The organism is Marinobacter lipolyticus SM19, from assembly GCF_000397065.2.
Lineage (GTDB): Bacteria > Pseudomonadota > Gammaproteobacteria > Pseudomonadales > Oleiphilaceae > Marinobacter > Marinobacter lipolyticus.
In genome coordinates this window covers 1,296,358-1,341,011 of record NZ_KE007306.1, presented here as the reverse complement: position 1 = coordinate 1,341,011, position 44,654 = coordinate 1,296,358, and the positions used below count along the sequence as shown (strand labels likewise).

The window sequence follows — 44,654 nt, the reverse complement described above, 5'->3', positions numbered from 1 at the left end:
GCACCCCGCACCCCGCACCCCGCACCCCGCACCCCGCACCCCGCGCAGCGACTAACGTCGTCTAGCTTGAACACCTTCATCCCGTTCAGCTTCGTGAGCATAGTATATTGATCAATTCGTTTCTGATTCTCGTCAGCAATAAGGACTACACCTCAATTCTAGATATGTAGCTTCCGATTGAGAAAGTCGAGCTGGTCAGCAAGCACAAAAGAGAATAGCGGTTCCTGATATGGCTCGAAGTGACCGCTGTCATAGGTTTTCAGCTCCACTGTCGGAAATTTTTGCGCCGCTTTAATGCCTGTCTGAGCAGGTGTGATGACGTCATTTAGGCCAACTTGCATCAGTATCGGTTCCTCAATGGTCTTCAACGCTCTCACAGGCGAATACAGACCGACTAACAGGGCAAATCGGGCTGCAACACGCCGGTCAAGATCCAACTCCTCTGATACCAGGCCTAGATACCCCTGCGACTGCCCCGGCGCGTTTATAAGGGCCACTATTGTCCTCTGAGTCCGTCGTAAAGCCCGTGGAGCGTCAACTTCAGGATTTTGCCGATTGAATTCATTCGCAACGACGCCGGCCCGATCAAATGAGGGACTTGAGAAATTGCCGCCGCAATGTCTGGAACGGTCGCTGCCAGTTTCAATGCATCCCCCCACTGAGTGACGTACCCCAAAGCACAGTCTTCGCTGATCCGACCGTGGGCAGGTGGCGACTAAATTCGATGGCCGCTTTCCAGTCCTGGAGTTGCTGGCGGATAGAAAGTAATTGCCGAGGCTCGCCCTCGCTGCCCCCGAAATTACGGTAATCAAATACCAACACCACACACCCGTTGTCGCAAAATGCTTGTGCGAATGGCTCTAAACGCATTTCTTTGACCGCTCCGAGACCGTGCGCCATCACTACCAGCGGATGGGGTCCTTCACTCTCCGGTCTATAAAGCCACGCCGCGCACTCCTGACCATGTAACGGAACGGTGATGTCCCCTTTCATGTTATTGGCGCCCTGAGTCTGTCACTGTTCAGTTGCCCCTTTGGCTTAGGCAAGCCCGGGACCTCAATTGCGTACTTTGTTTCGGACATTTGGGCCTCATAGAGCCTCAGATGGGCCAAACCGGGCGTTTCACGGAGATTCGCTACTATCTCTTCGAGACGGCCTAACGACTCTTTATCCATCTTTGCCCCGGTGATGACATATTGCAGCGTATTGTCTCGATCGTAAGGCAAGATTTCGCCCGGTCGACTCCACTCGATAACGCGCTCCTCTTCTTCGTAGGACCAGTCATCAGATTTCGTCAGAACCATTTTTCGTATCATTTCGCTGGTAGCTTCGCTCCAGTTGATCTTGGGTCTTTCCTTGGAGTAATCGACAGGTAGGGGCAGCATTTTGTATCCAACATCACTCTCTGCGCACTTATCGGTCAATCGCTGCATACGGAAACCAACGACGAATCCTGTGTGGAGCCTCGCATAGTGCGACCACATCAATATGTTAAATGGGTTTCGGGACAAACAGCATACACCCATATCTCCGAAAACCTGCTCCTGCCAATCGGCTGTTCCCGGCAAGTTAGCAAAGTGGTGCGCCAATTTTTGCCGCATCGCAAGACGTTGTGAGATGGGAATTCGCTTGCTGCCTACAGCTCTCGCAATCATTTCATCGAGAAAGTCTGTGTCTTGGTTGCGAATTTCTTTCGGGTCGCGAGGATAGACTGGCAAAACTTCAAAGGGGTCGTTGAACCTCATAGGCCTGGTGTATTTCATGGTGCCCTGGGTTAGCACCGCAAGACTCCCGTCATCGAACGGTAGGTATTTGAAGCAGTCGATGTAATCCGTGTCGTCACTCATTCAGGAATTTTAGACTATTTGATCCGGTCTGACGGCTCCAGAATGATCGTAGGCAGTTGCACTCGCTTGGCCGATACCTCGTCGGTTCGCATGTTGATGACCGGATGACCCCGGTCGCGTCGACGCTGTCGCAGCTCTACCTTGTCTGGCAACGAATGGACAATCCCCATGGCCCGATCCACGTACATTTGCCAGGGCTGGTCGTCCGATGACGGACGAACCCGTCCGTTAGGCCGCTCCAGCATCTCCAACACCTGCGCCTTGGATTTCTTATAAATGGCTTCTAGGTGCGCCCAGGAGAAGGAATGCCCCGAAGGCAACGCAGTTTCCGTGTGACCTGCAGGGTAATCAGGCCCGGAAACGTCCGATGGACCCACCCGAACCGGTCGTCCCAGTCGCCCAGCTTTTCGACCAGTTCGCCGAACTGCTCTTTGAGTGTGTTGATGTGCTTAACCTGATCCGCAATGGCGTCAGCCCGACCACCGGTCACGTAAACTAAGCCCGGCATCCGGTAAACCAATCGCGTGGAAGCGTTCGGTTCGGCGTAAAATCGCGACAAGGCACCAAGCGAACGCTCAAAAAGCCTCGCAGCCTTTGTACTCGGCCACTGCAATAGGCCCCTCCGGTTCGTCCTCGTTTTCCAGCGCCACCGAAGGCAACTCATACACCTTAGCCCCGAGTTTTCCGGACGCGCGCCGATTAAGCACAATTCAAGAAATTAGTATCTGTTTCACAATTAGGCAGTGACTAATGTGTTTTTGGTGGAGCAGGACCGATGTCTGTTCCTGATCGACAGCTTCGGCTGTGATAACGTTAATCAGAGTTTTTGAGGCAGGTGCGTTCAGGACGCCGGCTACACCGTTATTGGAGCCTTCATGACAGAGCAAACACCATCTGACCCGCATTTCTCACCACGGCAATTCATGAAAGAGCGGCGCCCTGAGCGCTTTTCAGATTCGGTAACTCGAGAGTTGGGGAAACTTGATCGTGGCCTCCTCGAGTATCAGCTCGACACTCTCAATCGCAAAAATAAAGAGTTGGCGTTTGAGGATTTCGCGAAAAAGCTTTGTGAACGGGTGATATGCCCAAATCTCCTAGAGCAAACCGGTCCCGTTGCTGGCGGGGATGGCAAAGTTGATTCGCAAACCTTCCCTGTCAGTGAACAGACCAAACTTTGTTGGTTTGTCGGCATTAATGAGAATTCGCACAACGAGCGATGGGCATTTGCCGTCAGTACTCAGGAAGGGTGGAAGCCAAAGTGTCGGCGGGATATTCGGAAGATTAAGAATACGGACAGGGATTACACTAAGGCCTTTTTCGTCACAAACCAATTCATAAAGAGTAACCAGCGAAGTGATGTTGAAGACGAACTGGCGGGAGAGACTGGAATCGATGTCCGGATCCTGGATCGTTCCTGGATCCTTGATCAGGTCTTTTCGCTTGGCCTTGAAGAAATGGCGATCGATACCCTTGGCATTGAAGTGGACTGGCGGAGGGAGGTTCAAACCGGTACCGCAGACTATGCGCGGGAATTACGACTGAAAGAGATTGAGAAGCACATCAAATCGGAGGTCAACCCTTCTGAAATTTCCACTGAAGAGGTCAGCGAGTTTCTTGAGGCCGCTATCCTCTCCAAAGAGCTGGAAAATCCTGAGATTGAAACCCGTGGTCGTTTCGATCGGGCGGTTAAGGCTGCGAAGAAATTTGGCACTGTATTTCAACAGTTCAAAGCCCACTACCAATACGCATGGGCAGCCTACTGGTGGTTCGAGGATTTCGATCTTTTTCGAGAAGAGTTTCTGTCGAGTTTGGCAGTGGCACAAAAATTAGATCATGCCTCCCAGTGGGGCGACATCGTCACTCTTTTCGGCCTTTACTCAAGTGCTTTCAGGATCCGGATGCAAGGTGATAAGGCAGAGCTAGAGTCCCTACGCGATCAGGTTCGTACAGCTTTGGATTCGATTGCCGACATGGAGGAACGCCCGAGCAATTCGCTCATGGGTGAGGCCTATATTCAGTTAATGAATCTACACTCACTAGAAGCTCCAGAGGAAGCTGATCCGATCTTTGCCTCATTGCTTGAAATCTTCCGAAAGGGTGAAGGTTTAATCGGCTTCGCCCACTCGGAGCTTTACAACTTGGTCCTTGAACTTGACGGATTACTTGGCGATAGCGAGAGCTACGAGGAGCTTCTCGATTATGTCACCCAGAGCTATTCGGACCGCGAGGGACGCTCAAATGCCGCACAAATGTGGGTTAAACGTGGCGTGAAGAGGCTGGAATCCGGCAAACCCTACGAAGCGATTAAGCTCCTTGGAAAATCCTTGCATGGGCTTTACCAAAAGGGACATGAGCAGGACCTGTATGCTGCATTGAACATTTTGGCTCATGCGTATACCGAGGTTGATTTGTTGTGGGCGGCCAGATCCAACTATCTCTTGGCGTCGACCCTGGCAACCAATGAATATTGGACGAGTGGTGAGTTGCTGAGCGGCCAAGTCTTTTCATATCTGCGATTGGCGAAGCTGGAGCTGAGGTTGGGCCGGATTTACGCGGCTCTTGCTTGGTGGCATCTAGCTCTACTCACCTCGAATGGATTTGATGATGACCTAATTTCAGACGATGAGCGTCAACGCTTTGATGCCTTTTTGTCACAGACGATTGCCAACAGCGACCACAATCATCTTTCTGCCTTATCGAAACTGCCCGACTGGCTGTCCACGCACGGATTGGTAGTCAGCGAGTCCGCTCTCCTCTACGTTTTGGGCTATGAGGAATTGGCAAAGGAATATACCAATGAAACGTCCGAAGGCTTAATCAATTTTCTGAAGATGGTCCGTGATATTGATATGGGAGCGGCACCCGCGGAGATAAATCTCCTTTCAGGAAAATATACTAGTCTCAGGACTACGGTTATGGGATGTGAGATAGAGGTGGCCTTCCCCAACCGTACACCGTTCTTGGAGTTGTCAGAGACAATTTTGGCTGGGCTGGAATCGATGCTCGCTACGAGTATCGTGGATGGGTTGATCATCTTGGAGAAGCGGTTGGTTGTTGAAATTTCAGCCGATGACGCTGATGAGATCGAGATCTCGCATGAAATCAATGATTCCGATCTGGCTCTTGTGTTTGAGGTGCTGTGTTCCTCTTTCGCACATTGCAAACTGACTGCCGAGGGTCAAGGGACTATCCAGCGATGGTTGCAGGAGTTCTTAATTGACGCTGTTGTCCGGATTGCCCAAGCAAAGGACCCTGAGCAAACGTTTGAAGTTATGTTTGGGGAAGACAGAGTACTCCAGAGGGCTGTACCTTTTAGCTCATGCTTTACAGCGCTTCATAATGTGTTCGGAGAGGAGGCGGCGGCCACTGTTGTTTCAACGTTTGATGTCCCTGACCAACGTGATTTCCCGTTGATACGGAAGGAAAAGTGGGATGCAGGATTCCCGAAAGACCTACCGAAGACGACCCGGGCGAATAATCTGGTACCCGGAAAAGGGGCATCGTCCGATGACAGTTTCGATTCCGAAAAGACCAAGCATGGCGACTATAAATTACAGGGGCTGATCAATACTCGGTTGTGGAATCAGGCGGAATGGCAGGGCACTGCTTTCATGGAATCAGGGGGGGCTTCCCCCGTGCCAGCACTTGTTTTGCTATTTCGTAACGCAACTCCAGCTGAAAAAATCTTTAAGGAACTTGTCGATACCATTGGACAGGATGATCCAAATAATCGGCTACGAGTGACAATAATTCGAGGAGTCAGCAGACGGCATCCCGGACATTATCGTGTCCAGTTGTCAGAAAATTTCGATGCGAATGAAGGTGACAGAGTGGTGCTGGCTAGTCGGATTAATACTATGGAGCCGTCGTCGCCAGCCAACCTCGATCGCCTATTGGCGACTTATGAGGCAGCTGGGAAATATGTCTTAACATTCGCTGCAATGGCTGAACAAACGAGTCATCCTCAACCTCCTACCTGGAAGCCGGGAAGCTTCCTAAGTCTGAGGGAACTCAATGTCATCAACGCTTGGGAGGTTGGATTGAATAGCCTGGAGTCCGGCGCTATTAAGCAGGATGACGACCCGATAATTCCTGCAGGCGTTGGCCTCCCCCCTGTGCGCGAACTTCTGGACCTCTTGAAGAAGAGCAAAAAGTAGGGCGAGATGGTCAGGGCCGCGATTCGTTATCGTCGCGGTACAGATCCTTGGTTTACCAGCATTTGAAAAGATCATGTTTTCGATAATCGCCGACCCACTGCTTTGCGGCTCCAAGGTTGCCGCAGAGCTCCTCATTATCGCCGAAGCCAAATGTCCGCTTTGCGACCTTAGCGTGTTCTGTTTCCTAAACGCGGACAATTTATGGTCTCAATATTACTGGGGAGGCTTCTGATTAGGTCATAGGACCGTCACCCCAGCGTAACCCACAGCGCCCATCATAGCCGAGCAGTACCATTCATCGCACAGGGAGCTTGTTATGAAGTTACGTACGTTACTGATTACGGCATTGTTGATGTCTTTGTTCTCCGTTGTTCATGCAGGTCCTGGGGGGCACGGTCAAGGCGAGAACTGGATACCGCCCGGCCTGGAAAAAGGGCAGGGTAGGAAGGGTGTGTTCGATAAAGGCGAGCGGGAGGTTCATCTTGGCCCCCGTCCACTCTGGCTGGTGGCGGATATGGACGAAGGGCCGTTGAAAGAAACCCTGCAGTCCTGCACCGTGAAAAAGCCCAGGCCCACGGATTTCTCAATCGGCCACCGGGGTGCACCGCTGCAGTTCCCGGAACATACCCTGGAATCCTATGTCGCCGCCGCGCAGATGGGTGCCGGTATTATCGAGTGCGATGTTGCCTTCACCAAGGACCGGGAGTTGGTTTGCCGCCATGCCCAGAATGACCTTCATACCACCACCAACATCGTGACCATCCCTGAACTCAACGCCAAGTGCACCCAGCCGTTTGTGCCGGCAGATCCGGTCAGTGGTACCGAGGCCCAGGCGGAGTGCCGTACCAGTGATATCACGCTGGAGGAGTTCAAGTCTCTCGAGGGTAAGATGGATGCCTTCAATCCCATGGCGACGACGCCTGAGGACTATGTACAGGGCACAGCCCCGTGGCGTACCGATTTATACAGCAGCCGTGGCACCCTGCTCAGCCACAAAGAAAGTATTGAGCTGTTCAAGGCCCTGGGCGTGAAATTCACGCCGGAGTTAAAGACGCCGGTGGTGGAGATGCCCTATGAAGGGGACTACACCCAGCAGGACTATGCCCGTCAGATGATCCAGGATTACATCGATGCAGGCGTAAGCCCCGACGCTGTGTGGCCGCAGTCATTCCTGCTGGACGATGTGCTGTTCTGGGTGAATGAACTGCCGCGGTTTGGACAGCAGGCGGTGTTTCTGGATCAGGAGCCACTGACGGAGGAAAACTCATCCCTGGCCTGGATGGGAAACCTGTCTGCCCAGGGGGTGAATGTATTGGCGCCGGCACTGTGGAAGATGCTGACCCTGGATGGCCATCAACAGATAGTGCCGTCGGAGTATGCCGAGAATGCCCGGGCTGCGGGCCTGGATCTGATCGCCTGGACGGTTGAACGCAGTGGTCCGCTGGCGAGCGGCGGTGGCTGGTACCACCAGACCATTACCGACGCCATCAACAATGACGGCGACGTGTTCAATGTGATCGATGTACTGGCGCGGGAGGTCGGTGTGATCGGGATCTTTTCCGACTGGCCGGCTACCACCACCTTCTATGCCAATTGCATGGGGGTGGCCGGTCAAAGTCATTGAGTAGCAGTTGCCGCTATGCCTTTGCCTGCTGAAGGTTCAGCCAATCGCTATGCCGGGCATCGGAGTAAACTGGCAAACTTACTTCCAAACAATAGCAAACAAGTATGAAGTCAGATACCAGCCCGGTGTGGCAACGGCACGCTTCGGCTATCCTCAGTGGGTTCCTTGGGGATTGGCTTGAGGCGCGTAACAACCCCCTGGCGGTGCCCATGGAGCTCTTTCATGGGCACTCATCACTGAATCACTGTGCTCCACAACTTGAGGCCCCCGGTTCCACTCTTTGCCTGTCTATCCATGGGCTAATGGAATTGGAGTCTGTATGGACGTTCCCAGGGCAAGGAGGCTTGAGTTACGGCTCCCTGCTGACAAGTGCTTCCCGGGAGATCACATCGCTGACTCTGCGCTATAACACGGGAAGGCCGATCTATCGGAATGGCGAGGCGCTGGCGGCATTGCTGGAAGAGTTGGTGTCTGCCTGGCCGGTTCCGTTGGAGCGTATCGTTCTCATGGGCCATAGTATGGGAGGGCTGTTGATCCGCAGTGCCTGCCATTATGGGCAAGCTCAGAACCATCGCTGGATGGAGCGCCTGACCGACTGTGTCTATCTTGGCTCGCCTCACGATGGTTCCTGGCTGGCGAAAGGGGCGAAAGCCACTGCGGACCTGCTCAATCGTGCTCCTCGTGACTATTTACGGGTCGCCGGTGAAGTGATTGATCTGCGCAGCGAAGGTATCCGCAACCTGTCCCGGGGCGATGTGGTGCCAGAGGGGCAGGGCGAGCCGCCCCTGGTTCCGGGTGTGCGGCATTTTGTGGTGTGTGGATTGCTGGCCCGTTCCCGGACGCATCCGGTGAATGCCCTGTTCGGGGACGCGTTGGTGCATGAAGCCAGCGCCCGTGGCGAAGAACGTACCGGGTGGAAACTTGCCGGCATGGCGAGCTTCCCCGGAGTGGATCATATTCGCCTGGCGCATCATCCTGATGTAGCCCGGCAATTGGTGGAGTGGTTGCTATGAAAACCGGAAATGAGCACGGTCGTGAGTGGTGGCTGGGCGTCGCGGATGTATTGACCCATGGTATTGCGCAGGGGGCCGGAAAACTGGAACGGGTGCACCTGTCGATTGCGGATGAGACCTTTAATGTGCTCCATCGCATTCCCGTTACCCGACCCTGGAGTCAGGCCGTTCGGTTCACTCATCACAACATATCGAAACTCTCCTATCGCAGCGTTGCGGCAGTGGCTACCGGCGCCGGGCAGTTGCTCGCGCCTCCGGACGGGCATCGCTAAGTTGTTTTCAGACAACACTATTTCCAAGATCACATGAACAAAATATGACTGAATGTTAGTTGAGGTTTAACCCCCCGACAGGCTTGTGGGTAGTACGCTGGATTCATGCAATTGGGTGGAACACGTCTCAGTTGCACTCCGAAATGAACGGATCTCCGAATTCGGGAGGATGGAAGCGTATGAACTACAAAGCCAGTTTTGCATGTGCCACAGTTCTGACGACAACGGTATTGGCTGCTCCGGCGGTCTGGGCCCAGGACAACACGGCCCGGGACAATTCCGGTTTCTTCATCAGCGGCAGTTACGGTGGTTATAAATCCCACGGTGGTGAATTTGATGACGACAACGACCTGCTGGGCGCCTCTCTCGGTTATCAGTTCAATGAATTTTTTGCTCTGGAGGCGGACTACATTGATTTTGGCAATTTCGGTGATGACGATGTCCGGGCCAAGCTCAAGGGTGTCGGCCTGGGTGTGATCGGTCGACTTCCGGTCACGGACACCTTCGGTGTTTACGCCAAGGCAGGTGCCTTCGCTTCTGCACTTGATGTTGATGCCTTTGATGAAAGTGAAACCTACGACGAAGTGAGTCCATTCGTGGGCGCCGGTGTGGACTTCCGTGTGACCGAACAGCTAACGGCGTTTGCGGAGTACGACCGTTACAATGTGGATATTGATGAAGACGACTTCAATGGTCAGGTAACCAATGACGGCCCTGAATTTGATACGGCTCGCGTTGGTATGCGGTTCCAGTTCTAGGACTGGATAGTCTTGGTACTGCCAGCGGGACAGCAGCCCGCTGGCAGTTCTTGCACCCTTACTGAACGTTCTCCTGCTCGCCAAACCGATCCGCAAACAACGCAGACGACAGATAGCGCTCGGCGGAATCCGGAAGCACCACCACAATATTCTTGCCTTTGTTCTCGGGTTGTTTACTGACTCGTATTGCTGCGACCACGGCCGCGCCACAGGAAATTCCGCACAGAATCCCCTCTTCCTGTATCAGTCGGTGTGCCATGGCAATGGCTTCGTCGTTACTCACTTTTTCCACTTGGTCGACCAGGCTCAGATCGAGGTTTTTGGGCACAAAGCCGGCGCCGATGCCCTGAATTTTGTGAGGGGACGGTTTCGGATCCTCACCCGCCATCACTTGGGTAATGATTGGGGAGTCGGTGGGCTCAACGGCGACGGAGGTGATGGCCTTGCCCTTGGTGTTCTTGATGTACCGTGACACCCCGGTGAGTGTGCCGCCAGTGCCGACACCGGCAACGAAAATATCAACGGCGCCATCGGTGTCGTCCCAGATTTCCGGGCCAGTGGTGTCCTCGTGAATGCGGGGGTTGGCCGGGTTATCAAATTGCTGGGGCATGAAATGGTGCTGGGGATCGGAGGCCACGATTTCCTCGGCCCGGGCGATGGCGCCCGGCATACCCTTGGCCGGTTCGGTCAGCACCAGCTCGGCACCAAGGGCCTTGAGCACCTTGCGACGTTCCAGACTCATCGACGATGGCATGGTCAGGATCAGCTTATAACCCCGGGCGGCTGCGACAAAGGCCAGGGCGATACCGGTATTGCCGCTGGTGGGCTCGACGATAGTGATACCTGGTTTCAGCACGCCCCGCTTTTCGGCATCCCAGATCATCGCGGCGCCAATGCGGCATTTCACGGAATACGCCGGGTTGCGCCCTTCAATTTTGGCCCAGATGGTGGCGCCGTCGCTGACCCGGTTGAGTTTGACCAGTGGGGTGTTGCCGATCGATAGAGAATTGTCTTGATAGATGTTCGCCATGGGTTTCTCCTTGTGATTGTTTCCTGAAAGATTTGACGACTACTGTGAGACCGTTTTGACCTCCAGGCGGTTCCGACCATTTTGTTTGGCAAGATACAGAGCCTGATCCGCCTGGCGGAGGAATTCGTCCGGCTCGATCGTGGTGCCGGGAATGCCAATGGCAAGCCCGATACTAATGGTGAGCTGGATATCCGGGTTGTCACTGACGTTAAGGCTGTGGCCGATCGCTGCGCGGAAGTCGTCGAGCCGTTTGATCATGTCGCCCTGGTCCTGATAGGTGGTGAAGATGACAAACTCTTCGCCGCCAAAGCGGGCAATCCGGTCGGTATCACGCCGGAAATGGGCGCGCATGCTGTCAGCCAGTGCTTTCAGGCACAGATCGCCAGCTTCATGACCATAGGTGTCATTGATCCTCTTGAAGTGATCGGCATCCACCATGGCCACAGCAAAGCCTGCTCGGTGGCGCTGGCACCACTGGAAACTCAGGTTGAACTCACGATCAAAGTAACTGCGATTGCCCAGCTGCGTCAGATCGTCCGTGACGCTCAGATGCTGCAGGGTGGCATTGGCGATTGCAAGTTTCCGGTTCAGGCGTCCGAGCTTTCGATTCCAGTAGAACAGCAGGCTCAGGATGATGGTTGCGATCAGTACCAGTTGCCACAGCAGAGTATAGTCCACCGTTTGTTCCAGCTGGACCTTTCGCCACTGGCTGTCCAGCTGTCGTTTTTCCTCGGTATTCAGGCTGGCCACCAGCTTTTGCATAATACCCAGCAGAATGGGTTCATCGTTGCGGGTTGCAACCGATAGGAACCAGTCGGAGGGTATGCGTCCGATGACCTTCAGATCCGCGAGCCCCATGGCCTGCATATGATGGCTGGCTGTGGCCAGTGTCGCAATGCTGCCATCCAGTTCTCCCTGTTGCAGCATGCGTAGTCCTGTTCTCTCATTGGGAATGTCCACCAGCTGGATGCCTGGTTGCCGTTGCTTCAGCAACTCGGTAAAAGCATAGTCCGCCACCACGCCCAGTCGCATACCGTCAAGGTCTTTCAGTCTTTCCATAAATGGCGCCTCAATCCTGCCAATCACCACGTTGGGGATTTTCAGGTAAGGCACTGTAAAATCGAGGAATTCGGCCTTTTGTGGGGTTTTCATGGCCATGGGTAACAGGTCACAGCGACGTTCCTTGACCGCCTGAATGGCTTTCTGCCAGCTGGCATTCGGTAAAACTTCGAAGCGGATATTGGAACGTTCCGCGAACAGGCTGAATGCCTCAGCTGACACCCCGGTATGTTGGCCCCGGTGATTAACCCCCTCCAGAGGCATCCAGTCCGGGTCAACGCACAGGGTCAGACGTTGATCACGCTGTTCCAGCCAGGCTCGCTCCTGGTCAGAGAAAGTAACAGGTGGTTTGGTATCCGGCGTGTTGAAGGAAGCGCCGAGCCAGCGATCTTCAATGATTCGCATCTCGGTAGGACTGATAGCTGCAAGAGCGGTGTCCATTATAGATGCCAGGGGAGCCAGCGCTGGGCGGACACCGAAGCGAAGGTCCTCGCCCGGCGTATTGCTGGGAGACAGTTCACCGGCAATGCGGACACCGGTAATACCCAGTTCCCGTACCCAGTAGTTACCGTTGGGTAGGGCCGCGAAAACCACATCTACACTACCGTCGGCCAGTGACTTGAACATGGCCTGTTGAGAGGCGAAGGTGTGGACCTGATCACCAAGCCGGTCTTTAATCGCCGATTCATAGTAAATGCCGGAACCCACAGCAACGGTGAGGCCGTCCAGCTCCTCGAGGCTTTCAAAGAAAAGGTTGTTGTTGAGAGTAAAGGCCACATTAGGAATGACGTGATAAGGCTCGGTAAAGCGCGTAAATGTCTTCCGTCTGGCATTGAATGACATATTGGCCATGACGTCGATTTCGTCGTTGCGGAACATCTCAAAAAGATCTGACCACTGCCCGCCGACGGGAATGATCTGCAAGCCGGTCAGGTCGGCAATGCGGTTAAGCACATCCACGCTCAGTCCCTGCAATTGCCCCCCATCCTCGAAGCTGAATGGGGCGTATTCGTGCATGATGCCAACGCGCACCGGGCCCGTCTGCTGGATATACTGCTGTTCAGCGGTGCTCAGGCTGAATCCACGGGTTTCTGTGATGCGGGCGCCGCCATACTCCTGCCAGCGTTCCAGCAGCATCTCGATATGCTCTTGTGGGACGGCGTCCAGACCCGTCCGGATTTTTTCGAACAGCGTCCGGTTGGATTTCAGGACACCGATGCGAAAGTCTTCCTGGGACATGGCGCCGAGGGGGGCAGGGCCCGCGAAATCCAGAAAGCGGAAGCCAGCCTGATTGGCGTAGTACTTCAGCGTCAGCTCTGGCCCGATAATGACGTCTACCCAGCCGAAAGCCAGAGCCCGTATCTGGCTGGACAGTGAATCATAGGTTTTTACGGTGACCCCATTGTCCAGCAGAAGGTCCCGGTAGTAGACATCCCTGACCACGCCGACTTGCAAGGACTTCAGCTCTTCCAGGGAACTGACCGGGTCAATAGGCCTTTCCGTGTCATGCATCAGGTAGGTCTGGCGGACGTGGTAAGGCTGGGTGAACAGGATGTCTTTTGCCCGCTCTTTACTGAACGAGATACTGTCGATGGCATCCAGTTCGCCGTTCAGGAAAGCTGAATAGATTTCCGGCCAGCTTCCGGCACGGAACTCGAAGGTAAGGTTGGAATGACGCTCCACTTCCCTGAGAACATCAATGGAAAAGCCGGATGCGTCACGACCGGAAATGGTGGAGTACGGTTGGTTATCTGAGACAATGCCGATGGTTATCGGGGATGATTGCTTTCCCCAGGCAGGGACAACCACGGCGAGCGCCAGCAATACACCACACAACAGCGGATATCCGGCCCTGAGTAGTTGGCGGAGCGGAGAGGAAAAGACGCTCATCAGGTCGCTTAAAATCCTTTATATACCGAATAGGTAGTGTAGACGCGTTGGCGTCAAGGTGCCCGCTTTTGCAGCATCCAGTGTTAGCATGGTGACTTTGCATACCTATTGGAAGCTGCGCATGGGTCTATTGTTTGAAGAAATCGACAGCCAACCGTCACTGCTGGGGGAGATAACCCTTCGGCGACGGCGGATTCCCGCGCTGGGCGAGCGGGATATCTATGAAGTGAAACTGGGCGATGAATTCCTGATGTCCAGCATGTTCGTGGACGCAGAGGTGGCCCTGGCGGACCTGGGGCTGGAGATGACCGATGGACAGGCGCTGAAGGTGGTGGTTGGCGGACTGGGCCTGGGTTACACCGCAGAAGCCGCGCTCCGGCACGATCGGGTAGAGGAACTGCTGGTAGTCGATGCACTGGATACTGTCATCCGCTGGCACGAACAGGGAAAAGTGCCCCTGGGCAAGGTGCTTAACGCCGATGATCGCTGTCGTTATGTTCACGGCAGCTTCTTTGATCTGGCGGTATCCGAGTCGGGGTTTGACCCCGAGCAGCCGGGCAAGCTGTTCGATGCCATCTTGCTGGACATCGATCATTCACCACGAGCGCTTCTGCACGACTCCAACGCCAGTTTCTACACTGAAGACAGTCTTGGAAAAATGGCGGTCCACCTGCGCCCGGGCGGGGTGTTCGCCATGTGGTCCAATGACCCGCCGGATGAGGAGTTCATGGCCACCTTGCGAACTCTGTTTACCGATGTGGACGCCCGGGTGGTGTCGTTCTTCAATCCGTTCCAGAACCGGGAATCGACCAACACGGTGTTCCTGGCCCGGAAACTGGTCAGCTGACCTTGCGACCGGTGTAGTCCGAGAAATCCGGCTTGCGTGGACGGTGCTGGTCGTCGGTCATATAGGCCGACGTCAGGATGAACTCCGCGGTGGCGCGGTTGCAGGCCACCGGAATGTTCCACAGAGCAGCGATGCGCAACAGCGCCTTGATGTCCGGATCGTGGGGCTGGGGTTCCAGGGGGTCCCAGAAAAAGACCAGCAGGTCGATCTCACCCTCGGCGATCTTTGCTCCGATCTGTTGGTCTCCGCCGAGGGGGCCGCTGAGAAGGCAGTGGATGTCGTCGCGCTCCAGGTTTTCTCCCAGTAACCGGCCGGTGGTGCCGGTGGCATACAGGGACAGTTGCGCGAAGCGGGTCTGGTTCTCTGATACCCAGTCCACCAGTTCCTTCTTCTTGTTGTCGTGTGCCACCAGGGCAACGGATTTCACGGCCATTTGCGGTAAAGTCTCCTTGATGTGGGATCAATCTGTTTGCCAGTGTTTCATAACCTGGCGACCGGCGGAATAGGACAGAGGTGTGATGAAGACAGCAACGATTGATTGGGCGACGACCCCGGCAGCGGTCTGGCGTCGCCACAGATCCGGCCTCAGGATTATCCGGAGGCTGGATCCGATACAGTGGCAGGCGCTGACCGGTATCGATCACCAGCAACAGGCGCTGGCGCGAAACACCGAGCGTTTCCTCGCCGGAGAGCCGTCCAACAATGCGTTGCTCTGGGGCTCCAGGGGTACCGGCAAGTCGTCGCTGATCAAGGCGCTGCTGAACCGTTATCAGGACCGGGGGTTGCGGATGATCGAGGTCGACAAGGACGACCTGGTGAACCTGCCGGAGATTGTGGATGATATATGTGCCCTGCCATACCGCTTTGTGATTTTCTGCGATGACCTGTCGTTTGATGTGGGTGAATCCGGCTACAAGGCTCTCAAGAGCGTGCTTGAGGGCTCACTGGAGCTGCCGCCGGAAAACGTGCGGGTTTATGCCACTTCCAACCGCCGACACCTGATGCCCGAGTTCATGTCTGACAACCTGAAAAGTGAGATGCACGATGGCGAGCTGCATCCGGCGGAAGCCATCGAAGAACAGGTCTCGCTGGCGGACCGGTTCGGGTTGCAGCTGTCGTTCTATCCGTTTTCCCAGGATGTTTATTTGCAGGCGGTGGACGCCCTGTTCCCGCAAGTGACTGACCGGGATGCCCTGCACCGGGAGGCGATCCGCTTCGCCACCGCCAAGGGGGTACGCAATGGACGGACCGCGCAGCAGTTCTATCGGCAATTTGCCGCAGGCGACAAGTCAGACCACTAACTACACAGGGTGTCGGTTACTGCCCTTTTGCCATGCGAATAAAACGATGGTGTACCGTCCGAACACCCAGGTACACCAGTGCCATCACTGTGGGAATGGCAATCCCCAGTATCAGTGACTTGTTGAGATCGAATCCGGAGTCGTACATGGATTCCAGCCCCAGCTTGAGCAGACCAATCAGGTAGTAGGTGATCGCGACCACCGAGAAGCCTTCCACGGTGTGCTGCATCATCAGCTGGATCTTGGAGCGCCGGTCCATGGAACTCAGTAGCTGCTGGTTCTGGCTCTGGATCGCCAGCTCCACCCGAGTGCGCATCATATCCGAGGCACGGTCGACCCGTCGGGACAGGTCTTCCAGTCTCTCGCTCACCGCTTCGCAGGTTTTCACCGCCGGGGTCAGTCGCCGGGTCATGAACTCGGTAATGGTCAGATGTCCGGACAGTTCATCTTCGCGGAGCGCTTCCAGCCTTGCCAGTACCAGCCGGTGGTAAGCCCGGGTTGCCGAGAAGCGGAAAGTGGAGTGCGCCCTGAAGGCCTCGATTCGTGCTGCTATGGCCGTCAGTTCGGCCAGCAGTGCGGGCTCGTCCACGTCATCATTGTCCGCCAGGGACTGGGTGATCACCGCCAGTTTCTGGTCCATCTCGTTGAGGGTCGGGGAGGTCTCCCTGGCCAGCGGCAACGCCAGTAGTGACATCAGCCGATAGGTTTCGATTTCCATCAGGCGCTGGGTCAGGCGACCGAGCTGACTGTCAGACATGTGGTGGTTCATCACCATGAAACGGCCAAAACCGTCACTGTGGAGCTGAAATGTGCCCCATACCCGGGCCGCGCCTTCCTGGGGGCTACTGCCCACTAACCGAAGCCCTTCAAAGTGTTGGCGGACATAATCCAGGTCTTCCATCCCCTGCCCGGCCTGGGTCTGCAGATGAATATGAAACGCGGCAATGACGGTACCTGTCAGCTTATCCAGCCAACCGTCGGGAAGCAGGCTGATGCCGGTTTCTGCGAAGGGCGCGCCAGTCTCCGCCGGATCAAGGTTGATGAAGGTGTAGGACGCAAATTCCATATGCATCTCGCGCCGCACGCGGAGGTTGCCAAAGGTTTTCTCGAAGCAACTGACTTCCTGGTCGGGCTCCGGGTGGCCCAGCAGGCGATGCAGCTCCTGTAGATGCTGGAACTGAGAGTCGCGTTCCTCGGGTGTGGTGAGGACGGCTATGTGGGTTACCCGGGCAGGCGTTGGCAGTACCTGGAAGGGGCGGGAATGCAGCTCGTCATACAGATCATCCCGTAACGGGTGAATGGCAAGGGCTGAAAGACTTGATCCCACGCTGGTTGGTCTCCACGGTGTCAGATGGCTTGAATCCTGGACAGGTCACAAGGTTAGGGGAAAGTGGATCGCAGGGAAATACGACCAGAGGCTTGCCTGCATCGTCTGAAAGTCGCTCACTGACCGGACACCGGGGCCTGCCTGGGCAGGCTGACGGTGAACAGCACACCGTTGGCCTCATTGCTCGCGGTTACCGACCCGCCATGGTGTTCGGCAATCAGCTTCACGATCAGCAAACCCTGTCCCAGGTGTCCTTCCTGGGTGCCTTTTCGTATGGATACAAACGGGTTGAAAATATCGGAGCTCAGGTGCTCCGGCAGCGGTGGTCCCTGATTGAACACGCCCAGTTCAGCACTCTTGCTCTTTGCTGAAAGGCGGAGTTCGATCCGATCGCCAGTGGCGGTGAAGTCCCGGGCGTTATCCACCAGCTTGTCCAGCAACTGGACGATCAGCTCCGGTGAACCGTGCAGGAGGCAGCCCTCGGCAGGCCCCCTGTAGACAATCCGGTGATCCGCATCCAGTTGCTGATAGGCGCGGGTTGTCTGATCCATCACCGCTGCCAGATCGAAGCGTTCCTTCTCGGCGTGGTCGAAACTCTGTTCCAGCCTGGCGGCTTCGCTCATGCCGTTCAGAATCTGGCTGAGCCTGTCAGTGGCCGCAGCGGCCCGCTCGATGTAACTGGTGCGTTCACTGTCGGATTCTGCGTGGCGCAGATTCTCCAGGGACGAGCGCACTACCGCCACCGGCGTTTTCAGCTCGTGGGAAAGGCGGCGGGAAAAGCTTTCCAGGTATTCGTTATAACCGTGCAGTCGGTCGACCATCTGGCCAAAGTGCTGGTGCAGCTGCCCCAGCTCGTCGCGAGCGCGTGTATCCGGCAACGTACCGATGATACGTCCATCGTCGTCGACACTGGCACTGACTGCCCGCTGCAGTCGGGTGATCCGCCAGGACAGCCAACTGATATAACCCAGCAGAACCAGCATCAGCCCCACCACCAACAAGGTACTGCGTGCGATCACCGAGCCCAGGGTATTGCCGGCCAGCGACAGCAACTGATCCAGCGATTGCTCAAGAACCAGGATGCGGCCGCTGAACACCGGATGTGTCACCATCAGGAAGCTTTTGCCATCCTGATGACGCACCAGACCACTTTCGGGAAGGGTAGTGGGATCAGGGCGGATGGAGGTTTCGTCAACGGGCTTTGGGTTCGGTTGATAGAATCGCACCAGTGCTCTGAGGCCGTTGAGTGCAATCTGCTCCACCACCTCCAGTGGGCTAAGGGAGTCAAACTCCGGCCGATCGTGTTTATTTGCCAGCGCCTGGCGGGCAATGACCCAGCCTTCAGGTTCCAGAACCCGAAGATGTTGGCCGCTGGCCATCTGGCTGGAGAGTTGTTGTTCCAGCTGCGGTAAACGGGTTACCAGTGCCGGTGGCGGAAGGGTGGCTGTGCCGGCGGAATCAATACCGTTCCCGCCTGACCACTCGGCTACCAGCCCGAGGCGGCTGCCTCGCGCTGGTAGCGGCAGTTTAAGCTCCAGCTGGTAGCCGTTCTCCACACTTTCCCAGTAGCCGGTAATGCGGAAATCATTGTCAGGCTCGGGCCCGGTTGTGATGGCATTGACGCGTCCGGGAGCCGGTGTCCGGATGACGCGTTCGGTTTGGTTGGCGCCTTCGAGCATAATCAGGCGCAGGCGGTCGTGTGGCTGGTCGGGCGAGCCGGGGTTGAAGTAACGAATGCCAGGATGCTCGACCCGAACCAGCAGGTACAGGTACCGTTGATCGGTTGCGGCTTGCCAGCGCAGGACAGACGCGGTGGTTGTGTCCGACCGGTCCTGCCACTGCTGTTGCGAAAGCTCTTCGTTATACCCGGGCCAGTCGTAGCCATAACCGTCCATGCGGGGCGGCTGGTTGACCGGGTGAGCGTATATGACCGGGGTGCCCGATGGCACCGCTGTGTTGCCAATCAGCAGGTCACCAGCGGTATCCGCCATCCGTTTGGCCTGTTCCTGCAACTGCTCTGCCGCCTGCTCCCTCAGGGCTCCATCCAGCTCCAGCACAAATTGCAGACCCGCCCATGGAATCATCAGCATCAGCAGGCTGGCGACGAACAGCTGGCGCTTGAGGCTCAAGGCTCAGACCTCATGGGCATTCCAGCGATACCCCATGCCGTAGGCGGTCTGTATACCGTCAAAGTTGCTGTCGATCTGCACGAACTTGCGACGTATGCGTTTGATGTGGGACGTCACGGTGTTGTCGTCCAGCACGGTGCTGGCGGCTTCCATCAGCTGGTCGCGGCTGCGTACGTGGCCCGGATGCTGGACCAGGGAGTGGAGCATCCAGAATTCGGTGACCGTCAGGTCGACCGGCTGGTTTTCCCAGTCAGCCGTCATGCGGTCCACGTTCAGAGTCAGCTTGCCCCGCTGGAGCACTTCGTCGGGTTTTTTCAACGCCTCCGCCCAGGCATCGGCCCGGCGGAGCAGGGCGGTAACACGCGCCAGTAGGTGATCCAGGCTCATGTCCTTGGTGACATAGTCGTCCGCCCCCAGGCGCAGCCCATGGACCGAATCAATGTCGCTGTCCCGCGCCGTGAGAAAAATGATCGGCAGGGTCTTGGACAAGTTCCTCAGGTCCTGGCACAGGGTGAAGCCGCCCTCTGGCTCATCTCCCAATCCCACATCGATGATGGCCAGATCCGGCAGGCTGTGACGCAGCACCTGGAAGGCACTGGCTCGGTCACCATAGGCGGACACGCGGTAGCCACGGCGCTCAAAGGCATCCCGGTAGTTTTCGCGAATGGCGGGTTCGTCCTCAATCAAGACTATGTGCCGCTTCATGTGTCCTTTCTGTCCTTTCCGGCGAGTACAGGTAATGTGCAGCGTCTATTTAATCACGCTGACGCACGATCACAAGGAAACGGGGCGCCTTTGCCATAATTCATCATAATTGGCCGCCGCACCGCCAGATTCTGACACAGGATGATCGCTTCCATGGGTTGAAATCAGCATCACGATTCACAAAAAAGAAAGGAATCCAACGATGCTGACCAGTGCTGTAGCAACCCCATCCCGCAGTGCGGCCCCTCGCCCGATCGCACGTCGTGCCATCCGCTGTATGGAAGGGATCAGCCTCTGGCTGGCCTTCCTGCTGATGCTCGCCAGTCATTCGATGATGGCGGAAGCCCTGGAGGCTCCCGGCCAGTCTGAGGGCGCCGGTGCTTTCCACTTTGTCGACAGTGAAGGCCAATGGCAGGAGCCGGCTACCCTGCTGACCACCGAATACCGGGTCACGGTCAGCGGTCTGATCGCTGATACCCGCCTGCGTCAGAGCTTCGAGAACACCAGTCAGCAATGGAGGGAGGGTGTCTTCGTGTTCCCGCTGCCGGAGAACGCCAGTGTCTATGCCCTGACCATGACCGCCGGAGAGCGGGTGATTGTGGGTGAGATCAAGGAGCGCGCCGAAGCCAAACGGCAGTACGACCGGGCCAAGAAGGAGGGGCGCAGGGCTGCCCGCGTGGACCAGCAGCGGCCCAACCTGTTCACCACTCGTCTGGCCAACATCCCACCGGGAGAGACGGTCAGTGTTGAACTGCACTACCAACAGGCGGTGCGCTACCAGTCCGGTGAGTTCGAACTGCGACTGCCGACCACCCTGACGCCCCGTTACATGCCGGGCGCGCCCATCGCCGACGGGCCGAAGCAATGGCAGGGTGGCTGGGCTACGCCTACCACTCAAGTGCCTGATGCTGACAAGATCAGCCCTTTTACCGTGTTGCCGGAAGATATGGGCCCGAACAGTCACCGGGCGAAGGTGGAACTGGTGATCAACGCCGGGCTGCCGGTGGCCACGGTGACCAGCCCGACCCACGGTCTTACCAGCACCTGGAACGGCGACGCGGTAACGGTTACCCCGGACGAGGGTGACATCCTGATGGACCGGGACCTGGTGGTGCGCTGGGCACCAGTACGAGGGCAGGAGCCCTCTGCTGCCGTATTCCATGAGCAGTGGCAGGGAGAGGACTACCTGTTGGCCCTACTGGTACCGGGCCTGGCACAGGATCGCCAGTTGCCCCGTGAGCTGATCTTCGTGATCGACACCTCCGGTTCCATGGCCGGCCAATCCATCCGTCAGGCCCGCGCCTCGCTGTTGCGGGGACTGGACACCCTCGGGCCGGCGGACCGCTTCAATGTCATCCAGTTCAACAGTCAGACCAGCAGTCTGCACCGGCAAGCGGTGCCCGCCGACAGTTACAACCTGAATCAGGCCAGGCGTTACGTCCGCGAATTGACCGCTGATGGCGGTACGGAAATGGCCTCGGCACTGGATGTTGCCTTGGGGAAGGGGGGCGAAGAGCAGGTTGAAGAGAGCGTCAACGAGCATGTGCGACAGGTGGTGTTCATCACCGACGGTGCGGTCGGGAACGAGGCGGCGCTATTTGCAAAGATCCGTCAACAACTGGGCAGCAGCCGACTGTTCACTGTTGGCATAGGCTCGGCGCCGAATATGCATTTCATGCGCGAGGCGGCCCGTTATGGCCGTGGTACCTATACCGCCATCAGCGATCTGGGAGATGTGTCCGGGCCGCTGGATGAGCTGTTCGGTAAGATGCAGTCACCGGTACTGACCGATATCCGGGCCTCGTGGCCGGATCAGCAAGCTGCGTCAGAGAGTTTTCCCAGACGAACCGGTGACCTGTTCAAGGGTGAACCCATGGTGCAGGTGACCCGGGGCGGGGCCGCCCGTGGTGAGCTGGCAGTATCTGGCCGGCTGCCCGATGGCAGCCGCTGGCAGCAATCCCTGGACTTGGGGCAGGCCGCTCCTGGCAAGGGCCTGCATCGCTACTGGGCGCGGGAGAAAATCGACAGCCTGCTGGACACCGGTCTGTCTGGCCAAGTGGATGAGGACACCCGGCGGGCAGTCACCACGCTTGCCCTGAATCATCAGTTGATGACCCGTTACACAAGTTTCGTGGCGCTGGACAAGACCCCGATCCGGGATACCGGTACGGCTCTGGAGACCGACCACTTGTCCACCCTGCTGCCCACCGGAAGCCAGCCCGGCATGTTGCGCTATCCCCAGACCGCCACCCTCTCGCCGTTGCTGGTCGCTCTGGGGTTGCTGGGTCTTATGTTCTCGTCGGCGGCGCTGATGGTCCATCGGAGGGTGTTCTCATGACCCGCCTGTTCCTGTTAATGGTGATGATGTCCGCCACGATTCTGACCGCCGGATTGTGGATTCCCTTCAAGGCCGTGGTGGCCCAGGAGTTGCTGGAACTGGCCTGGGCCGAGAGTCAGGCTCGGCAGACCGAGACCCGCCCCTGGCCCTGGGCCGACACTTGGCCAGTGGCCCGGCTGTCATTGCCGGAACTGGGTCAGTCGATGATTGTGTTGGAGGGTGCTCATGGCGAGAGTCTGGCGTTTGGCCCGGGGCAGGTGCTGGGTAACGCTGCCGGGCCGGGACCGGTGGTGATTGCCGGCCATCGGGATACCCATTTCAGTAGCCTGCGCCACCTGGAGCAGGGAAGTGAACTGAAGCTGCAGACGCGTTCTGGTCGCTGGTACGGTTATCGGGTCGATAATGTCCGTGTTGTTGACAGTCGTTATGAGCGGATTGACACCGGCCTGCTTGATGACGACACCCTGCTACTGGTCACCTGTTTTCCTTTTGACAGTTTCGATAACCGTGGTCCCCTGCGTTACGTGGTGGAAGCCAGATCCAGCCATCCTCCGGTTGGTGGTAATGAACATGATCCCGTACAAATTGACACTGTCGCGGGGCTATGAGTATGGCTTACACTTGTGCGCAAAATTACGTAGACGGGTTGTTTCATGGGTGCTTTGAGAAAATTCCTGGCCTGGCTGAGTGTGCCGGTTATTTGTGCTATAGCGCTGTTGCTCTATGTTGCGCGACCATTCAATCCAGACAATAACCGGTTATTCGGGTGTGTGGTCGGCCGGGTTGGACGTTTTATTCTGGGGATGGAACGACCGCTGAGCGGGCAGGAGAACATCCCCCGAGACCGACCAACGGTTGTCATTGCCAACCATCAACACAACGACGATCTGTTTGTGATGGGGGACCTGTTGCCGCCCCGAACGGTGACTGTTGGCAAATTGTCGTTGGTCTGGATCCCTTTTTTCGGTCAGATATTCTGGCTTGGCGGGAATGTGGTTCTTGATCGTGCCCGTTCCCATAAAGCCGTTGCGGTGATGCAGGTGACCAGCGACGCCATCGTAAAGGAACGCAAAAGTCTGTGGATCTTTCCGGAAGGCACCCGTAGTCGCGGGCGCGGGCTACAAAAATTCAAGAAAGGCGCGTTCCACGCTGCCGTGGCTTCTGGTGCCCCTATCACCATGGTGTGTGCCAGTCAGTATAAGGATGGCACCCTCGGCTGGCTCGGTCGTCGCGAGCCGGTATCGATCCGGGTTCTTCCTCCCATTGAAACCTCCGGTCTGACCACGGCTGATATTCCCGAGCTGATGGCGCGCTGCCATCGAGAGATGGAAGCCGCTATTTCCGCCATGTCGTGATCGGATGTTCTTGAAGCAGAACAGAAAACAGGGCAGTCTTTCGGAATCTGAACAATTCGTCCGAAAGGCAGGGAGAGGCGTGTTATGAATCTGATTCTGTTTTTGATCATCGGTGGTGTTGCTGGCTGGTTGGCCGGCCTGATCATGAAGGGCCGTGGCTTTGGAGTACTGGCCAATATCGGTATCGGCATTGTGGGCTCTTTTATCGGCGGCTTTGTCTTCCGTCTGCTAGGGCTGGCGGCTCAAGGGGCTGTGGGTGAACTGGTAACAGCCACCGTCGGCGCGGTTCTGCTCCTGGCTGTCGTCAGCGCCATCAAGAAGGCCTGAGCATGATAGTACCTGTTACTGCGGTATTTGCGGCTGTTATCGGGCTGCTGTTGTTGGTGTTGTCGACCCATGTGGTTCGCTATCGCCTGAAATACCAGAAAGGCATGGGGGTAACCGATGACCGGGATTTTGAAGCCGCCGTGCGGGCCCATGCCAACCTGGTGGAGTATGCGCCGCTAGGGCTCATTATGCTGGGCCTGGCCGAACTCAATGGCGTGCCCGGGGTTCTGGTCTACTGGTCGGGCATGGCGCTCGTTGTCGGGCGCGTTCTGCATGCCTGGGGCATGATCAATGGCCGTGGGGGTACGCACAAAGCCAGGATGGCGGGCATAGCCCTCACCTGGCTGGCGATCCTTGTGACGGCGTTGCTTTTGTTCTGGAATGTGTTTCAGATCTATAGCTGAAGGAAGACTCGGGCCCAAGGCCGCTCACTGAGGCTCCCGGCGGTCACCTCGCTTGCAGGTAGATCCTCAGAGTGCCCTCGCCATTTCCTGGGTCAGGTACTCAAGCTCAAGGCGGCGGTTTGCTGCCCGGTCTTCAGGTCGCGCCAGCGGCCTTGTGCTGCCCCAGCCACTGATAACAATCTGGGATTCCCTGACACCCTCCTGCATCAGCTGGCGGGCAGCCGCAGTGGCTCTGAGGCGAGACAGGAAGCAGTTATAGTCTTCGGCACCGAAATTATCCGAGTGGCCGTGGATATGAATGCGGGCACCGGGTTGTTGGCGTAAATAGACCGCATGCTGTCGCAGAATCTCCACATCCTGGTTGTCCAGGGTGTGCTTGTTAAATCCATAGTGAAAACGCATCCGGTGCGGCTTGTGGGGACTGTTGTCAGTCGCAGCAGACATGATAAGGCCGGCTTCCACAGCGGCCCTTGCCAGCATTTCCGGGTTGTCCAATACGAGTACGGTCATGTCAGTGTCCTTGTTTCCAGTATCCGGTTTTTCTTGTTGTTCCTGACTACTATTGGCGTGGCCGGGAACAACGGCAATTGGCGAATGGTCGATAACGGGTGGATCACGCCTTACCGGTTGCCCCGATTGAATGGCATTTGTGTGAATCTGGTGTGACAGCCTTCCAATTATGGGGTTGTGAACTACCCTGACTTTCATTTGAGCGCGAAAAGCTGGCCTTGCTGTGGTAAAAAACACTGTTTCAGGGACAGATTATGATGAATTGTGACCGCCTATGCTGATTATTCCCGCTGAGAACGCCGTTAACTGGCGCCGACCACCCTGGGCGACCCTGGGCCTGATCGTGACCTGCCTGCTCGTTTTCCTGTTTTACCAGGGCGGTGACAGCCGTTTGATGGAGGGGGCGATTAAAGAATACCTGGCGTCTGATCTGGCGGCACTGGAAGCGCCGGTCTATGAAGACTACCTGCAACGGGAGATCCGTTTTGAGGGCGAGTCTGAGCGTATTCTGGAATTACAGGATTTTCAGCGGGTGCGGGAATCCGGTGAAGAGGTCTGGGTAGCGGTCAGCCTGTTGGTAAATCCCGAGTTTTACCAGTACATGCGGGAAAACCGGGAGCTGCTGTGGGCGCCCGCCGACCGGCAGCAATGGCTTGAGCAGCGCACAGCAATCCAGACCCGCTATATCGATCGTCTCAGCTCCAATCAGCTGGGACTGGTGCCTGCGGAATTATCCCTGTACACCCTGGTTACCTACCAGTTCCTACACGGTGGTTGGGGCCACATCATCGGTAACCTGCTGTTCCTGTTTCTGCTGGGGTTTACCGTGGAAAAAGCCCTGGGGGCGGGTCGTTACCTGTTGGCGTACCTGCTATGTGGTGTCCTGTCGGGGCTGGTGTTTACCGCCTTTTCCCTGGGCAGCCCGGTACCTTTGGTCGGCGCCTCCGGTTCCATTTCCGGGCTGATGGGGATGTACGTAGCCATCTACGGCTTGCAGAAAATCCGCTTTTTCTACTTTATTGGCGTTTACTTCAATTATTTCCGGGCACCGGCGTTGGCAATCCTGCCGGTCTGGCTCGGTAAGGAAATCTACGATTACTGGTTTGCCGGCGCCACCGGGATCGCCTACATGGCCCACGCCGGTGGGCTGATTGGCGGGGCGGCCTTGGTGTGGTTGCTGGGGCGAAGTGTGTTGCAGGTTCGTGAAGCGTTTTTCGAGCCGGAAGAGGAAGAACAGGACGCGCGTTTCACCACCGCATACGCCCAGGCCATGGGCAGCCTCGGGCGTATGGAGTTCGAGGTGGCCCGCCGTCAGTTTGAGGCCCTGTGGGAGCGCTACCCCGATCGCCCCATTCTTCTGGAACACTTGTATCAGCTGGCGAAACTGCGACCAGACTTACCGGAATACCGGGATCGAACCCGCGAACTGATGAACGAAACCATCAGCCGCCGCCAGCCGGAACGCCTGGTGGAAGTCTGGCAGGAGTACCTCAGTAAAGGCGAAGGGTATTCACCTTTGGCCGCTGAAGATCACAATCGGGTTCTGTTCACCAGCCTGCGCCATGATGATCTTAAGTCCGCAGAAAAGGCCTTTGAGCGCTTGCGCAGCACCGGTGATGATTTACTGACCGGCGAGGCCTGCCGGCTACTGGTGGAAGAACTCGAAAAACGCCAGATGAGTCCGAAAGCCCGTCACTACCGGCAGTTGTTACCGGCTAACTGAGGGTGTACGAAAAGTGTGGGGTGGGGCTTTCCAAAACACGCTGTGAATACATCCCTGTACGCTCCGCTCCGCCCCTCACTGCTTATTGCTCCTGCGTCGCAGCGAGGGTCCTGGGCAGGCCGTCCATGGCCTGCCCGTGAAGAGCACTTAGCTCTTCACCCATGGCTCCGCAGGGTTTTGGAAAGCCCCACCCCACAATTTCCTATATCGGCCTGGTGGTAGCGGCTGTTTACTCTTCCACCAGGAACGACGCCTTCGGGCCCTTCAACGGCTCCCGTTTTTCTGCCTGCTTGAGGTAAGTCGCAATCTGTTCGTGCACCGGGTGATTCACGCAGCGTTTCTGGACATAGTTGAGAAAGGCCGTGGCCTTTTCCCACTGATTCAGGCCGTTGGCCAGGGCCTGGGCCACCAGGATATAGGCGGGCGCCAGTTCGTTGCTTCCCGGGAAACGTTTGTGGAAGTCCTGCATCAGCTTCAGCAGCGGCTTGAAGTGGCCGCGGTTATATAATGCCCGCGCGCATTGCACCGCCAGTTCCGGGTCATCCAGGCGGAAGCCGGGTTGCGTTCTTTCCAGGGTTTCCAGCAACCGGGCGATGCCGTCACCGTCATTGCGGGCAGCGAGCCATCCCAGCAGTCGCGGGTGAGAACGGTACAATTCGGCGGTATCGTTACGGGCGTCCAGGAGCTGGTAGAACTGGCCAAGACGCTGGCTGTTGTGGGGATCCTTCGTCAGGGCTTCCTTCAGCATGGCGTGAACGCGGTCGTAGTTGCCGTCCTTGAGGTTCATGTCGATGTCGGCATCCAGGCGGACGCTCCGGTCCTTTTTATGAGAAGGTGTTTCATCCTCTGTTTCCTGAAAGTCGCTGGCGAATCCCAGTTCTTCCTGATACTGGAACAACAGGTAACCCAGCATATGAAACAGGATCAGGGTAAAGGTACTGTTCAGGAAGCCGGCCAGGGGCTGGGAGAACCACAGCGGGAAATGGTTGACCGCAAAGTCCTGGGCGGCGCCGGAGGCCAGGGTCAGTAGTATGAGGTAACCGTAGAGCAGGAAGTAGGGGGTGCCAATGCGGGAAATCAAAACCGCCAGGTTCATCGGATTCACCGCGGCGCCCACCGAGCGCTCCATGGCCAGCACCATGATGCTGGCGGGCAGGGCGAGTATGACGAACGCCAGCACCAGCATCATCAGTAGCGGCCCGCCAATCATGGCGGCGGCGCCCACCAGTCCCCCCATCAGGGCAAAAACCAGCAACTGCAGGATGACGATGTCAAAACCGCTGCCGGTAAAGGCGACCGCCAGTGGTGGCGGCTTCATATGGCCTTCGGCGGTGTGGTTGATGACCGCGTAGGTGTATTTCAGCAGTGCCACGGCCAGCAGCAGGGTGATGATGATCCCGACAATATTGGCAGGAATCACCAGCGGCACCAGGGTACAAATGGCGATGACCAGCAACGGGTCGGTGTGGAACGGGTAACGGAAAAAAGCTCCGAGCCGGTTCCAGAACGGCACTGCCTCCGTTGCGGCGCCAAGGTAGCGCATAACGCGGCTACAGTGTGGGCAAAGGGCGTGACGTTTGCGGCTATCGGCATCGGGCATGCAGCGGCTACAGTAATGAATCTGGCATTCGCCGCAGTGCCACTTGGCGGGGTCGCCCGGGTGGTAATGACAATCGTGTTTCACAATCAACCTGGTTCTGGTCCGTCAGAGTATCGGGGGATAATAATGACAGAAGCCAGACCGTTGCCACAATGGAACAAGTCGACAATTGTTCGATATAGAGTCGCGTACATTCACCGGAGTGATCCCGAACATTCACGGAACAGTGGTTGAAGTCTCGCCAATCGCTGCAATAGTTATAGGTGACTTCTCTTGCTGGCGCTTTTACCTCAATCTATTCACGACCAGTTGGAGTACATTGAGGTAAAGGCGCTGGTATCGCCTTCCGTAATGCTCGGATAACGACGAATAAGGAGGCATCTCATGTCGACTGACAGTCCTGGTAAAGACAGCCTGAAAACCTTTTCCAGCCTCAAGGCTGGCGGTAAAACCTTCCATTATTACAGCCTGCCCAAGGCAGCGGATACGCTCGGGGATCTCAACCGTTTACCTTTTTCCCTGAAAGTATTGCTGGAGAACCTGCTGCGCAACGAAGACGACACCACGGTAGATCGAAGTCACATCGATGCCATGGTGCAGTGGATGAAGGATCGCAAATCCGACACCGAGATTCAGTTTCGCCCCGCTCGTGTGCTGATGCAGGACTTTACCGGCGTGCCGGGAGTGGTGGATCTCGCCGCCATGCGCGAGGCGGTAAAAGTGGCGGGCAAAGACCCGGCCATGATCAATCCATTGTCGCCGGTGGATCTGGTCATTGACCACTCGGTCATGGTGGACAAGTTTGGTGATGCATCTTCCTTCAAGGACAACGTCACCATCGAGATGGAGCGGAACCAGGAGCGGTACGAGTTCCTGCGCTGGGGCCAGCAGGCTTTCGACAATTTCCGGGTGGTACCGCCGGGAACCGGCATCTGCCACCAGGTTAACCTGGAATATCTTGGTAAGACCGTGTGGCAAAAGGACCAGGATGGCAAGACCATCGCCTACCCGGATACTCTGGTGGGCACCGACTCCCACACCACCATGATCAACGGTCTGGGAATTCTTGGCTGGGGTGTCGGGGGCATTGAAGCCGAAGCCGCGATGCTGGGTCAGCCGGTGTCCATGCTGATTCCGGAAGTGGTGGGCTTCAAGATCACCGGTAAGTTGCGGGAAGGTATCACCGCCACGGACCTCGTGCTGACGGTTACAGAAATGCTGCGCAAGAAGGGCGTTGTCGGCAAGTTCGTTGAGTTCTACGGGGATGGCCTTAAAGACATGCCCGTGGCTGATCGCGCCACCATTGCCAACATGGCGCCGGAGTACGGTGCCACCTGTGGTTTCTTCCCGGTGGACGAGCAGACCATCAAGTACATGCGTCTGACTGGCCGGGAGGAAGAACAGCTCGAACTGGTAGAAGCCTACGCCAAGGCTCAGGGGCTGTGGCGCGAACCGGGCCACGAGCCGGTCTACACTGACAAGCTGGAACTGGATATGGGCGATGTCGAGGCCAGCCTTGCCGGCCCCAAACGTCCGCAGGACCGGGTTGCCCTGAAGGACATGAAAGCGTCCTTTGAGCTGTTGATGGAAACCGCAGAAGGTACTTCCGGAAGCCGGGAAGCCAATCTCGAATCCGAAGGCGGACAGACCGCAGTCGGTGTTGAAGACAGTTACGAACCCCACGCCAGCCAGCCGATGAAAATGAACGGCGAGCAAACCCGTCTGGACCCGGGCGCCGTGGTAATTGCGGCCATCACATCCTGCACCAACACCTCCAACCCCAGCGTGATGATGGCTGCTGGTCTGATCGCCCAGAAAGCAGTGGCCAAAGGCCTGAAAACCAAACCCTGGGTGAAAACGTCCCTGGCGCCGGGTTCCAAGGTGGTGACTGACTACCTGAGGGTCGGCGGCTTTCAGGACGATCTGAACGAGCTGGGCTTCAACCTGGTGGGTTATGGCTGTACTACCTGTATTGGTAACTCCGGCCCGTTGCCGGAGGCGGTTGAGAAAGCCATTAACGATGGCGACCTGACGGTGGCCTCGGTTTTGTCCGGTAACCGCAACTTCGAGGGCCGCGTGCATCCGCTGGTTAAAACCAACTGGCTGGCTTCACCGCCGCTGGTGGTGGCCTATGCCCTTGCGGGGAATGTCCGTCTCGACCTGTTCAATGACCCCTTAGGCACTGACAAGGATGGAAAACCGGTATATCTGAAAGATCTCTGGCCCAGCCAGCAGGAAATTGCTGAAGCGGTTGAGAAGGTGAAAACCGAGATGTTCCACAAGGAATACGGGGAAGTCTTTGAAGGCGACGACACCTGGAAGGCCATCAAATTCCCGGAGAGCAAGGTGTATGAGTGGTCCGACAAGTCCACCTACATCCAGCATCCGCCGTTCTTTGAGGGCATGGGGCCGGAGCCGGACCCCATCGAGGACATAAAGGATGCCAACATCCTGGCCCTGCTGGGGGATTCGGTGACGACCGACCATATCTCTCCGGCCGGTTCCTTCAAGCCGGATACGCCAGCCGGCAAGTACCTGCAGGAGCACGGGGTGGATCCCCATGATTTCAACTCCTACGGCTCCCGCCGGGGTAACCACCAGGTCATGATGCGCGGCACGTTTGCCAATGTCCGCATCAAGAATGAGATGCTCGATGGAGTGGAAGGTGGTCACACCAGGTTCGTTCCCACCGGCGAACAAATGGCCATCTACGATGCCGCCATGAAGTATCAGGAGCAGGGGACGCCGCTGGTGGTCATCGCCGGCAAGGAATATGGCACCGGCTCCAGTCGCGACTGGGCCGCCAAAGGCACCCGCCTGCTTGGTGTGAAAGCCGTAGTGGCGGAATCCTATGAACGGATTCACCGGTCAAACCTGATTGGTATGGGCGTTATGCCTCTGCAGTTCCCGGAAGGCGTGGATCGCAAGAGCCTGAAGCTCACCGGTGAGGAAACCATCAGCATTGATGGCTTGTCCGGTGAAATCAAACCGGGCCAAAGCCTGAAAATGACGGTGAAATACAAGGATGGTTCAACAGAAAGCTGTGAGCTGAAATCACGGATCGACACGGCGAACGAAGCGGTCTACTTCAAACACGGCGGCATCCTGCATTACGTGGTGCGAGAAATGCTTAAATCCGCGTAAATGCGGTTATCCCGGTAGGGTCTGCCTACCGGGGTCTACACCCTTTCCTGCCACTCCGTATGTCCAGTTGAGGCCTGGACCTCCAGCCAGAATGTTGACCCCTCTCCGGGTGTTGATTCGAAGGCAACATTGCCCCCCATTCGTGTCATTAGTTCGCGCGTTATCGCAAGGCCCAGTCCGGTTCCGCCTCGCGATCGTCGGTCGGACGCGTCGACCTGAGAAAATTTCTGGAAAATCATAGCCTGGAATTTCGGTTCAATACCATTGCCACGATCCTGAACGCAGATTCGTACGGTCTGGCCTGATTGCCTTGTGAACACCCATACTTCCGAGCCTTTGGGGGAAAACTTGATGGCGTTGGAAAGCAGATTGTCCAATGCTTGGGAAAGCCTTCTTCGGTCAGCCTGTATCAATACATCGGCGAGTTCTCCGACCTGCAGACTTACGGAGTGTTCTGCAGCGTAGTTTTCGATGTTTTCGATACACTCCGGGACAATATCGTGAACTCGATGACTCTCCATCTGAAAAACCATTTTTCCGGCGATCAGTTTCTCGATATCGAGCAGATCGTTAATCAGGAAAGTGAGTTGCTTGCTGTTGCGATACGCAATGTTAGCGAGGTGGGACGCTTTGTCCGGAAGTTTGCCTGCGGCGTCGTGGACCAGTAACCCCAGAGATCCGGATATGGATGTTAGCGGTGTACGCAATTCATGGCTAACGGTTGAGATGAACTCGCTTTTCATACGGTCCACCTTTTTTTGTTCTGTAATATCCTCGGCGATCAACCAGATGATGGGCTTACCGTCGTGGGTGTCGAGAAGTTTGAGTCCATGCAGTAACAGTGGTCTGAGCTCGCCTTCAGGACCCTGAATGTAAGCTTCCTGCCCACTGAACTGAACCTTGTCGGTCAGTTTCTCCATGACGCCAAAACCTTTCGGGAGCCTGTTCCCGTTCTGATCGTAAGCGTTTTCAAAACAGTCGAGTGAGTCAGCGCCGGTTCCGACAATTCGTTTGAAACTTTTGTTGGCCCTCAGCAATGTCATGCTTCTGGCGTTGTACAGGCCAATACCGATGGGTGCGAGTTCAAACAGCCCCCAGAATCGCTGTTGCATCTGTCGGTCTTTGAGTAAAAGCCGGGTCAGCCAGAAGGTGACGACTGTGGCCAGGAGGGTGATAAGAATCAGCGTGCCGCGGATCAGCCAGGGGAATTCAGGATGGTCTGGCCAGCCGGATCTGGGCTGGGCAAACAGAGTCCAGGTGACGCCTGGCATGTTCAGCGAGGCCTGGACCGGTTGCTTCCAGTTTGCGTCCCTTGTTCCGAAGAAAATTCCGTCACTGTCTTCAGGGTCTGTGGACATGGACAGTGCGATCGCACCGTCCGTGGTCGCGGAGCCAAGGTTGACTGCTTCATACAGACGGGGAAGGTCGAGTATTACGGAAATAACCCCCCAGAAGTCTCTGGATCCAGTCTCGAAAATCGGAATGCGTGCGGCCAGCCCCTGCCCCCCCTGAACAAGGTCAATCGGTCCGCTGAATATGGCCCGTTCTGTCTCAAGCAGCCTGTTGATTTGCTCTTCAGACAGACTTTGCGAGGTCAGGTCGAGACCGATTGCCGCCTCGTTATCCTTCAGCGGGTATATATGGCGAATGACGAAGTCCGGAGCCAGGCCAATATTTCTCAGTTCGGGCGCGAGCCCGAAAATAACCGCCGCCAGTTCCTGAAAACGGGCTTCGCCGATGTTGGGATTGACTGACACGTTGGCTGCGAGCCCCCACACAGTCTGGATGTTCTGTAAGATCGTTCCCTGGAGTTTCAGGCTCAGGTCATCGATTCTGGATTGCCACTCCTGTCGCACGTCCGACCGGAATCTCTCGGTGCTGGCGGTATCAACAATGACGGCAACCGATACCATTAACAGCACAATCGCTGAACGGGCAGCCCAGATCAGAGTATGGAACAAGCGGTCATGGGCCTTTGTCGTCATTTTTTCTCTTCAGGTTCGTCGAGGGGGAGTTCAAGCCAGAACGTAGCGCCGTGTCCCTCGGAGGATTCGAAATCCACGTTGCCGCCCATCTGGGACATAATTTCCCTGGTAATGGCGAGTCCCAAGCCGGTTCCCCGCTTGCCCCGTGTGTCGGAACTGTCTGCCTGGGCAAATTTCTGGAATATTCGAGATCGAAAACTGTCCGGCACGCCGGGCCCCTGATCAATAACCTGCACAAGCAATTTGCCGTATATGATCCGGGTCGTTACCCGCACCTGCGACTGTTCTGGAGAGAACTTGATGGCGTTTGAGAGCAGGTTGCCGAGAGCCTGACTCAGACGATGACTGTCAAAAAAAACGGCAAGGTATGGGTGATTATTTTCAAAAGTGACCGATACGGAGCGATCCACCGCGTACGTTCCCAGGCTCGCAATACATTCTTCGATAGCTGGCGAAATTGGCTGTCTTTTCAGGCTCATGGTCATATGTCCCGAGACAAGCCTTTCCATATCGAGTAGATCGTCGATCAGATGTTTCAATTGCTTGCTGTTCCGGAAAGCGATCGAGATCATCCGATGGATATGGTCGGGTAGCTCCCCGAGTGAACCGCTGACAACCAGGCTGAGTGACCCCGCGATAGACGTTAGTGGGGTGCGAAGTTCATGGCTGACGGTTGAAATAAACTCGTTTTTCATTCGCTCCACTTTTCTGCGTTCAGAAATGTCCTCAACCAGCGACCACAGCAGCGACTGGCCGGATGTTCCTTCCACGAGAACACCTTGCAATCTGACCGGGTAGCGAGTGCCGTCTTTACGTATGACTTCCTGTTCGAAGGGGCCGTAGCGCCCATGGTCTTTCAGGTCCTGAATGGCCTCATTTCTTAACGGTTCGTATTCGCGCGGAGTGTATTCCCAGTAATCAAGTGTGATGAACTCATTCTTTGTATAACCGGTGTTGTCCACCAGTGCGTGGTTTGCGTCAATGGGACGACCGGTGACGTAGTCGCTCAAGGCGATGCCAATGGGCGATAATTCGAACAGGGCTCTGAGTTGTTGCTCGTTCTCCTCCAGTGCCAATGTGACCCGCTTTTTGTCATCAATATCCGCTATAAATCCGTGCCAGATGGCGCTGCCATCCGGCAGGCGCTCAGGGGTGGCGCGTCCTTCAACCCATTTCCAGTCATGCTTTGAACCCCTGACCCGGTATTGATGGTTCCATACCTCAAGCGTTCTCTCTGATTGGTCAATGGATTCGGTTACTCGCGCCTGATCCTCGGGGTGGATGGAATTGAATGCAGCGCGGGCATCGGCCTTTGCGACTTGCGGGCTGATATTGTAGATATCCCGGATGCCTTCGCTGGTATAGGGAAACGACGACCGGCCATCCGGAAAAGCCCGGTACTGGTAAATCATGCCGGGAACGTTTTCGAGCAGCTTTCTGAGGGTACTTTCGTGGGAATGTTGCTGGAGCAGGCTGGCAATCCAGCGAGCCATCAATACCACGAACATCTGATCTGCTTCGGTAAAAGATGCTTCTCTGGGGCTGGCAGACGAGAAGTTGAGCGTGCCAAAGAGTTGATTGTTCACCTCAATCGGGGCAGCGATGTAGCTCTCAAGTCCGAATTCCGAGTAGCAGGGGTGATAGCGAAATTTCGACTGGCCCATGTGGCTGATTGCCAGGTTCTCGCCCTGTTCAAGCAACAGCGCGCAGTAGGTTTTTTCAACCGGAATGGCCATGCCGGGCACCAGGCCAGACTCGGCAGGTGCATGGAACCAGTGTATCGAATAAATATGACTGGTTATTTCACTGACAATACCGATATCAAGCGATAGGTGTTGTTTTCCCAGTTCGAGAGCCTTGTCGATTTTCTGATCCAGATCTCCTGAGTTTTCAACCGCCAGTTGGTTGAGAACAGAAAGGGCCGTATTCTGCCTTTCCAGTCTCTGCATCACTTCTTTGGCATGCCCTTTCGGAAGGTCCTTCTGTGTATCCTTACCGGGCTTTTTCATCCCGTTGTCTCCATTTCCGATGGTTCCGGGACAGCTGTCTCGGGCGTTGGTAATTCGATCCAGAAATGGGCTCCGCCCTGGTTGTAGTAGCCAACACGGCCGTTCATTAACTTTGCCAGCTCATAGCAGATGGCAAGCCCCAGGCCAGTACCTTTAACGGATCGTGCGGTGCCGGTTTCTGCCTGGGCAAATCGTTTAAACACTTCTCCGGAAAATGAGTCCGGTACGCCGGGTCCCTGATCACTGACGACAATTCTGACCCGCGAACCAGCTGTTTTCTCAGCCTTTACGGACACCTCTCCGCCTTCGGGAGAAAACTTGATGGCATTGCTGATGTAGTTGTCCAGAATCTGACGCAGACGATGGCTATCTGCAAGACAAGTCAGATCTTCGTTAACATCGAAGGTAAGAGTGACGCCATGATCTGCAGCCATCGTAGTGTTGTCTGTAATTGCTTCCGACACGATTGGAGCAAGCTTTCCAGCACAAATATCGGTTTTCATGCTTCCCTCGGACAACTTGTTCAGATCCAGCAGATCAGAGATCAGTAGTTGCAGGCGTTCTCCGTTTCTGAGTGCCAGATCGGCCATGCCCTGGGTCTTTTCTTCGAGCTCACCGGTGGCTCCGGAGGCAATGAGGCGCAGCGCTCCGTTCATTGATGTCAGAGGAGTACGCAACTCGTGGCTGACCGAAGACATAAAATGATCTTTCATGTAAGCCAGCGCTTCCCGTTCTGCCAGCAGCTGATTGAATGCCCTGGCGAGGTTCTTGACCTCCGAAGTTCCAACCTCCCTGAGTCGGAACGCGGAATCCGGCTGTGATGACATTCGTTGGACGCGGGCGGTCATTCGGTCCAGTGGCGACATGGTTGCCCGTGCCAGGGCATAGCTGATGACTGCCAGTACCAGTGCAATCAACAGGGTGATCACGGCAAAGCGTGAGAACGATTCCCGAGCCGGGACCGTTGCCTGGTCATAGGGAACGGCTCGCACAAACATCCAGCCCAGTCTCTGGAGGTGATGGGTTGCATAGATGAAGAGCTCACCGTGGTTGTCGATGACCTGACCAAACCGGATGCCTGACAGTGCCGCGTCAATAAGGGCATCCTCGCCGGGGTCCGGTAACGGCAGGATGTCCTGTGCGCCGTTACCGGAATCGACCTGCAGGAAGTTCTCGGTATCAATGATTCTTTGTGTGACACCCGCGGAAACCTCGCTGTCGACGTTCAGCTTTGGCAAAAGTGTTGTTTCGCTCAGGTCGACGGTGCCTCCTGCAAACCCCAGCAATGTTCCCTGACTGGAAAGTATGGGAGCCAGGAAAGACAGCAGCGGCTGACCGGTCACCCTGCCGACAATCGGTTTGCTGACAAGCGGTTTCAGTGTGGCAAAGGCTTTCCTGAAGTGGGGGCGATCCTGATAGCTGGTGCCAATCCTTCCCGTGACATGGACATTTTCAGCAACGGCGCGGCCCTGATCGTCAAACACCAGAAGGCTGGCAGGAAAAAGCTCCCGCAGTGTGGATTGGCGCTTGAGCGATTCCTCCAGTTCCGCCGCAGGTGGCAGCCTGTCTCCTTGGGGTAGTTGAGAGGCAAACGCGGTCAGCGCATTGAGACGAAGCTCAATTTTCTGATCAACGCGTTCGGCCATGCGTGTGGTTTCCAGAAGTTGGCGTTGGATGAGAAGGTCTTCAAAATCATCTACCAACGCCTGATAAGCTATGCTGACTATGGCTATTACGGTAATCAGGCTGCTGCCCAGAATAATCAGGGCAACACGGCTGCCAAGAGAAAGGGAACCTGTGAGTTTCAATGGTGTCATCGCTGAGTAGGCCATGATCTTGATTATGTCGCCAAGACTAGCTGAAATTACCGTAGAATGTCAGACATCGTTCAGTGCTTATTTTCGGGGTTGTTAATGGCGAAGGACTCATCAGCCGAGATTGCAGTAAAGCTCGAGGGCTTGCGCCAGAGTTTTCGGCAGAAAGCTGTCAGGGACCTGGATCAGCTTGATGAGTTCCTCGCCCGTATGGCTGAGAGAGGATTGGGTCAAGAGGATCAGCACGCAATTATCAAGACGATGTACCACCTGCTGCACCGGTTGGCCGGCTCGGCAGGCACATTCGGGCTTGGAATATTGGGCTCAGAAGCTCGGAAGCTGGAGCAATCCCTGAAGCCACTGATCGAGTCTGATCAAGGTGTCGGACTGGTCCCCAACGGGGGACCTTGCGTTGAAGACATTCTGACACCTGATTTTTTCCACCGTGCCCGTCAGTTGCGAACCATGCTGTCGCAGCCGCAAAGCACGTTTCGTGAGAGAGCTGGTGACGCCGCCACAGAACCCGTTGTGCCACCTTTGGAAGCGGCTATTGCGGTTTATCTTTGCGACTTGCCGGAGGCGGTTGGCGTATTCCTCAAGCATACCCTGACAAATCATGGCTTCACGGTCGAGAGGGTGGATGTGTCTGATCTGCTCAACCTGAGCGGAGAAGTGTGTGCCGGGGCGTTCGCGGTCATTACCCGGGAAGAGTCCGTTGCCAGTATCTCCAGCACCCTCCAGCTTCTGAAAAGACAATATGGCATCAGTTCCCCACCGCTCATCTGTACGGGAAATCATAATGACTTTGATCGCCGATACTCCCTTGCCGATCTGGGAGCCGACGCGCTGTTTTCAGAACCTCTGGATGTGCCCTTGCTGGCGGACCGGATTGAACGTCTGATTAATGAGCGGAGTAAGGCTATCCCGGGCAGGGTGCTGATTCTGGACGATGATGAAGACCTGGCGAGACACTACCAGTTGGTGCTTCAGGAGGCCGGGTTTGATGTACATGCCATCAGCGATCCTGAGGAAGTGCTGCTGGCGCTGGCTGAATGTCGCCCGGATATCATGCTCCTGGACGTTCGGATGGGACACTACTCCGGGGTCACCGTAGCGAAGCTGATTCGTTTTGAGCCGCAATGGTTAAGTCTGCCGATTATTTACCTGTCCTCGGAGAAAGACCGGAGTGTTCAGTTGGAGGCCCTGGCCCAGGGCGGCGATGAGTTCATGACCAAGCCTGTTTCCGATGATTACCTCGTTCGTGCGGTACAGGTCCGGTGTTATCGGGCAAGACAACTTAATCAATTGGTTATCCGGGACAGCCTGACCAGTCTGTTGAAGCATTCTGTCATTAAGCAGGAAATCGAGAAGGAACATGCCCGCTGTTTGCGTATGGGGCATGTCTCGACCGTGGCCATGATTGATCTGGACCATTTCAAACAGGTCAATGACCGTTACGGTCATCGTACCGGTGATCATGTCATAAAGGCCCTCGCCAACCTTCTCAGGCACCGTTTACGGTCAACCGACGTCATCGGACGATATGGCGGGGAGGAGTTTGCTGTTGTTTTACCAGAATGCACCAGCAATATGGCCATAGAGGTTCTCGGGAAGGTCTGTGATGGCTTTTCCGAAATCCTGTTTACCACCAGTGAAGGCGAAATCTCTGTGACGTTGAGTGCCGGGGTGGCGGAATTGAATGCATTCAAGTCGGCAAATGACGCATTGAATGCCGCGGACCAGGCATTGTACTGGCGTAAAAAGGCGGGCCGTGACGGGGTCACTGCCTGGCACCCGCAATCATGACAAATGACCAAATCCCATGAAGATACTGATTCTCGAAGATGACAGGTTGTTGGCGGATCTGCTGGAAACAATCATCGCAGGTGTTTATCCGACCGCCAGCATTTCTGTCACTGACAAGCTCGGTGTGGCTACTGAACAGTGGCTGAAGCACGGTGCAGATCTGATGGTGATTGACTGGAATTTGCCGGACGGTTCCGGACTTGATCTGGTGAAAACGGTCAGGAAAGAAGATGAAATTACCCCTTTACTGATGGTTTCGGGCAGGTCCGATCGCGACTCCGTCGTGGCGGCGGCTCATTACGGTATCAATGGCTACATTACAAAACCTTTCAGCGTTGAACTGGTTCGCCAGAAACTGGCGGTCCTGATCAACCCGGAAAAAATTACTCGGGATGTCGAACTGGATCTCGATCGGTTGCTGGAAGCTTCGATTGATATGGTGATCCAGCTTCCTACCTCGATTGACCCTGCGTCGGTTCTGGAGCTGATGGCCCAGAAACAGGATCTCTCGCCGGTGCGTCTTGTGGAACTTTGGTCGGGTGAGGTGGCACTGGTAAGCCGTATTCTGGATGTCGCCAACAGTGCCTCTTTTCAGAGAAGCGGCGAGCCCGTTGGAAATATCCGCAATGCGATTGGAACCATCGGACTGGATATGGCATTACAGCATGCACTTGCCATGTCGCTGGATGTGTCCGGACATCTTCAGGATAAACGGCTGGCGGCGAAGGCGAAAGATTTTCTGGATATGGTTGAAAACGTTGCCAGGGAAGCCCGCCAGCTTGCCGGTGACTTGCGCCTGGATCCGTCTGAGTTCCACAGCGCAGGATTACTCAGTCGGATTGGTGAGCTGGCCGTTTTGAAAGTTCTGCAGCAATTTGTAGACGGTGGTGGGAAGCTCGTGGACGAACAGATTGAGACTGCACTGCAGAAGTGGCCTCAGGCCTATGGCAACCGGCTGAAAGTGCAATGGCGTCTGCCGATTCAGTTGCGGAACCTGGTAGGGGCGGTTCATATGCTTACCAGGGACACGACCAGCGAATCGGCTCTGGTCATGCGTGCCGCAGCCCTTCGGGCACGAGGCGAGCAAAGGTCTCCAGAGTGCCAGAGACTGATACGACGGCTGGGGTTGGATCACGATGAGAAAGGACGTGGGGATGACTAGGAACTGCGCAGCACTGCAGAAAATTCTGTATGTCGAAGACGAAGAGGATATTCGGGCAGTTGCGGAGTTGGCCCTGGAGTCTGTGGGAGGTTTTACCCTCAGGAGTTGCGGTTCGGGGCAGCAGGCTCTGCAAGAAGCACCTGACTTCGCCCCGGATCTCATCCTGCTGGACGTCATGATGCCGGGGATGGACGGCCCGTCAACATTTGAGGCTCTTATGGGGATTCCCGACCTGGCGGATACCCCCGTCATCTTTATGACCGCGAAAGTTCAGAGCGATGAGGTGGCATACTACAAGAAGCTGGGAGCGATAGATGTTATTCCCAAGCCTTTCGACCCCATGAGTCTGGCAGACCAGATCCGTAGCATCTGGGCAAGAATGGAAGACTGACATAAAGGCAGATCCGGACTTGGGGAGCTGTCTGAAGAGGCAAATTCCGGTAAGCTGGTAGACTCTTCCGTCAATCTGGCACCTTCTGGAGATGTACCATGCCTGCCGATATTTCCCGGGATGAATTGCTTACCAAACTGAACCTGGAAACCTCCCTGATAAATTGGCATGACCTGCAAACTTACTACGCCCGGGGGCATGTGGTTCGCGTTGCCTCCGACCTGGATTTGCTGGATGTTGCCGCGGAACTTGCCGCCGACAACAAGGAGCGCTTCGAGCATTGGATGAAAGAAAACAGGATCGGGGATGTGCCGCCGGATATGGCGCAGGCCTGGTATGATCGCAATGCCGAACTCTGGGCCGTGGTTGTGGCGCCGTGGGTGTTGGTTCAGGACCGACCCAGTAATGATCTTCACTGACCAATCCGGGTGGGTAGCGTGAAGCTGCATTATTTTCATGGTCGTGGTCCCCTGCGGGCGTTGGTTCTGGTCCGTGATGGCAGGCGAGTGGAGCTGTTTGTCAGGCCTGTGGGTGAAGAGATATGGGCACTGGTTGCCCTGAGTGGCACTCAGTCTGGTCAACCGGAAAAGCATCGTTGTCAGGGGCCATATCGCAGCATCGGCCAGGCCGAAGCTGTGCTTCGTGCGGTTGCCGGGGCACTGCTCGAAAGCGATTATCAACCACGACCGGAAGACCACGTGGTTTGGTCGGTTCCGGCTCAGCGTCTTGCCCGCACCATTCGCACAGACAGAACGGCCAGTGATGGCAGCTGCCTGTTTGACCCCGATCAGTACGAGCCTATCGGCTGACCCCCTCCATTCTTCCTGTTCCGAGGACGACATGCTAACCGGCGCTTTGCTGATTCTTGCCCCGTTGTTTCTGGGTTTTGCCCTGCCTTTGGAAAACCGTCCACTGATGACGGCAATTCACTACACCGTGGAAGGCCTGGTGTACTTTATCCTTGCACTGCTGGGGCTTGGTCTGGGGCAGATGGAGGGGCTTGCCCTCCAACTGGGTAACATGGCCATCCAGGTGACTGCGCTGGTGATAGTGCTGTTGCTGGCGAATATGGCTGGCCTGTGGATTTTTCACCGTTGGCAGCCTATGAATGTGGCGGCTGAGGGGTTTTCATCCCGGCCCGGCTATCGGCGTTTGTTCCTGGCAGGTCTGAAGCCCCTGGCGGCCGTTGCCATTGGTGTATTGGCAGGCTATTTTGTACTGCCCAACCTGCCCATGGCGGAAGATCTGGCGACCTGGTCGCTGATGCTGCTTCTGTATCTGATCGGGCTTCAGTTGCGCAATGCCGGATTGTCGCTGCGCAAGTTGCTGATGAACCGGCAGGGGCTGGGTATCGCTCTGGCCATGGCCAGCAGTTCGTTGTTGGCCGGGTTGGTGCTGGCGCCCTGGCTGGACCTGGCCTGGCATGAGTCCCTGGCGCTGGCTTCCGGCTTCGGTTGGTATTCGCTATCGGGCATTGTCGTCGGCGATGCCCTGGGACCGGCCTGGGGCGGGGTGGCTTTCCTCAACGACGTGATCCGGGAAATCATCGCCCTGGCGATTATTCCGTTACTGATTGCCCGGCGCCCTGCCATGGCCATTGGCTACGGTGGTGCCACCGCCATGGATTTTACGCTTCCGGTCATACGCAGCAGTGGTGGGCTGACTTGTGTTCCGGTGGCGATTGCTTCTGGCTTTGTGCTGTCATTCCTGTCTCCGGTGCTGATGGGTGTATTTCTATCACTCGGGTAGTGGAGGAGATGATTTAACCCACTGGCTGGTGAGGCGCTTTACGGCGCTCAGGACATCAAGCATCCGACTGGAGTTCTCTACGGACAGACCTTGTCGTACCGCCATCGTCAGTACGTCGGATTTCAGCGCCTGGTAGCAGGTTTCGAGAGGGACCGACATGTTGGTTAGGCTGCTGTCCTCCGCCACGAGTTGTCGAATGCTCGCAATGTAACGTTCAAGATCTTCCGTGAGGCGGGCATGCTGTAACTGCATCGTTGTAATCTTCAGTTCCACAATGTTGGGTGCCAGTCGGGTTACCTCTTCAAGATAGCGGCACCGTCGCACACATCGCGTCAGTTCCTCCACCAGTGGTTGCGACATGGATTCACCGCGCAAGCGCATTATATAGTCGTAGATTGCCAGATTAAGCCTGCTGATGGCCTCGGTTTTGGGTTCGAGTTGGGCTGCCTGCAGGCCTTCACGATCCAGCGCCGCGCGGACGACGCCGTAAACCAGTTCTCGCAGACGATGAATTTCCGCGTTCACCGCCGCCACCGCCAGGTCTGGCGTGGATGTCAGGGTATCGTCCAGATGCCGGGGGCGTGCGCTGTCTTCCTCAACGCTGCGGAAAAATCGTCCCAGCAGTCGAGTTATTTGTGGCACAAAGGGCAGCACAATGACCGCGCCCAGCACATTGAACAGAGTGTGGAACAGAGCGAGAGACACGGCGGCGTTGGCTTCAAGGTTCAGGAGCTCTGCCAGGACAGCCACAAACCAGAGCATGATGGGCAGGATGATCATGGCAATCAGCGCGGTCACACCGTTGAACAGGATGTGTCCGACTGCCAGCCGCTTGGCATTGGCGGTGGCCCTGATAACGGATAGGGCGGCGGTTGAGGTGGTGCCCAGGTTGGCGCCGATGACAGCAGCCGCGGCGTCGTCCAGTGACAATAACTGGCTTGCAGCGGCGGTCAGAATGACCGCCAGTGCCGCACTGGAGGATTGGGTCAGTACGGTGGCAATGAACCCGATGACCACAAAGACCAGCCAATGATAGTCACTGGCCAGTAATGCGCCGTTCTCCAGGCCATCGGTAAAACCACCCAGTGCGTCCTTCAGTAACGACAAGCCCAGGAAAAACAGCGCAAACCCCGTCAGTGCCTGGCCCAGGGAGCGGGTCCTGTGTTGTGAGGAAATCAGTTTGAAGGCCACACCAACAGCCAGAATCGGTAAGGCAAAGGCCTCAATTCTGAAGCCAAAACCCACCAGACTGACCAGCCAGCCGGTCATGGTTGTGCCAACATTGGCACCAAAGATCACACCCAGTGCCTGCCCCAGATTGAGCAGTCCGGCATTGACGAACCCGATGGTGGCGACCGTCACTGCGCTGGATGACTGCACAATGCCGGTGATGAGCAGCCCCGCGCCAAGGCCGCGTAACGGGGTGCGTGTCCAATGACCCAGCAAGTGCCTGAGTTGCTGGCCGGCAAACCCTTTCAGGCCGTCAGTCATCATCTGCATGGCGAGCAGGAAGAGTGCCAGTCCACCAAGCGCGGTAAACATCAGTTCCATGGCCACTCAGCTCCTTTGGACGGGATAAGCCGCGAGGTGTCAGCTGGCCTGATTCAAGTCGGGAAAGAACGTCCTCAAACTATTACGATAGGTGTGTGCAAGTACCTCCGAAAGCGGCAACTCTTTCACTTCGGCGATTTTCTCCGCTACAAACGGGAGGTAAAACGGCGCGTTCTCACGTCCACGGTAGGGCACCGGCGTCAGGAACGGCGCATCGGTTTCCAGCAGGATTTGCTCAATGGGCGCCATGCGAACGATGTCCCGCACATTTTCCGCCTTATTGAAGGTGGTAATGCCATTAAATCCCAGGCACCAGCCCTGATCCAGGGCGTATCGGGCGAGCCCTGGCCCGGAAGTGAAGCTGTGAATCACGCCACGCCGGGTCAGGGTGTCTTCGAATTCGCCAAGGATGGCAATGGTGTCGTCATCCGCTTCACGGCTGTGGATGACCACCGGGCGGTTGGTGTCGCAGGCGATCTGGAGCTGGCGCCGGAACACCTGCCGCTGAACTTCCCTGTCGGCGTTGTCGTAGAAATAGTCCAGTCCGATTTCGCCGACGGCGACGATCTTCTCGTCCCCGGCATGGGCACGGATTTCCGCTTCCACCTCATCGCAGTAGCTTTCAGCATCATGGGGGTGGATACCCTGTGTGCCGTAGACCCACGGGGCAATCTGACTGAGCTCGCGGACCCGGGCAAGGTTGTCCGGGGACACCGCAATGGTGATCACTTTCTCGATATTGACCTGCTGTGCCTGCTCAAGGATGTCGTCCAGAGGCCGGTCCTTCAGGTAATCCAGATGGCAGTGGGTTTCGATGATCGGATGAT

The 44,654-nt window shown here is 56.3% G+C and carries 36 protein-coding genes and 1 pseudogene (1 of these 37 running past the window's edge); 20 read left to right on the top strand and 17 right to left on the bottom strand.

Annotation, left to right across the window (positions count from 1 at the left end):
* Window positions 1-158: 158 nt before the first annotated feature.
* From MARLIPOL_RS06120 to MARLIPOL_RS18775, 4 genes and pseudogenes are all read right to left on the bottom strand, one after another.
* Complete coding sequence (locus MARLIPOL_RS06120; protein ID WP_012137233.1) at window positions 159-497, bottom strand: alpha/beta fold hydrolase; 339 nt, start codon at window positions 495-497, stop codon at window positions 159-161.
* Window positions 498-642: 145 nt separating this feature from the next.
* Entirely contained in the window at window positions 643-993 is a 351-nt protein-coding gene (locus MARLIPOL_RS18970; protein ID WP_012137232.1) for an alpha/beta hydrolase, read from the bottom strand.
* Window positions 990-1,847, bottom strand: coding sequence for a DUF2971 domain-containing protein (locus MARLIPOL_RS06110; protein WP_012137231.1), 858 nt, complete (start codon window positions 1,845-1,847; stop codon window positions 990-992). Before MARLIPOL_RS06110 ends, MARLIPOL_RS18970 begins: the two co-directional genes overlap by 4 nt.
* A 14-nt stretch (window positions 1,848-1,861) precedes the next feature.
* Window positions 1,862-2,511 (bottom strand): annotated as a pseudogene (locus MARLIPOL_RS18775) (DNA replication terminus site-binding protein).
* 211 nt (window positions 2,512-2,722) lie between these two features.
* Between MARLIPOL_RS18775 and MARLIPOL_RS06095 the strand changes: the two are divergent.
* From MARLIPOL_RS06095 to MARLIPOL_RS06075, 5 genes are all read left to right on the top strand, one after another.
* On the top strand, window positions 2,723-6,004 hold the full coding sequence (locus MARLIPOL_RS06095; RefSeq protein WP_036190419.1) for a hypothetical protein: 3,282 nt from the start codon (window positions 2,723-2,725) through the stop codon (window positions 6,002-6,004).
* A gap of 316 nt (window positions 6,005-6,320) precedes the next feature.
* Window positions 6,321-7,628, top strand: coding sequence for a glycerophosphodiester phosphodiesterase family protein (locus MARLIPOL_RS06090; protein ID WP_012137227.1), 1,308 nt, complete (start codon window positions 6,321-6,323; stop codon window positions 7,626-7,628).
* Window positions 7,629-7,732: 104 nt separating this feature from the next.
* Window positions 7,733-8,641 carry a PGAP1-like alpha/beta domain-containing protein gene (locus MARLIPOL_RS06085; RefSeq protein WP_036190414.1) on the top strand — a complete coding sequence of 303 codons (909 nt, stop codon included), beginning with the start codon at window positions 7,733-7,735 and terminating at the stop codon, window positions 8,639-8,641.
* Window positions 8,638-8,913, top strand: coding sequence for a hypothetical protein (locus MARLIPOL_RS06080; RefSeq protein WP_012137225.1), 276 nt, complete (start codon window positions 8,638-8,640; stop codon window positions 8,911-8,913). The genes MARLIPOL_RS06085 and MARLIPOL_RS06080 overlap by 4 nt, the downstream gene beginning before the upstream one ends.
* A 179-nt stretch (window positions 8,914-9,092) precedes the next feature.
* Window positions 9,093-9,671 carry an outer membrane beta-barrel protein gene (locus MARLIPOL_RS06075; RefSeq protein WP_012137224.1) on the top strand — a complete coding sequence of 193 codons (579 nt, stop codon included), beginning with the start codon at window positions 9,093-9,095 and terminating at the stop codon, window positions 9,669-9,671.
* Between the two features lie 58 nt (window positions 9,672-9,729).
* Here the strand turns inward: MARLIPOL_RS06075 and cysK are convergent, their stop codons facing one another.
* Both cysK and MARLIPOL_RS06065 read right to left on the bottom strand, forming a co-directional pair.
* Window positions 9,730-10,701: a cysteine synthase A gene (gene cysK, locus MARLIPOL_RS06070; RefSeq protein ID WP_012137223.1), complete on the bottom strand. Its 972-nt coding sequence runs from the start codon at window positions 10,699-10,701 to the stop codon at window positions 9,730-9,732.
* 39 nt (window positions 10,702-10,740) lie between these two features.
* Window positions 10,741-13,650 (bottom strand): transporter substrate-binding domain-containing diguanylate cyclase, encoded by a 2,910-nt coding sequence (locus tag MARLIPOL_RS06065; protein WP_012137222.1) that lies wholly within the window; start codon window positions 13,648-13,650, stop codon window positions 10,741-10,743.
* 121 nt (window positions 13,651-13,771) lie between these two features.
* On the opposite strand from MARLIPOL_RS06065, the gene MARLIPOL_RS06060 reads away from it, so the two are divergent.
* The gene (locus MARLIPOL_RS06060; RefSeq protein ID WP_012137221.1) at window positions 13,772-14,497 is read left to right on the top strand and encodes a polyamine aminopropyltransferase; all 726 of its coding nucleotides are present in this window, start codon (window positions 13,772-13,774) and stop codon (window positions 14,495-14,497) included.
* Here the strand turns inward: MARLIPOL_RS06060 and MARLIPOL_RS06055 are convergent.
* The gene (locus MARLIPOL_RS06055) at window positions 14,490-14,930 is read right to left on the bottom strand and encodes a methylglyoxal synthase (RefSeq protein ID WP_012137219.1); all 441 of its coding nucleotides are present in this window, start codon (window positions 14,928-14,930) and stop codon (window positions 14,490-14,492) included. The genes MARLIPOL_RS06060 and MARLIPOL_RS06055 overlap by 8 nt on opposite strands.
* An 85-nt stretch (window positions 14,931-15,015) precedes the next feature.
* Here MARLIPOL_RS06055 and MARLIPOL_RS06050 point away from each other — a divergent pair, with 85 nt between their 5' ends.
* Window positions 15,016-15,798, top strand: coding sequence for an ATP-binding protein (locus tag MARLIPOL_RS06050; RefSeq protein ID WP_012137218.1), 783 nt, complete (start codon window positions 15,016-15,018; stop codon window positions 15,796-15,798).
* A 16-nt stretch (window positions 15,799-15,814) separates the two neighbouring features.
* Here the strand turns inward: MARLIPOL_RS06050 and MARLIPOL_RS06045 are convergent, their stop codons facing one another.
* From MARLIPOL_RS06045 to pdsR, 3 genes are all read right to left on the bottom strand, one after another.
* Window positions 15,815-17,125 (bottom strand): DUF3422 family protein, encoded by a 1,311-nt coding sequence (locus MARLIPOL_RS06045; protein ID WP_012137217.1) that lies wholly within the window; start codon window positions 17,123-17,125, stop codon window positions 15,815-15,817.
* Window positions 17,126-17,241: 116 nt separating this feature from the next.
* Complete coding sequence (locus MARLIPOL_RS06040) at window positions 17,242-19,254, bottom strand: ATP-binding protein (RefSeq protein ID WP_012137216.1); 2,013 nt, start codon at window positions 19,252-19,254, stop codon at window positions 17,242-17,244.
* Window positions 19,255-19,257: 3 nt separating this feature from the next.
* Complete coding sequence (gene pdsR, locus MARLIPOL_RS06035) at window positions 19,258-19,959, bottom strand: proteobacterial dedicated sortase system response regulator (protein ID WP_012137215.1); 702 nt, start codon at window positions 19,957-19,959, stop codon at window positions 19,258-19,260.
* 202 nt (window positions 19,960-20,161) lie between these two features.
* Between pdsR and MARLIPOL_RS06030 the strand changes: the two genes are divergently transcribed.
* The 5 genes from MARLIPOL_RS06030 (at window position 20,162) to MARLIPOL_RS06010 (ending at window position 24,383) form a co-directional block, all read left to right on the top strand.
* Window positions 20,162-22,297: a marine proteobacterial sortase target protein gene (locus MARLIPOL_RS06030; RefSeq protein WP_012137214.1), complete on the top strand. Its 2,136-nt coding sequence runs from the start codon at window positions 20,162-20,164 to the stop codon at window positions 22,295-22,297.
* Window positions 22,294-22,905, top strand: coding sequence for a class GN sortase (locus MARLIPOL_RS06025; protein WP_012137213.1), 612 nt, complete (start codon window positions 22,294-22,296; stop codon window positions 22,903-22,905). Before MARLIPOL_RS06030 ends, MARLIPOL_RS06025 begins: the two co-directional genes overlap by 4 nt.
* 45 nt (window positions 22,906-22,950) lie before the next feature.
* Complete coding sequence (locus MARLIPOL_RS06020) at window positions 22,951-23,652, top strand: lysophospholipid acyltransferase family protein (RefSeq protein WP_012137212.1); 702 nt, start codon at window positions 22,951-22,953, stop codon at window positions 23,650-23,652.
* Between the two features lie 84 nt (window positions 23,653-23,736).
* Entirely contained in the window at window positions 23,737-23,979 is a 243-nt protein-coding gene (locus tag MARLIPOL_RS06015; RefSeq protein WP_012137211.1) for a GlsB/YeaQ/YmgE family stress response membrane protein, read from the top strand.
* A 2-nt stretch (window positions 23,980-23,981) separates the two neighbouring features.
* Entirely contained in the window at window positions 23,982-24,383 is a 402-nt protein-coding gene (locus tag MARLIPOL_RS06010) for an MAPEG family protein (protein ID WP_012137210.1), read from the top strand.
* Window positions 24,384-24,449: 66 nt separating this feature from the next.
* On the opposite strand, the gene MARLIPOL_RS06005 is transcribed toward MARLIPOL_RS06010, so the two are convergent.
* Complete coding sequence (locus tag MARLIPOL_RS06005) at window positions 24,450-24,893, bottom strand: OmpA family protein (RefSeq protein ID WP_012137209.1); 444 nt, start codon at window positions 24,891-24,893, stop codon at window positions 24,450-24,452.
* 274 nt (window positions 24,894-25,167) lie between these two features.
* Between MARLIPOL_RS06005 and MARLIPOL_RS06000 the strand changes: the two genes are divergently transcribed.
* Window positions 25,168-26,616, top strand: a complete 1,449-nt coding sequence (locus tag MARLIPOL_RS06000) for a rhomboid family intramembrane serine protease (protein WP_012137208.1) — start codon at window positions 25,168-25,170, stop codon at window positions 26,614-26,616.
* 229 nt (window positions 26,617-26,845) lie between these two features.
* Here MARLIPOL_RS06000 and MARLIPOL_RS05995 read toward each other — a convergent pair whose 3' ends face one another.
* Entirely contained in the window at window positions 26,846-28,300 is a 1,455-nt protein-coding gene (locus tag MARLIPOL_RS05995) for a hypothetical protein (RefSeq protein WP_036190791.1), read from the bottom strand.
* A 300-nt stretch (window positions 28,301-28,600) separates the two neighbouring features.
* Here MARLIPOL_RS05995 and acnA point away from each other — a divergent pair, with 300 nt between their 5' ends.
* Window positions 28,601-31,360 (top strand): aconitate hydratase AcnA, encoded by a 2,760-nt coding sequence (gene acnA, locus MARLIPOL_RS05990; RefSeq protein ID WP_012137206.1) that lies wholly within the window; start codon window positions 28,601-28,603, stop codon window positions 31,358-31,360.
* Between the two features lie 35 nt (window positions 31,361-31,395).
* Here the strand turns inward: acnA and MARLIPOL_RS05985 are convergent, their stop codons facing one another.
* From MARLIPOL_RS05985 to MARLIPOL_RS05975, 3 genes are read right to left on the bottom strand one after another with little or no spacing between them, the layout of a single operon-like run.
* Window positions 31,396-33,345, bottom strand: a complete 1,950-nt coding sequence (locus tag MARLIPOL_RS05985; RefSeq protein WP_012137205.1) for a sensor histidine kinase — start codon at window positions 33,343-33,345, stop codon at window positions 31,396-31,398.
* Complete coding sequence (locus MARLIPOL_RS05980) at window positions 33,342-35,354, bottom strand: sensor histidine kinase (protein ID WP_012137204.1); 2,013 nt, start codon at window positions 35,352-35,354, stop codon at window positions 33,342-33,344. The genes MARLIPOL_RS05985 and MARLIPOL_RS05980 overlap by 4 nt, the downstream gene beginning before the upstream one ends.
* The gene (locus MARLIPOL_RS05975; RefSeq protein ID WP_012137203.1) at window positions 35,351-37,171 is read right to left on the bottom strand and encodes a sensor histidine kinase; all 1,821 of its coding nucleotides are present in this window, start codon (window positions 37,169-37,171) and stop codon (window positions 35,351-35,353) included. The genes MARLIPOL_RS05980 and MARLIPOL_RS05975 overlap by 4 nt, the downstream gene beginning before the upstream one ends.
* A 96-nt stretch (window positions 37,172-37,267) precedes the next feature.
* Between MARLIPOL_RS05975 and MARLIPOL_RS05970 the strand changes: the two genes are divergently transcribed.
* The 6 genes from MARLIPOL_RS05970 (at window position 37,268) to MARLIPOL_RS05945 (ending at window position 42,276) form a co-directional block, all read left to right on the top strand.
* On the top strand, window positions 37,268-38,974 hold the full coding sequence (locus tag MARLIPOL_RS05970; RefSeq protein ID WP_012137202.1) for a diguanylate cyclase: 1,707 nt from the start codon (window positions 37,268-37,270) through the stop codon (window positions 38,972-38,974).
* A 16-nt stretch (window positions 38,975-38,990) separates the two neighbouring features.
* Window positions 38,991-40,136 carry a response regulator gene (locus MARLIPOL_RS05965; protein ID WP_012137201.1) on the top strand — a complete coding sequence of 382 codons (1,146 nt, stop codon included), beginning with the start codon at window positions 38,991-38,993 and terminating at the stop codon, window positions 40,134-40,136.
* Window positions 40,129-40,527: a response regulator gene (locus MARLIPOL_RS05960; RefSeq protein WP_012137200.1), complete on the top strand. Its 399-nt coding sequence runs from the start codon at window positions 40,129-40,131 to the stop codon at window positions 40,525-40,527. Before MARLIPOL_RS05965 ends, MARLIPOL_RS05960 begins: the two co-directional genes overlap by 8 nt.
* 98 nt (window positions 40,528-40,625) lie before the next feature.
* Window positions 40,626-40,946: a DUF2288 domain-containing protein gene (locus tag MARLIPOL_RS05955; RefSeq protein ID WP_012137199.1), complete on the top strand. Its 321-nt coding sequence runs from the start codon at window positions 40,626-40,628 to the stop codon at window positions 40,944-40,946.
* 18 nt (window positions 40,947-40,964) lie between these two features.
* Window positions 40,965-41,336 (top strand): PA4575 family protein, encoded by a 372-nt coding sequence (locus MARLIPOL_RS05950; protein WP_012137198.1) that lies wholly within the window; start codon window positions 40,965-40,967, stop codon window positions 41,334-41,336.
* A gap of 31 nt (window positions 41,337-41,367) precedes the next feature.
* The gene (locus MARLIPOL_RS05945) at window positions 41,368-42,276 is read left to right on the top strand and encodes a lysine exporter LysO family protein (protein WP_012137197.1); all 909 of its coding nucleotides are present in this window, start codon (window positions 41,368-41,370) and stop codon (window positions 42,274-42,276) included.
* Here the strand turns inward: MARLIPOL_RS05945 and MARLIPOL_RS05940 are convergent.
* Window positions 42,265-43,827 carry a Na/Pi cotransporter family protein gene (locus MARLIPOL_RS05940; RefSeq protein WP_012137196.1) on the bottom strand — a complete coding sequence of 521 codons (1,563 nt, stop codon included), beginning with the start codon at window positions 43,825-43,827 and terminating at the stop codon, window positions 42,265-42,267. The genes MARLIPOL_RS05945 and MARLIPOL_RS05940 overlap by 12 nt on opposite strands.
* A 39-nt stretch (window positions 43,828-43,866) precedes the next feature.
* Window positions 43,867-44,654, bottom strand: the 3' portion of a protein-coding gene (locus tag MARLIPOL_RS05935) for a TatD family hydrolase (protein ID WP_012137195.1). It continues 34 nt past the right edge of the window; 788 of the gene's 822 nt are visible here — the last part of the coding sequence; its start codon lies off the right edge, out of view; the stop codon is at window positions 43,867-43,869.

Excerpts from the sequence above, each read along its gene's own strand:
- MARLIPOL_RS06000 (WP_012137208.1), top strand. The coding sequence starts at position 25,168 with ATGCTGATTATTCCCGCTGAGAACGCCGTTAACTGGCGCCGACCACCC.
- MARLIPOL_RS05970 (WP_012137202.1), top strand. The coding sequence starts at position 37,268 with ATGGCGAAGGACTCATCAGCCGAGATTGCAGTAAAGCTCGAGGGCTTG.
- MARLIPOL_RS06075 (WP_012137224.1), top strand. The coding sequence starts at position 9,093 with ATGAACTACAAAGCCAGTTTTGCATGTGCCACAGTTCTGACGACAACG.
- MARLIPOL_RS06060 (WP_012137221.1), top strand. The coding sequence starts at position 13,772 with ATGGGTCTATTGTTTGAAGAAATCGACAGCCAACCGTCACTGCTGGGG.
- MARLIPOL_RS06090 (WP_012137227.1), top strand. The coding sequence starts at position 6,321 with ATGAAGTTACGTACGTTACTGATTACGGCATTGTTGATGTCTTTGTTC.
- MARLIPOL_RS05960 (WP_012137200.1), top strand. The coding sequence starts at position 40,129 with ATGACTAGGAACTGCGCAGCACTGCAGAAAATTCTGTATGTCGAAGAC.
- MARLIPOL_RS06005 (WP_012137209.1), bottom strand. The coding sequence starts at position 24,893 with ATGACCGTACTCGTATTGGACAACCCGGAAATGCTGGCAAGGGCCGCT.
- MARLIPOL_RS06050 (WP_012137218.1), top strand. The coding sequence starts at position 15,016 with ATGAAGACAGCAACGATTGATTGGGCGACGACCCCGGCAGCGGTCTGG.
- MARLIPOL_RS06080 (WP_012137225.1), top strand. The coding sequence starts at position 8,638 with ATGAAAACCGGAAATGAGCACGGTCGTGAGTGGTGGCTGGGCGTCGCG.
- MARLIPOL_RS05940 (WP_012137196.1), bottom strand. The coding sequence starts at position 43,827 with ATGGAACTGATGTTTACCGCGCTTGGTGGACTGGCACTCTTCCTGCTC.
- MARLIPOL_RS05980 (WP_012137204.1), bottom strand. The coding sequence starts at position 35,354 with ATGAAAAAGCCCGGTAAGGATACACAGAAGGACCTTCCGAAAGGGCAT.
- MARLIPOL_RS05985 (WP_012137205.1), bottom strand. The coding sequence starts at position 33,345 with ATGACGACAAAGGCCCATGACCGCTTGTTCCATACTCTGATCTGGGCT.
- MARLIPOL_RS06055 (WP_012137219.1), bottom strand. The coding sequence starts at position 14,930 with ATGGCCGTGAAATCCGTTGCCCTGGTGGCACACGACAACAAGAAGAAG.
- pdsR (WP_012137215.1), bottom strand. The coding sequence starts at position 19,959 with ATGAAGCGGCACATAGTCTTGATTGAGGACGAACCCGCCATTCGCGAA.
- MARLIPOL_RS06020 (WP_012137212.1), top strand. The coding sequence starts at position 22,951 with ATGGGTGCTTTGAGAAAATTCCTGGCCTGGCTGAGTGTGCCGGTTATT.
- MARLIPOL_RS06025 (WP_012137213.1), top strand. The coding sequence starts at position 22,294 with ATGACCCGCCTGTTCCTGTTAATGGTGATGATGTCCGCCACGATTCTG.
- MARLIPOL_RS06110 (WP_012137231.1), bottom strand. The coding sequence starts at position 1,847 with ATGAGTGACGACACGGATTACATCGACTGCTTCAAATACCTACCGTTC.
- MARLIPOL_RS18970 (WP_012137232.1), bottom strand. The coding sequence starts at position 993 with ATGAAAGGGGACATCACCGTTCCGTTACATGGTCAGGAGTGCGCGGCG.
- MARLIPOL_RS05975 (WP_012137203.1), bottom strand. The coding sequence starts at position 37,171 with ATGACACCATTGAAACTCACAGGTTCCCTTTCTCTTGGCAGCCGTGTT.
- MARLIPOL_RS06085 (WP_036190414.1), top strand. The coding sequence starts at position 7,733 with ATGAAGTCAGATACCAGCCCGGTGTGGCAACGGCACGCTTCGGCTATC.
- MARLIPOL_RS06095 (WP_036190419.1), top strand. The coding sequence starts at position 2,723 with ATGACAGAGCAAACACCATCTGACCCGCATTTCTCACCACGGCAATTC.
- MARLIPOL_RS06015 (WP_012137211.1), top strand. The coding sequence starts at position 23,737 with ATGAATCTGATTCTGTTTTTGATCATCGGTGGTGTTGCTGGCTGGTTG.
- MARLIPOL_RS05955 (WP_012137199.1), top strand. The coding sequence starts at position 40,626 with ATGCCTGCCGATATTTCCCGGGATGAATTGCTTACCAAACTGAACCTG.
- cysK (WP_012137223.1), bottom strand. The coding sequence starts at position 10,701 with ATGGCGAACATCTATCAAGACAATTCTCTATCGATCGGCAACACCCCA.
- MARLIPOL_RS06010 (WP_012137210.1), top strand. The coding sequence starts at position 23,982 with ATGATAGTACCTGTTACTGCGGTATTTGCGGCTGTTATCGGGCTGCTG.
- MARLIPOL_RS06030 (WP_012137214.1), top strand. The coding sequence starts at position 20,162 with ATGCTGACCAGTGCTGTAGCAACCCCATCCCGCAGTGCGGCCCCTCGC.
- MARLIPOL_RS05965 (WP_012137201.1), top strand. The coding sequence starts at position 38,991 with ATGAAGATACTGATTCTCGAAGATGACAGGTTGTTGGCGGATCTGCTG.
- MARLIPOL_RS06065 (WP_012137222.1), bottom strand. The coding sequence starts at position 13,650 with ATGAGCGTCTTTTCCTCTCCGCTCCGCCAACTACTCAGGGCCGGATAT.
- acnA (WP_012137206.1), top strand. The coding sequence starts at position 28,601 with ATGTCGACTGACAGTCCTGGTAAAGACAGCCTGAAAACCTTTTCCAGC.
- MARLIPOL_RS05945 (WP_012137197.1), top strand. The coding sequence starts at position 41,368 with ATGCTAACCGGCGCTTTGCTGATTCTTGCCCCGTTGTTTCTGGGTTTT.